This window comes from Arthrobacter sp. B0316-1-20 (assembly GCF_059091865.1).
This window is the reverse complement of record NZ_JBNHHC010000017.1, coordinates 110084-166401: the sequence shown is the minus strand read 5'-3', so window position 1 is coordinate 166401 and position 56318 is coordinate 110084. Positions and strand designations below refer to the sequence as shown.

General features: G+C 64.6%; 57 protein-coding genes and 1 pseudogene (1 of these 58 cut by a window edge). 30 read left to right on the top strand and 28 right to left on the bottom strand.

Annotated elements, in window-relative coordinates:
* Positions 1-124: 124 nt before the first annotated feature.
* The gene (locus tag AC5RW2_RS25370) at positions 125-1321 is read right to left on the bottom strand and encodes a M14 family zinc carboxypeptidase (RefSeq protein ID WP_493963943.1); all 1197 of its coding nucleotides are present in this window, start codon (positions 1319-1321) and stop codon (positions 125-127) included.
* 258 nt (positions 1322-1579) lie between these two features.
* On the opposite strand from AC5RW2_RS25370, the gene curA reads away from it, so the two are divergent.
* Positions 1580-2602 carry an NADPH-dependent curcumin/dihydrocurcumin reductase gene (curA, locus tag AC5RW2_RS25365; protein ID WP_493963942.1) on the top strand — a complete coding sequence of 341 codons (1023 nt, stop codon included), beginning with the start codon at positions 1580-1582 and terminating at the stop codon, positions 2600-2602.
* A 67-nt stretch (positions 2603-2669) separates the two neighbouring features.
* Here curA and AC5RW2_RS25360 read toward each other — a convergent pair whose 3' ends face one another.
* Positions 2670-3398 (bottom strand): TMEM175 family protein, encoded by a 729-nt coding sequence (locus AC5RW2_RS25360; protein WP_493963941.1) that lies wholly within the window; start codon positions 3396-3398, stop codon positions 2670-2672.
* Between the two features lie 104 nt (positions 3399-3502).
* On the opposite strand from AC5RW2_RS25360, the gene AC5RW2_RS25355 reads away from it, so the two are divergent.
* Together AC5RW2_RS25355 and AC5RW2_RS25350 are read left to right on the top strand one after the other, a co-directional pair.
* Entirely contained in the window at positions 3503-3943 is a 441-nt protein-coding gene (locus AC5RW2_RS25355; RefSeq protein ID WP_493963940.1) for a helix-turn-helix transcriptional regulator, read from the top strand.
* 9 nt (positions 3944-3952) lie between these two features.
* Entirely contained in the window at positions 3953-4357 is a 405-nt protein-coding gene (locus AC5RW2_RS25350; protein WP_493963939.1) for a VOC family protein, read from the top strand.
* A 76-nt stretch (positions 4358-4433) separates the two neighbouring features.
* On the opposite strand, the gene AC5RW2_RS25345 is transcribed toward AC5RW2_RS25350, so the two are convergent.
* The 4 genes from AC5RW2_RS25345 to AC5RW2_RS25330 all read right to left on the bottom strand — a co-directional run bounded on the left by AC5RW2_RS25345 (position 4434) and on the right by AC5RW2_RS25330 (position 8716).
* The gene (locus AC5RW2_RS25345; RefSeq protein WP_493963938.1) at positions 4434-5420 is read right to left on the bottom strand and encodes an ABC transporter substrate-binding protein; all 987 of its coding nucleotides are present in this window, start codon (positions 5418-5420) and stop codon (positions 4434-4436) included.
* An 84-nt stretch (positions 5421-5504) separates the two neighbouring features.
* On the bottom strand, positions 5505-6410 hold the full coding sequence (locus AC5RW2_RS25340) for a dioxygenase family protein (protein WP_493963937.1): 906 nt from the start codon (positions 6408-6410) through the stop codon (positions 5505-5507).
* 15 nt (positions 6411-6425) lie between these two features.
* A complete protein-coding gene (locus AC5RW2_RS25335; RefSeq protein ID WP_493963936.1) occupies positions 6426-7505 on the bottom strand; it encodes a maleylacetate reductase in 1080 nt (359 codons plus the stop codon).
* Positions 7505-8716: an FAD-dependent monooxygenase gene (locus AC5RW2_RS25330; protein ID WP_493963935.1), complete on the bottom strand. Its 1212-nt coding sequence runs from the start codon at positions 8714-8716 to the stop codon at positions 7505-7507. Before AC5RW2_RS25330 ends, AC5RW2_RS25335 begins: the two co-directional genes overlap by 1 nt.
* 176 nt (positions 8717-8892) lie before the next feature.
* Between AC5RW2_RS25330 and AC5RW2_RS25325 the strand changes: the two genes are divergently transcribed.
* A complete protein-coding gene (locus AC5RW2_RS25325) occupies positions 8893-9633 on the top strand; it encodes an IclR family transcriptional regulator (protein ID WP_493963934.1) in 741 nt (246 codons plus the stop codon).
* On the opposite strand, the gene AC5RW2_RS25320 is transcribed toward AC5RW2_RS25325, so the two are convergent.
* On the bottom strand, positions 9630-10298 hold the full coding sequence (locus AC5RW2_RS25320) for a TetR/AcrR family transcriptional regulator (protein ID WP_493963933.1): 669 nt from the start codon (positions 10296-10298) through the stop codon (positions 9630-9632). The genes AC5RW2_RS25325 and AC5RW2_RS25320 overlap by 4 nt on opposite strands.
* A 103-nt stretch (positions 10299-10401) precedes the next feature.
* Between AC5RW2_RS25320 and AC5RW2_RS25315 the strand changes: the two genes are divergently transcribed.
* Both AC5RW2_RS25315 and AC5RW2_RS25310 read left to right on the top strand, forming a co-directional pair.
* Complete coding sequence (locus AC5RW2_RS25315; RefSeq protein WP_493963932.1) at positions 10402-11445, top strand: agmatine deiminase family protein; 1044 nt, start codon at positions 10402-10404, stop codon at positions 11443-11445.
* Positions 11445-13163, top strand: a complete 1719-nt coding sequence (locus AC5RW2_RS25310) for an amidase (protein WP_493963951.1) — start codon at positions 11445-11447, stop codon at positions 13161-13163. Before AC5RW2_RS25315 ends, AC5RW2_RS25310 begins: the two co-directional genes overlap by 1 nt.
* Positions 13164-13216: 53 nt before the next feature.
* Here AC5RW2_RS25310 and AC5RW2_RS25305 read toward each other — a convergent pair whose 3' ends face one another.
* A complete protein-coding gene (locus AC5RW2_RS25305) occupies positions 13217-14134 on the bottom strand; it encodes a LysR substrate-binding domain-containing protein (RefSeq protein WP_493963931.1) in 918 nt (305 codons plus the stop codon).
* 107 nt (positions 14135-14241) lie between these two features.
* Between AC5RW2_RS25305 and AC5RW2_RS25300 the strand changes: the two genes are divergently transcribed.
* On the top strand, positions 14242-15582 hold the full coding sequence (locus tag AC5RW2_RS25300; protein WP_493963930.1) for an MFS transporter: 1341 nt from the start codon (positions 14242-14244) through the stop codon (positions 15580-15582).
* An 84-nt stretch (positions 15583-15666) separates the two neighbouring features.
* The gene (locus tag AC5RW2_RS25295) at positions 15667-18003 is read left to right on the top strand and encodes an arylsulfatase (protein ID WP_493963929.1); all 2337 of its coding nucleotides are present in this window, start codon (positions 15667-15669) and stop codon (positions 18001-18003) included.
* Between the two features lie 62 nt (positions 18004-18065).
* On the opposite strand, the gene AC5RW2_RS25290 is transcribed toward AC5RW2_RS25295, so the two are convergent.
* Positions 18066-19049, bottom strand: a complete 984-nt coding sequence (locus tag AC5RW2_RS25290; RefSeq protein WP_493963928.1) for a formylglycine-generating enzyme family protein — start codon at positions 19047-19049, stop codon at positions 18066-18068.
* Between the two features lie 85 nt (positions 19050-19134).
* Here AC5RW2_RS25290 and AC5RW2_RS25285 point away from each other — a divergent pair, with 85 nt between their 5' ends.
* Entirely contained in the window at positions 19135-19998 is an 864-nt protein-coding gene (locus tag AC5RW2_RS25285) for a helix-turn-helix domain-containing protein (protein ID WP_493963927.1), read from the top strand.
* A 14-nt stretch (positions 19999-20012) separates the two neighbouring features.
* Here the strand turns inward: AC5RW2_RS25285 and AC5RW2_RS25280 are convergent, their stop codons facing one another.
* From AC5RW2_RS25280 to AC5RW2_RS25270, 3 genes are all read right to left on the bottom strand, one after another.
* Positions 20013-20540 carry a VOC family protein gene (locus AC5RW2_RS25280; protein ID WP_493963926.1) on the bottom strand — a complete coding sequence of 176 codons (528 nt, stop codon included), beginning with the start codon at positions 20538-20540 and terminating at the stop codon, positions 20013-20015.
* A 142-nt stretch (positions 20541-20682) separates the two neighbouring features.
* Positions 20683-21459 carry a VOC family protein gene (locus tag AC5RW2_RS25275; RefSeq protein ID WP_493963925.1) on the bottom strand — a complete coding sequence of 259 codons (777 nt, stop codon included), beginning with the start codon at positions 21457-21459 and terminating at the stop codon, positions 20683-20685.
* A gap of 85 nt (positions 21460-21544) precedes the next feature.
* Positions 21545-22249: a TMEM175 family protein gene (locus AC5RW2_RS25270; RefSeq protein WP_493963924.1), complete on the bottom strand. Its 705-nt coding sequence runs from the start codon at positions 22247-22249 to the stop codon at positions 21545-21547.
* Positions 22250-22709: 460 nt separating this feature from the next.
* Here AC5RW2_RS25270 and AC5RW2_RS25265 point away from each other — a divergent pair, with 460 nt between their 5' ends.
* The 6 genes from AC5RW2_RS25265 (at position 22710) to ligM (ending at position 28500) form a co-directional block, all read left to right on the top strand.
* The gene (locus AC5RW2_RS25265; protein ID WP_493963923.1) at positions 22710-23444 is read left to right on the top strand and encodes a PIG-L deacetylase family protein; all 735 of its coding nucleotides are present in this window, start codon (positions 22710-22712) and stop codon (positions 23442-23444) included.
* A complete protein-coding gene (locus tag AC5RW2_RS25260; RefSeq protein ID WP_493952071.1) occupies positions 23441-24136 on the top strand; it encodes a 4-carboxy-4-hydroxy-2-oxoadipate aldolase/oxaloacetate decarboxylase in 696 nt (231 codons plus the stop codon). The genes AC5RW2_RS25265 and AC5RW2_RS25260 overlap by 4 nt, the downstream gene beginning before the upstream one ends.
* The gene (locus tag AC5RW2_RS25255; protein WP_493963922.1) at positions 24126-25289 is read left to right on the top strand and encodes a 4-oxalomesaconate tautomerase; all 1164 of its coding nucleotides are present in this window, start codon (positions 24126-24128) and stop codon (positions 25287-25289) included. The genes AC5RW2_RS25260 and AC5RW2_RS25255 overlap by 11 nt, the downstream gene beginning before the upstream one ends.
* A 2-nt stretch (positions 25290-25291) precedes the next feature.
* Complete coding sequence (locus AC5RW2_RS25250) at positions 25292-26254, top strand: VOC family protein (RefSeq protein ID WP_493952069.1); 963 nt, start codon at positions 25292-25294, stop codon at positions 26252-26254.
* Positions 26255-26321: 67 nt separating this feature from the next.
* Positions 26322-26993 carry a GntR family transcriptional regulator gene (locus AC5RW2_RS25245; protein WP_493963921.1) on the top strand — a complete coding sequence of 224 codons (672 nt, stop codon included), beginning with the start codon at positions 26322-26324 and terminating at the stop codon, positions 26991-26993.
* Between the two features lie 100 nt (positions 26994-27093).
* Positions 27094-28500 (top strand): vanillate/3-O-methylgallate O-demethylase, encoded by a 1407-nt coding sequence (gene ligM / locus AC5RW2_RS25240; protein WP_493952067.1) that lies wholly within the window; start codon positions 27094-27096, stop codon positions 28498-28500.
* 168 nt (positions 28501-28668) lie between these two features.
* Here ligM and AC5RW2_RS25235 read toward each other — a convergent pair whose 3' ends face one another.
* Both AC5RW2_RS25235 and AC5RW2_RS25230 read right to left on the bottom strand, forming a co-directional pair.
* Complete coding sequence (locus AC5RW2_RS25235; protein ID WP_493963920.1) at positions 28669-30174, bottom strand: aldehyde dehydrogenase family protein; 1506 nt, start codon at positions 30172-30174, stop codon at positions 28669-28671.
* A 180-nt stretch (positions 30175-30354) separates the two neighbouring features.
* Positions 30355-30537, bottom strand: a complete 183-nt coding sequence (locus AC5RW2_RS25230; protein ID WP_493952065.1) for a hypothetical protein — start codon at positions 30535-30537, stop codon at positions 30355-30357.
* 72 nt (positions 30538-30609) lie between these two features.
* On the opposite strand from AC5RW2_RS25230, the gene AC5RW2_RS25225 reads away from it, so the two are divergent.
* Complete coding sequence (locus AC5RW2_RS25225; protein ID WP_493963919.1) at positions 30610-32073, top strand: protein adenylyltransferase SelO; 1464 nt, start codon at positions 30610-30612, stop codon at positions 32071-32073.
* Positions 32074-32274: 201 nt separating this feature from the next.
* The gene (locus AC5RW2_RS25220; RefSeq protein WP_493952100.1) at positions 32275-32976 is read left to right on the top strand and encodes an endonuclease/exonuclease/phosphatase family protein; all 702 of its coding nucleotides are present in this window, start codon (positions 32275-32277) and stop codon (positions 32974-32976) included.
* A 38-nt stretch (positions 32977-33014) separates the two neighbouring features.
* Here AC5RW2_RS25220 and AC5RW2_RS25215 read toward each other — a convergent pair whose 3' ends face one another.
* From AC5RW2_RS25215 to AC5RW2_RS25200, 4 genes and pseudogenes are all read right to left on the bottom strand, one after another.
* Positions 33015-33752 carry a polysaccharide deacetylase family protein gene (locus AC5RW2_RS25215; protein ID WP_494074731.1) on the bottom strand — a complete coding sequence of 246 codons (738 nt, stop codon included), beginning with the start codon at positions 33750-33752 and terminating at the stop codon, positions 33015-33017.
* A 132-nt stretch (positions 33753-33884) separates the two neighbouring features.
* The gene (locus AC5RW2_RS25210) at positions 33885-34424 is read right to left on the bottom strand and encodes an EamA family transporter (RefSeq protein WP_493963950.1); all 540 of its coding nucleotides are present in this window, start codon (positions 34422-34424) and stop codon (positions 33885-33887) included.
* Positions 34422-34604 (bottom strand): annotated as a pseudogene (locus tag AC5RW2_RS25205) (EamA family transporter); the annotation flags it as partial. The pseudogene AC5RW2_RS25205 and the gene AC5RW2_RS25210, both read right to left, overlap by 3 nt.
* An 18-nt stretch (positions 34605-34622) precedes the next feature.
* Positions 34623-34814, bottom strand: coding sequence for a hypothetical protein (locus AC5RW2_RS25200; RefSeq protein ID WP_493963917.1), 192 nt, complete (start codon positions 34812-34814; stop codon positions 34623-34625).
* A gap of 46 nt (positions 34815-34860) precedes the next feature.
* On the opposite strand from AC5RW2_RS25200, the gene AC5RW2_RS25195 reads away from it, so the two are divergent.
* Together AC5RW2_RS25195 and treS are read left to right on the top strand one after the other, a co-directional pair.
* The gene (locus tag AC5RW2_RS25195; protein ID WP_493963916.1) at positions 34861-35358 is read left to right on the top strand and encodes a MarR family winged helix-turn-helix transcriptional regulator; all 498 of its coding nucleotides are present in this window, start codon (positions 34861-34863) and stop codon (positions 35356-35358) included.
* Between the two features lie 136 nt (positions 35359-35494).
* Complete coding sequence (gene treS / locus AC5RW2_RS25190; protein WP_493963915.1) at positions 35495-37903, top strand: maltose alpha-D-glucosyltransferase; 2409 nt, start codon at positions 35495-35497, stop codon at positions 37901-37903.
* A 146-nt stretch (positions 37904-38049) separates the two neighbouring features.
* Here the strand turns inward: treS and AC5RW2_RS25185 are convergent, their stop codons facing one another.
* Positions 38050-38646 (bottom strand): NADPH-dependent FMN reductase, encoded by a 597-nt coding sequence (locus tag AC5RW2_RS25185; RefSeq protein ID WP_493952059.1) that lies wholly within the window; start codon positions 38644-38646, stop codon positions 38050-38052.
* A 156-nt stretch (positions 38647-38802) separates the two neighbouring features.
* Complete coding sequence (locus AC5RW2_RS25180; protein WP_493963949.1) at positions 38803-39621, bottom strand: hypothetical protein; 819 nt, start codon at positions 39619-39621, stop codon at positions 38803-38805.
* Between the two features lie 259 nt (positions 39622-39880).
* Between AC5RW2_RS25180 and AC5RW2_RS25175 the strand changes: the two genes are divergently transcribed.
* The 11 genes from AC5RW2_RS25175 (at position 39881) to AC5RW2_RS25125 (ending at position 49637) form a co-directional block, all read left to right on the top strand.
* A complete protein-coding gene (locus AC5RW2_RS25175; protein WP_493952058.1) occupies positions 39881-40042 on the top strand; it encodes a hypothetical protein in 162 nt (53 codons plus the stop codon).
* Positions 40043-40414: 372 nt separating this feature from the next.
* A complete protein-coding gene (locus AC5RW2_RS25170; protein WP_493952057.1) occupies positions 40415-40966 on the top strand; it encodes a TasA family protein in 552 nt (183 codons plus the stop codon).
* Positions 40967-41034: 68 nt separating this feature from the next.
* Positions 41035-41604, top strand: a complete 570-nt coding sequence (locus tag AC5RW2_RS25165; protein WP_493952056.1) for a signal peptidase I — start codon at positions 41035-41037, stop codon at positions 41602-41604.
* Between the two features lie 175 nt (positions 41605-41779).
* Positions 41780-43582, top strand: coding sequence for an Ig-like domain-containing protein (locus AC5RW2_RS25160; protein ID WP_493963914.1), 1803 nt, complete (start codon positions 41780-41782; stop codon positions 43580-43582).
* A 13-nt stretch (positions 43583-43595) separates the two neighbouring features.
* Positions 43596-43961: a hypothetical protein gene (locus AC5RW2_RS25155; RefSeq protein WP_493952054.1), complete on the top strand. Its 366-nt coding sequence runs from the start codon at positions 43596-43598 to the stop codon at positions 43959-43961.
* Positions 43958-44656 carry a response regulator transcription factor gene (locus AC5RW2_RS25150; RefSeq protein WP_493963913.1) on the top strand — a complete coding sequence of 233 codons (699 nt, stop codon included), beginning with the start codon at positions 43958-43960 and terminating at the stop codon, positions 44654-44656. The genes AC5RW2_RS25155 and AC5RW2_RS25150 overlap by 4 nt, the downstream gene beginning before the upstream one ends.
* On the top strand, positions 44649-45923 hold the full coding sequence (locus AC5RW2_RS25145) for a sensor histidine kinase (RefSeq protein WP_493952052.1): 1275 nt from the start codon (positions 44649-44651) through the stop codon (positions 45921-45923). The genes AC5RW2_RS25150 and AC5RW2_RS25145 overlap by 8 nt, the downstream gene beginning before the upstream one ends.
* A 293-nt stretch (positions 45924-46216) precedes the next feature.
* Positions 46217-47314 (top strand): peptidoglycan-binding domain-containing protein, encoded by a 1098-nt coding sequence (locus AC5RW2_RS25140; RefSeq protein ID WP_493952051.1) that lies wholly within the window; start codon positions 46217-46219, stop codon positions 47312-47314.
* 3 nt (positions 47315-47317) lie between these two features.
* Positions 47318-47947 (top strand): ABC transporter ATP-binding protein, encoded by a 630-nt coding sequence (locus AC5RW2_RS25135; RefSeq protein ID WP_493952050.1) that lies wholly within the window; start codon positions 47318-47320, stop codon positions 47945-47947.
* Positions 47948-48165: 218 nt separating this feature from the next.
* Entirely contained in the window at positions 48166-49050 is an 885-nt protein-coding gene (locus AC5RW2_RS25130) for an ABC transporter permease (RefSeq protein ID WP_494074730.1), read from the top strand.
* A 32-nt stretch (positions 49051-49082) separates the two neighbouring features.
* Positions 49083-49637, top strand: a complete 555-nt coding sequence (locus AC5RW2_RS25125; protein WP_493963911.1) for a hypothetical protein — start codon at positions 49083-49085, stop codon at positions 49635-49637.
* A gap of 917 nt (positions 49638-50554) precedes the next feature.
* Here the strand turns inward: AC5RW2_RS25125 and AC5RW2_RS25120 are convergent.
* The 8 genes from AC5RW2_RS25120 to AC5RW2_RS25085 form a co-directional block, all read right to left on the bottom strand.
* Positions 50555-50920, bottom strand: a complete 366-nt coding sequence (locus AC5RW2_RS25120) for a DUF4913 domain-containing protein (protein ID WP_493963948.1) — start codon at positions 50918-50920, stop codon at positions 50555-50557.
* 430 nt (positions 50921-51350) lie between these two features.
* Complete coding sequence (locus tag AC5RW2_RS25115; RefSeq protein ID WP_493963910.1) at positions 51351-51530, bottom strand: hypothetical protein; 180 nt, start codon at positions 51528-51530, stop codon at positions 51351-51353.
* 1115 nt (positions 51531-52645) lie between these two features.
* A complete protein-coding gene (locus AC5RW2_RS25110; RefSeq protein ID WP_493963909.1) occupies positions 52646-53419 on the bottom strand; it encodes an RHS repeat-associated core domain-containing protein in 774 nt (257 codons plus the stop codon).
* Positions 53404-53670, bottom strand: a complete 267-nt coding sequence (locus AC5RW2_RS25105) for a hypothetical protein (RefSeq protein ID WP_493963947.1) — start codon at positions 53668-53670, stop codon at positions 53404-53406. The genes AC5RW2_RS25110 and AC5RW2_RS25105 overlap by 16 nt, the downstream gene beginning before the upstream one ends.
* A gap of 34 nt (positions 53671-53704) precedes the next feature.
* A complete protein-coding gene (locus AC5RW2_RS25100) occupies positions 53705-54070 on the bottom strand; it encodes an RHS repeat domain-containing protein (protein ID WP_493963908.1) in 366 nt (121 codons plus the stop codon).
* Between the two features lie 452 nt (positions 54071-54522).
* A complete protein-coding gene (locus AC5RW2_RS25095; RefSeq protein WP_493952045.1) occupies positions 54523-55173 on the bottom strand; it encodes a hypothetical protein in 651 nt (216 codons plus the stop codon).
* Between the two features lie 145 nt (positions 55174-55318).
* Positions 55319-55666 (bottom strand): GNAT family N-acetyltransferase, encoded by a 348-nt coding sequence (locus AC5RW2_RS25090; protein WP_493963907.1) that lies wholly within the window; start codon positions 55664-55666, stop codon positions 55319-55321.
* A gap of 41 nt (positions 55667-55707) precedes the next feature.
* A protein-coding gene (locus AC5RW2_RS25085) for a pirin family protein (RefSeq protein ID WP_493963906.1) crosses the window boundary here: on the bottom strand, positions 55708-56318 show its 3' portion. 403 nt of this gene lie beyond the right edge of the window; only the last 611 of its 1014 coding nucleotides appear in the window; its start codon lies beyond the right edge, outside the window; it ends in the stop codon at positions 55708-55710.

The following is a 56318-nucleotide window of genomic DNA, read 5'->3' as shown; positions in this document are numbered from 1 at the left end:
AACAAAGCTCAAGGGCCTGAGCCCGGTGCAATACCGTGCTCAGGCCCTCGCAGCCTAGGCTCTTACTTAGCCAGTCCAACTTTCGGGGACCAGTTCAGCCAGGCAGGGGCGCTGCTGCTTGTTGCTACGGAACCGGGATGGTTCCCGCGTAGTCGGTGTTGTAGCCGGTGACCGGCTGGTGCGGAATCTCTTCCCAGCGGTCGGCGTCTTCCTGCTGGACTTCGCCGGTGGCCAGGCCCAGCAGCAGTTCCTTCATGGCGAGCAGGTTCTGCTTGATGCTCTTGCCACGGGCCTTCTGGCCCAGGCTGCCGTCTGAGGTGTTGCCGGAGGTTTCGAAGAAGACCACCGGGTTGGAGTGCCCCTCCGGGTTCATCCCCTGGTAGTCCAGCCCCAGCATCATCGCCGATACCACGCCGCCCTTGATATCGATCTCCAGGCCGTTGCCCACCTGGTAGCGGTCCATGTTAATGGATCCGTACTTGGAGAGTTCGTCATAGACGTGCACGTGCATCTGGCGGGTCAGCTCGTCGTACGCGCCGTCCTTGATCCCGGGCAGGGTCGGCCCGCCCGGAGCCAGCGAGATGCCCAGCGACAGCGTGACATCGTCGCCGGTGCCCCATTCCTTCTTCAGGCCCTGGTGGTGGATGTCGATTCCGTAGGCTGGCTTTACATCGGTCCAGTATTCGTAGAAGGCCAGCGATTCATTCGCCACGAAGCCGTTGGGCGTCCAGTCCCGGTTCAGATCGATCCGCTGCTCACGCCCGTTGGAACCGAACTCCGGCAGGTTGTTGGCCTGGTCCCAGAGGATGGTGTGGCGGATGTTCGCTTCCGAGCCATCCGGGTTGTACATCGGGATGAAGTGGAAGGTGAACTTCTCGCGCAGCAGTTGGTATTCCGCCGACCCGTTGCTACCCAGATCCTTCAGCAACGTGAGGATTGAATCGGTGCCGTAGGGCTCGTTGCCGTGGATGCGGCCCTGGATCCACACATGTTCGGCGCCGTTGCCGACCGTGGCCACCCAGAGATCGCGGCCCTGTTCCGACTTGTTGACCTGCGTGCCCGCTTCTTCCAGCGTGAAGGCATCCACGCCGTAGCGGCTGGTCTTCTCCAGCTTCCGCAATTCCTTCACCACGTCGTCGTAGGTCAGGATGCTGGAGATATTGGTGTTGCCCTCGGTGGAGGGGAAGTTGGCATCGGCCAGCACCGGCGTGGCGGCGCTGAAGGGAATGACGACGGCGAGGGCCGCCGCCGCTGCCAGGCTGCGATAGCGCTTGGGTTTGGCCGGTGGCTGGTTGGTGCTGCTCTTGGGCTGGTGCTTCACTGCATGTCCTCCAGAGGTTGAGCGATTCATCCCCGACTGCGGCCGGCTGGGACGGCGGCGGGCAATGGGACCGGCAGCTCGCGCGAACTGCCGGTAAGCAGAGGCTAGCCGGGCGTCCGCACATTGCCCAGAGCCCGCGGCCCAATCTTGACGTGTGGCCCAGTAATTTCCGAAGCCGGACCAACTCTCCTCCCGCCACCAGTCGGGCAGCCGGAAAAGAGAACGCCTGGACAAGGGACATCCGATAGCGTGGCGGATATGACTTCCCGGATCCAAAGCACTCGGATCGTGCTGGCCCAACGGCCGCACGGTGCGCCCGATTCGTCCACTTTCCGCTTCGAGACAGTGGATCTGCCGGCCCCTGTAGCGGGAGAACTGCTCATTCGCCACAAGTACGTGTCTTTGGACCCTTATATGCGTGGCCGGATGAGTTCCGCCAAGAGCTACGCCGCACCGACGCCGGTGGGGGATGTGCTTCCAGCGGAAACCATTGGCGAAGTAGTGGAGAGCCGTCATCCCGGTTTCCAGCCGGGCCAGCTGGTTACCGCCTACGGCGGCTGGCAGAGCGCCGCCGTCGTCCGCTGGGATCACGCCCGGCTGATTCCGGACAACGGGCTCTCCGACTCCACTGCACTCGGTGTCTTGGGCATGCCCGGCTTCACGGCATATTCGGGTTTGCGCGAGATTGGCCGGATTCAGGGCGGCGAAACTCTGGTGGTCGCCGCCGCTGCAGGACCGGTTGGATCTACCGTTGGCCAGCTCGCCCGGGCTGCCGGTGCCCGTGCCGTCGGGATCGCCGGCGGGCCCCAAAAGTGCGCGTACTTGCTCAGCGAACTGGGCTTCGACTCGGCCGTCGACCACCGCTCGCCCGACTTCGTTGACGAACTCGCAGCAGCATGCCCGGACGGCGTCGACGTCTATTGGGAGAATGTGGGCGGGGCTGTCCTTGAAGCCGTGGTGCCGCTGCTGAACCTCTATGCGCGGCTGCCGATCTGCGGCATGGTGGCCAGCTACAACGACACGGAACCGCCGGCCGGTCCCGACCAACTGCCCGGATTCATGCGCACCGTGCTCAGCCAGAGCCTCACCGTCCGCGGCTTCATCCAGACCGAGTTCCGGGAAAAGCACTGGGACGCTTTTCAGCGGGAGATGCCGGGGCTGGTCAAGGACGGTTCAGTGAAGTTCCGCGAGGATATCGTTGACGGCCTCGAGAATGCCCCGGAGGCCTTCAGCGGGTTGCTCAACGGGAAGAATTTTGGAAAGCTCTTGATCCGCCTTTGACCAGTTTTTCTGCACTAAGCGGCGCATGATGCCAGCGCTGATCGTCTCCGGTGGCAGCCGCGCCGGATCATCGGCCTGTTGTTGATTGCTGGACGCGGGTCGCGAGGATGCCCGAGACCGGTCCCAGCACGATGAGCGCAGCCCACGTGATCTTCCCCGCCGTGCCGCCGGCTGCCAAAGCGACGGGAATCGACACAGTGAAAACCAAGGGCGGAACGAGGAAATCGAGCACGAAGGCTGCGTGGTGCCGAGGCGTCATCGGGTCGATCTCGAGACCGTGCCGACGGGCAATCTCGAACATCAAGAGTTGGGCCAAGGACGCCAAGATGATGTTCGCGGCGTACAGCACGGTCGTCAGCTCCAGCAGAGATGTCTCCGGGTCGCTCACCCCCTGTGTGGTGAACGGAATCAGGATGACGAACGCGGCGGCCAGGAGGTTAGCCGTCGTCGTCGCCGAGTCGAGCGCCGAGAGCCGTTTGATCAATCGGAGGTTGATCCGCCAGAACACGGCGATCACGGCGAAGCTCAGGGCGAAGCCGGCGAGCTGGTGCACGACTCCTGATTCGAGCAGCGCCCGCGGGTCTTGCCAGGCCTCCGCGGAGGGAGCATCGATGTTCGTGACCAGCAGCGTGATGGCGAATCCGTAAATGACGTCGTAGAAGCTAAGCCCACGGTCGAACTCGCTGGATTCGCGCGCCAGCACCACGGCGTTGCGTGCCGTAATCCCGGCCTTCGGATGGGAAGCTTCAGGGCCAGCCGCGCGGGCAGCCTGCGGGCGATCAGGTCGCTGTTCCACGTGATTAGCGTCGCGCAAGCGAAGTGGCAGTGCAATGGTTTATGGAATTCAGGGCAGCCTCGGCAGAACTTCCGACAGCTTCCGTAGAGCGGTAACCTCAAGCTGTGAATCCTGAGGAGCTGGCCAACCTGGCCCACCTGCGGCGGGCACGCGACCTGATAGACCGCGATTTTGCCCAGCCGCTCGATGTGCCGACGATGGCGGCCAAGGCGCTGATGTCGCCGGCCCATTTCTCCCGCCGGTTCAAGGCAACGTATGGCGAAACGCCCTACAACTATCTGATGACCCGGCGGATCGAGCGGGCCATGGCACTGTTGCGCGCCGGCTGGAGCGTGACGGATGCGTGCATGGAAGTGGGGAGCACCTCGCTGGGATCCTTCAGCACCCGGTTCACCCAACTGACCGGCGAGAGCCCCAGTTCCTACCGCAGCCGCAGGCATGAGGCGGCCGAAGCGATGCCGCCCTGCATTGCGAAGCTGCTGACCCGGCCCATCGATCCGCGATCGAGCAGGAATCGAGAAGCGGCGGCCCCTGCCTCTGCGTAGGTTGGGCGCATGACTATTTCACTCCAGTACTGCAACATCACCGTCAACGACCCCGCCGAATCCATCCCGTTCTACCGGGACGGCCTCGGCTTGGAAGTCCGCAACGACGTCGCCAACGGAGGCTTCCACTGGATCACCATGGGCAGCCCCGACCAGCCGGAGCTGGAGTTGGTGCTGTCCGCTCCGCACGCCGGCCGCTCCCAGGCCGACGGCGACCAACTCCAGGAGTTGCTGGTCAAGGGCGTGCTGCCCATGCTCGTCTTCAGCACCGACGACCTGGACGCCCTCTTCGAGCGGCTCGTCTCCTTCGGCGCGGAAGTCCTGCAGGAACCGATGGACCAGCCGTGGGGCCCGCGCGACTGCGCCGTGCGCGACCCATCAGGCAACATGATCCGGATCAACCAGAACAAGTAACCGCACCAGTACGACGTCGGCCGCTCACCTCCGAAGGTGAGCGGCCGGCGTCGTACTCTTCAGTAAGTTCGGAAGGTTACGGCAAGATCTTTTGCAGATCCGGAGCTTGGGATAGCGTTCCGTATTTGGCAGAGGCATCGCCCAGAAGTTGCACGGCCTCGCGATTGAACTCAGACCGATACGCGGGGAGGACCATCTCCTGCCGCAGCTCCTCACTGATCTCCGTGTAGGTTCCGACGATAGCCCGGATCTCCTGCGGATTCTCTTGGGCGTACTCCAGCGACTTCGTCATGGCCTTCCGGAACCGCTCAACCACTTCAGGTTTGCTGTCGATCATCTCGCCGGTAGTGAAGTAGCCGGCGATGTCCAGTTCGGGACTCGTTTCAACGTAGTTGTAGCTGACCACGCGGTTACCGTTTTTCAACGCCGATGTCAGGAAAGGCTCCAAGATCCAGGCCGCGTCCACCTGGCCATTGGCCAAAGCGGCTTCGGCATTCGGGAACGCTACCTCGACGAAATTGATCTTGTTGGGGTCGCCGCCGTCCTGTTCCACCACATGGCTAATGGTGGTGTCACCGATGTTGGCAAGCGTGTTGACGGACACCCGCTTCCCTTCCAAGTCAGCGGGAGACTTGATCGGTGAGTCTTGGGCAACGATGACCGCGCTGAAGTCTTTTCCTTCCTGACCGGCGCTGGAGGCTCCATTCGTCACGAAGCGGATGTCAAGGCCCTTGTCCACGGCCACCATTTGCGACACCACGTTGTTGAAGGCGAAGTCGAAATCACCGCTGACTACGCCGGGAACGAGGGCAGCTCCTCCGGCTGCTGTCTGAAGGTCGAGCTGGAGTCCTTCTTCTTCGAAGAAGCCCTTCTCCCGGCCCAGCCAAATCGGAGCGGTATCTACGATGGGAATGACGCCCACGGTGATCGGGGTCAACGTGCCATCCGCAGCGGCTTCTGAACCCTGTGGTGCTTCCGTTCCACCGCTGGGCGACCCGCTGCCGCAGGCAGACAGGGCCAATACTGCAGCCGTCGACAGGACGGCCACATAAGTGCGTTTCATATCTTTTCCTTTTCGTGAGTTAGCGGGTACGTACGCCTGTACACGCAGACGCTCTGTTTGCCGCTGGATGACTGGCCTGCTGTTTTAGGTGTCTACCGGGGCAAGCACGATGTTGAAGCGGGTCCGGGCCCAGGTGCGGTCGCCGAGGTCGCGGCCGTCGGGGGTGGAGGTGCCTGCGGGCTGTTGCTCAAATTTCTTGATCAGGGATTCCTTGACACCGAAGACAGAGTCGCCGATCTCGATTTGCGGGTCGCCTTCGACGAAGATATGCGTGACCAAGGTGCGCAAGCCGGGAGCTGTCACCATGAAGTGCAGGTGGGAGGCCCGAACGGGGGAGCGACCGACCGCTTCGAGCAATTGCCCGACCGGCCCGTCATGCGGGATGGGGTAGGGAGTGGGGGTCAGGCCCCAGAAGCGGAACCCACCGTCGTCGTCGGTAAAAAGATGTGCCCGCCCCGCGACCCGGGAATCGGTGTATTGGACGTCGTAAAAGCCGTCTTCATCGGCTTCCCAGACCTCCACCCGGGCGTTCGGGACAGGTTGGCCGTTGGTGTCTTTGACGGTTCCTTCAACCCAGCAGGGCTGGCCGGGGGCGCCGCCGGCGATGTCCCCGCCCAGAGAGATCTCCGGGGAGTCCTCGACGAAGAACGGCCCGAAGACGGTTGCCTCGGTAGCGTCGCCGACTGCCTCGTTGTTCACCGCGATGGTCTGCATGGACGCACCGAGGACGTCGGAGAGCAAGATGAACTCCTGCCGCTTGTCGTCCGTTATGTGTCCGGCCGCGGTGAGGAATTTTATGGCCTGGTTCCATTCGTCCTCGGTCAGGCGGACTTCCCTGATGAACGCGTGCAGGTGCCGGGTCAGGGCCTGCATGACCAGTTTGAGCCGCGGGTCGTCGGCGTTCTCAAAGGAGGCGACGACGGCATCGACCAGTTGCTGTTCGATTGCCGCCTGTTCGGCGGAGACGGCGGATCCTGCTGCGGTGGTCATGGTGAGGGTCCTTCCTTAAGCGGCGACGGCGGCCAGCGCGGCCGGGTCGCTGCCGGTCAGCGCCGCGTCGAGCAACGCGGCCAGGTTTTTGGGTGTGGTTGGGCGCGGATTGGATGGCGGAACCGAAGCCAAGATGATGCCGACCGCCTCCGGAATGTAGTCCGCGTTGAAGCCGTAGTCGGCCAAAGCTCGCGGCGCATTGACCGCCCTGCGCAGGTTCTGCAGTCCCTCTAATGCCGTGGGCGTTCCAAACGCGGCGGCCGCGCGGGCGTCGGCATCCGGTGCCGCGGGAGCATTGAAGGCCAGCACGTATGGCAGGACGGTGGCATGGGTCTGCGCGTGGGGCAAGTTGTAGGTTCCGCCCAAGACATGGCAGATCTTGTGATGCAGCCCGGAACCGGCCGAGGCGAAGGCGACAGCCGAGAGGTAGGCGCCGTAGAGCGCCTGCTCGCGGCCCGGCAGGTCTTCTGGATTCGCCGTGATCAGGGGGAGTCCTTGGCTCAGGGCGCGGATGCCCTCGGCGGCCAGCGCGGCATTGATTGGATCCGCCCGGGGCGCCCAGAGCGAGTCAATGCAGTGCGCCATGCCGTTCAAACCCGATGCGACGGACAATTCCACCGGCAGCGACAAGGTCAGCTCGGCGTCGTAAATCACGGTCTCGGGCAGCACGCGGTCATCCACCCCGGTGGTCTTGCGGGCCGCCTCAGTCAGACCCCACACATTCGTGGCTTCAGATCCAGCGTACGTAGTGGGAACGGCAACGATCCTGATGCCGGTGGTTAGGGCCACTGCTTTGGCCAAGCCGGTAGTCGAACCACCGCCCACGCACACCAGCAGGTCGATGCCGGCATCGGCGGCGGCGGCGCGGGCCTTTCCAGCGGTTTCGATGGGTACGTGCATCACCACGTCCGAGTGCCAGAGGGCAACATCAATCTCCGCTGCGACGGACCGGGCCAGGGTCTGCTCATGCTCCGAAGCAATGACCATCACCCGCGAAGCGCCCAGCCTGACTACCTCAGCTGCAAGGTTCGCCGAAGCCTTCCCCGACCCGAACAACACCCGCTGCCGCAGCGTCACATGTTCAAAACTGGCCATTATCCGGCCACCTCCTCGAGCGCCTGAATGGGGTCGTAGGTATAAAGCCAAGCTGACTTGGCCAGCGCATCGCCGTCGGCAAGCCGCGCATCACGTTCACGCTGTTCCGGTCCGTCGGGCAAATGATTTATGTCCTTCCGCTCATGGCTAAGGGACTGGATCTTTGTAGTCCGCTCGATTCTGGCTGCTTCATAGGTGGCTAGGGCTTGGGCCGGATTGTCGGCATGCCGGGCGAGGCAATGGGCCAAGACAGCTGCGTCTTCGATTGCTTGGGCAGCCCCTTGGGCAAAGAACGGGTACATCGGATGGGCCGCATCTCCCAGCAGGGCGATACGGCCATGTGTCCATTGCCGCAGCGGCTCCCGGTCCAACAGGGCCCAGCGGCCCGGTCTGTCCGCGGCCTTTATCAGATCTTCTAGTCGCCGGTCCCAACCTGCGAACTCCGCGAGGAACTCCTCCAAATCCGCGGTGGCAGACCAAGACTCCCGGGTGTAATCGCCGGCCGGGGCGAAAGCCACGAGGTTGATGAACCGTCCGGCAGAGACCGGATAATGAACCAGATGTCGGCCCGGCCCAATCCACAAGGTCTGTACTGCACGGCGGGAAAATTCCGGGGCCTTCTCTGCAGGGACCAGGGCCCGGAAAGCGCACATCCCCGAATATGTGGCTGGGGCGGGAGAGGCAATCGTCCCGCGGACCATCGAATGCACTCCATCGGCGCCGATGACCACATCCGCTGTGTGGACTCTGCCGTCAGCCAAGGTCAGGCTGACGCCGTCAGGGTCCTGCTCAACCGACGTGACACGGGTACCGAGCCGGATGATGTTGTTCGGCACGGCAGAGCGGATCGCGGCGAGGAGATCCGCCCGGTGCATGACGTACGTGTCTTCGCCGTAGAGCTGTTTGCACCGCTGGTCCAGATCTTCGACTGACAGGATGGTGCCGTCAGACCAGCGGCGAAATTCCCAACCAGCCTTCAATCGGACGCCGTTTTCAACCACTTTGTCTGCCACGCCCATGCGGCGCAGCAAGCGCATCGCGTTGGGGGCCATGACCAAGCCAGCGCCCACTTCGCCCAAGGCCGGTGCTTGTTCAAAGAGAACGACCTGGTGACCCGCCTGACAGAGAAAAGCCGCAGTAGCAAGACCGCCGATTCCGCCGCCGACGACGGCGACGCGGAGCCTCGATGCTGATGGGGATTTGGTGCTCATGGTGCCTTCGCTTGTGTGATCCGATAGCGCCCCCGGCGGCAGGCTGTATGCCTGAGCACTGAGACGCAAGTTGAAACCATCTTGGATCGACGGGCAAGAGATTCAGCCGCTAATGTTCACTCAGTGGACAACTTTTCGCCCTGCATTAGGGGATAGGCCGGATGAGGCATCATGCAATGGATCAGCGCAGCGTGGTCGGTAAAGCGGCCGATATCTTGTCTGCGTTCTCGGCGGATCATGCTGAACTAACGCTCGCCGACATCACGCGCCGCGCAAAGCTGCCACACGCCACCGCACGCCGTCTTGTGAACGAGTTGGTCTCAACGGCCCTTTTAGAACGGACCGACCACAAAACCTACGTCGTCGGAATCAAGATGTGGGAAACGGGGGCGCTTGCCCCGCGGACCTTGCCTTTGCGGGCGGTGGCGATGCCATTCATGAGCGTGCTCCACGAAGCACTTCGCCAGCATGTGCAATTAGCGGTCCTCGAAGGCGACGAAGCTGTGGTCATTGAACGGCTTTCTGCGTCGCGCGCTGTAGGGGTTTTGTCCCAGGTGGGCGGTCGGCTTCCGCTGCATGCATCGGGGGTCGGCAAAGTCTTGCTGGCGCATGCGCCCCGCGAGATCAGCAGCCAAGTGATGGGTAAGCCGCTTGAGGCCATGACGCAATTCAGCATCACTGACCCCCGTCTCCTTGCGCGGGAAATCGCCTCCGTCCGCGCGCTGGGTTACGCGGTAGTCCGTGAAGAAATGAGCCTTGGTGCGGGGTCTGTCGCCGCCAAAGTCACAGCGCCGGATGGCGCCGTGATTGCTGCGCTCTCTGTGGTTGTGGATACCCGGATGACCAACATTCAGAGCCTCGTCCCCGCCGTTGTCTCGGCTGCCCAAGGGATCTCGGGGGCCCTCAAGAAGGCCTAGGAGTTGTGCTCCCCGCCAGGCGGACAGTTCGACAGTTCGACCCGAGCTTCCCGTATGAGGGACGACGGGGCTGCGCCCACCATCACCTCGACGGCGCGGGCAAGGTGGGTGTGCCGGTCTGCGACGCCGTTCCAGCGCACCAGGGCCTGCGCGTTCAGCCCGTCGATCATGCCCAGAATCTGCCACGCTACGGACTCCGCATCCGGTGTAGTGAAATCACCGGATGCGATGCCGGCTGACACCAGGTCCCGGATCACCGCCTGCCAGGCATCCATCTGGTCCCGCACGCTGCGGGCCAGTGCCTCGTTGCGGCGGCCGAGGGACCAAGCTTCCACCCAGACGGCCGTCACATCCAGGCGCTGTTCGGCGAGGAGGGTGTCGAGCAGCAGGCTCAGGCCTTGCTGCGGGGTGCCTGATCTGGCGATCAAGGCGGCGACCTCTGCGGTTTCCGCGGCAACAATGCTGGAGAATGTCGCGGCCACCAGCACGTCAACGGAGGGGTGGTAGTGCGCCACGAGGCCCGGGGCAACGCCGGCACGCTGGGCGACGTTGCGCAGTGTGATGGCGGAAAGTCCCTGGTCCAAGGCGATGTTCCGGGCAGCTTGGGCGAGCTCCGCGGCGCGTTCGTCCGGAGCTTTGCGAAGGGCTTGTCGGGTGTTTGACATCACAAACCAGTCTAAAGTACTTTGCTCGTTATTGATCAGTTGATCAATAGCGGGACCGGCCAGAAAGCAAGGCCTTCCGAGCGCAGCGACAACAGGAGGTTCCATGGCGTGGCGTATGCCGGCGGAAACTGCACTGCACGAGCGGACCTGGATGGCGTTTCCCCGGGCAGGGCGGACACTTGGCGAGGACGCTGCCTCAGCCGAGGAGGCGTACGAAGCCTGGACCGCCGTGGCCCACGCCGCGGCCGAGTTTGAGCCGGTGGCCATGGTGGTTGATCCGACCGAGCGGAAGCGTGCCGGCCGTATGCTGGGCAACGGCATCGAACAGCTCGAAGCGCCGCTGGATGAGTTCTGGATGCGCGACATCGGGCCGACCTTCGTCGTCGACGACGAAAGGCCCGACGTGCTCGGCGCGGTGGATTGGACCTTCAACGGCTGGGGCGCTCCGGCCTGGGCGGAGTGGGAGAAAAGCCGGGACATCGGCCGCTTCGTCGCCGAGCAGGCCCAGGCCGAACTCGTCGGTTCCATGCTGGTCAACGAAGGCGGCGCCATCCACGTTGATGGCGCGGGCACGGTGCTGGTGACCGAAACCGTGCAGCTCGATCCCGACCGGAACCCGTACACGGACAAACAGCGTGTGGAAGCGGAACTGGCCCGCACCCTGGGCGCCGGCCATACCGTGTGGGTGCCGCGGGGGCTGACCCGCGACTACGAAGACCTGGGCACACGGGGCCATATCGACATGGTGGCCACGTTTGCTTCGCAGGGCCGGATCCTGCTCCATATGCAAAACAACCCGGCACATCCGGACTTTGAGGTGAGCCGGCAGCTGCGGGACTTCTTCGTAACCCAGACGGATGCTGCTGGCAAGCCGTTCGACATCGTTGAGCTGCCCGCCCCCGAGACCCTGAAGGACGACTGCGGGTTCGTCGACTGGAGCTACGTCAACCACCTGGTCGTCAATGGGGGCGTGATTGCCTGCGGCTACGGCGAGGAACGAGCGGATGCGCTGGCAGCCGAAATCCTCGCCGAAGCCTATCCCGGCCGCCGCGTGGTCACGGTGGATGCCCGGCCCATCCTGGCCCGCGGCGGCGGCATCCATTGCATCACCCAGCAGCAGCCCAATCTCGGCCTAGCGGCGGCATGATGGGCATGATTGACGTGGTGGAGGCCTCGATCGCACAGCTGCGCGAGGCGCTGGAGACTGGAGAGGCAACCAGCGAGGAAATCACCCAGGCCTATCTGGAACGCATTGCCGCCTATGACCACACGGGCATCCGGCTGAACTCCGTCGTCGTCATGAATCCTGCGGCGCTCGCCGAGGCCTGCGCTTCGGACCAACGGCGCTCCCGCGGCGAAACGCTCGGCCCGCTGGACGGAATTCCCTATACGGCCAAGGACAGTTATCTGGCCACAGGTCTCACCGCCGCAGCCGGCTCGCCCGCCTTCGAGCACTTGGTAGCCCAGCGCGACGCGTTCGCCATCGAACGCCTGCGCGCGGCCGGAGCCGTGCTCATCGGACTGACCAATATGCCGCCGATGGCCAACGGCGGGATGCAGCGCGGCCTCTACGGACGTGCCGAAAGCCCCTACAACGCAAACTTCCTCACCGCAGCCTTTGGTTCCGGTTCGTCCAATGGATCCGGTACGGCGACGGCGGCCAGTTTCGCTGCCTTCGGACTCGCCGAGGAAACCTGGTCCAGCGGACGGGCGCCGGCGTCGAACAATGCGCTCTGTGCCTACACCCCCTCGCGCGGTGTTATCTCCGTCCGCGGCAATTGGCCGTTGGTTCCCACCATGGACGTGGTGGTACCTCACGCCCGCTGCATGGCCGACCTGCTTGAAGTGCTGGACGTCATCGTGGCGGACGACCCGGAAACGCGCGGCGACTTCTGGCGCGCGCAGCCCTGGGTGCCCATCCCGGACGCTTCGTCGGTCCGGCCCGACTCCTATCCCGTCCTGGCGCCCTGCGGACTGCAGCAGGCACGCCAGGCGCTGCAGGGAAAACGCTTCGGCGTCCCGCGCATGTACATCAACGCCGACCCCGAGGCCGGCACCGGCGAACAGCCCGGCATTGGCGGAGCCACCGGGCAGCGGATCGAGACCCGGGCCTCGATCATCGAGCTGTGGGAGGCCGCACGGCGGGACCTCGAGGCAGCGGGCGCGGAGGTGGTCCCGGTGGACTTTCCGGTCGTCTCCAACTATGAGGGCGATCGGCCTGGCGCCGCCACGATCGGCACCCGCGGGCTGGTCAGTCCGGAGTACCTGCGGCGCGAAATCCTGGATCTCTCCGCGTGGGCATGGGAGGACTTCCTAGCGGCCAACGGCGACCCGGCGCTCCATTCCCTGGCCGGCGTGGACGGTGCGCAGATTTTCCCGCACCCCGACGGCGCCCTGCCGGACCGCTACGACAATTTCGATGACATTGCGGCGTATCCTGCGCATGTACGGGAACACGGCGTCTCGTCCTTCACCGACATTCCGCATCTGGCCGACGGACTCCGGGGATTGGAAGAAACCCGCCGGCTTGACCTGGAACTATGGCTGGACCGCCACAGCCTGGACGCGGCTATTTTCCCTGCGGTAGCCGACGTTGGCCCCGCGAACATGGATACCAACGAGGCCGCGGCCGATCGTGGTTGGCGCAACGGCGTTTGGGTGGCCAACGGCAACCTGGTCCCGCGGCACCTCGGCATCCCTACCGTCACCGTGCCCATGGGCACGATGACGGACATCGGCATGCCGGTAGGCCTCACCTTTGCCGGACGAGCCTATGACGACAACACCCTGCTGGCCCTGGCAGCCGCCTTCGAAGCCACCGGCTCCCGCCGCACCGAGCCACCGCGGACCCCGCGGCTGGGCTGAGCTGTCGCCGCTTGTCGAATCCGCAAGGCGGTCCTAAGTGTGCGCCGTAGAGCTCAGGGAGCCGGCTCGGGGCGGGCCGCTTCGGCCTGGCGCAGCACCTCGATGGCGGCGGCAACCCGGCGCGGGGGAGTGTGACCGGCCGGCAGCAAGGCAACGATCGCGTTGCGGGCGTGCTTGTCGGCGATCGGCCGGTGCACCACCTGCAGCCCGTCAAACGTTGTGCCGTCCACCGGAGGGCTGTTGGCGAAGGAGTAGCCGAGTCCGCGGGCGACCATGCTGCGGATGGTCTCCATGTTGGCGCTGGTCCATCGCACGTTGAGTTCCAATCCGGCCTGGCGGGCCACGGTGGTCAGCCGTTCGATGGTCGGCGGAACGTCCAGCAGGATCGCCGGTTCCGCGGCGCTGTCCTTCAGCCGCACGGTGGGCTGTTGCGCGAGCCGGTGGTCTTGCGGCAGCACCACCTGGAGCTGGATGTCCTTGATGCGCTCCCGGTGAAGATCGTCGTCGGCCTGCAGCGCGTAGACCAGTGCGACGTCGAGCCGGCCTTCGCGCAGGCCTTCCTGAACGGCTCCCGCAGAGCTTTCGGTGAAGCGCAGATCCACCTCCGGATGGTGTTTGGTGAAGTGCTCGGCCAGCGGCGGCACCAGCCGCGGCGAGAGCGTCTGGCTGCAGCCAACCCGCAGCGGGCCGCGGATCTGTCCCAGGTTGTCGGAGATGGATGCGGCCGCTTCGGTCACCCGTTCGAGCACTGCCCGGGCGTGTGTGGCGAACTCGATTCCGGCCGGAGTCAGCGCAATCTGGCGTGACCGGCTGCGCACCAGCAAGTCAGCTCCCAAGGACTTCTCGAGTTGCGCGATGGCCATCGAGGCAGCTGCCTGCGAGGCGTGGCAGGCCGCCGCCGCTGCGGTAACAGACCCGTAATCCACCACGGCGACGAAGTATTCCATTTGCCTCAACGTCAGATCTGACATAAGTCCCCTTGATGCATCGCATTGGAACAATTGATTTTCTATATTATGTGTTCTGCAGCACACTTGAAGCAAGCAGGCCCCGACCCCAATCCTTCGAGGAGTTCCACGTGCAGCAAAACAGCAACACCCGCACGGCGGTCAAGGCTCCGGCAACGCTGCCGGAAGCAAATGATTCGCTGAACACGCGGGAGATGCGGCGCATCCTCTCGTCAAGCTTCGTTGGCAGCGCCATCGAGTACTACGACTTCATCCTGTACGCCACGGCGGCGTCGCTTGTCTTCGGGCACGTGTTCTTCGCCAACCTCGGCGATGGGTTCGCGCTCTTCGCCTCCTTCGCGACGCTGGCGGCCGGCTACGTGGCCCGTCCGCTGGGAGGTGTGGTCTTCGGCCACTTCGGCGACCGGATCGGCCGCAAGAAGATGCTGGTGCTTTCCATGCTGATCATGGGCGTGGCCACCATGATCATCGGCATGCTGCCGCCGACGGCACAGGTGGGGATCGCGGCCCCGATCGCCCTGGTCATCCTTCGTCTGGTCCAAGGCGTCGCGGTGGGCGGCGAATGGGGCGGTGCCGCATTGATGGCCCTCGAACACGCGCCGAAGACCAAGCGCGGCTTCGCCACTTCCTTCGCGAACGCCGGCGGACCTGCCGGCGCCATTCTGGCCACGCTGGTGGTCTCCGCGGTCTCGGCCGCCACCGGCGACCAGTTCCTGGAGTGGGGCTGGCGCATTCCGTTCCTGCTCAGCGCCGTCCTGATCGTCGTCGGCATGGTGATCCGGCTGAAGGTGGCCGAATCGCCGATGTTCGCCAAACTGGAGGACGCGAGCGAGAAGCGCAAAATGCCGCTGCTGGATGTGCTGCGGAACCACCCGAAGGCCGTGGTCCTGGCGCTCGTGGCCACGATGAGTTTCTACTGCTGCCAGGGTTTGCTCACCGTCTGGGGCGTTTCGGTGGCGGTGGAGAACGGTGTGGACCGCTCCGGCGTGCTGAACTGGAAGGCCGCCGGCGCGGTCATGACCCTGATCGTGACATTCTGGGCCGCCCGGATGAGCGACCGCGTGGGCCGGAAGAAGATGCTGGTGATCGGCGGCGTTACCGGCATCGTCCTCGCCTACCCGCTGATCACGCTGCTGGACAACGGCACCATGTGGGGCTTCGCGGTCGCCATCGTCGTGGGCAACGGCCTGGTCCAGGGGCTGTTGTACGGGCCGATCGGTGCCTTCGTTGCGGAGCAGTTCCCCACCCACGTGCGCTACACCGGCGCGTCGCTCGCTTACCAGGGAGCGTCCGTTCTCGGCGCCGGCTTCACGCCGATGATTGCCACCGGCCTGGTCCTCGCCGCCGGCGGCGGAATCACTCTCGTGGCAGCCTTCTGGGCCTTGGTCATCGCCGCGGGCACGGCGGCGGTCCTGATGACCCGCGAAAGCCACCGCGCCGAAATCGGCTGACCCGAACGCCGTTGCACTAACCCCAGCCGTCCACCCTGCTGCTTTGCGGCGGGGTGGACGGCGGCACCACCGAAGGAAAAAACCATGAACGATCATCTCCAGAGCGGGCCGCATCCGGTGCGCGACTACGCCGGGTTCGAAGGCACCGTCGCGCAGAAAGCCAGCGACTCGGTCGCGGCGTGGAAGCCGGCCACGCGCGCCCGCGAAGGTGCGCCGAACGTCGTCGTGATGTTGATGGATGACATGGGGTACAGCGACATCGCACCGTTTGGCGGCGAGATCGAAACCCCGGCGCTGGCCGAAATCGCCGAGGACGGATACCGTCTGGGCAATTACCAGACGCCGCCGATGTGTGCTCCGGCGCGGGCCGCGCTGATGACCGGCATGAATCCGCACCGGGCAGGTTTTGCCTACGTGCCGCACATGGATCCGGGCTTCCCGAACTCGGCCATGGAACTCCCCGCAGACGCTCCGACGCTGGCCGAGAACTTCCGGGCGGCCGGGTACGCCACGTTTATGGTGGGCAAATGGCACCTGACGGTGGAGTCCAAGATGCACGACGCCGCGGAGAAGTCCTCGTGGCCGGTGCAGCGCGGCTTCGACCGCTACTACGGCTGCATGGACGGCTTCACCTCGCTGTTCCACCCGCACCGGCTGGTACGGGACAACAGCCAGGTGGTGGTGGACGAATACCCGGAGGACTACTACCTCACCGATGACCTGACCGACCAGGCGCTGGGGATGATTTCCGAATTGCGCGGCAGCGACGCGGACAAGCCGTTCTTCCTCTACTTTGCGCACACCGCCGTGCACGGACCGGTCCAGGCCAAGGCGGCGGACATGGAGAAATACCGCGGCCGGTACGAGTCTGGCTGGGACCACATCCGGTCGCAGCGGTTCGCCCGGCAAATCGAGCTGAGGCTGTTTCCGGAAGGCACCCGCTGCGCCCCGCGCAACACCGAACCGGGCTCGGACGTGGTGCCGTGGGACTCGCTCAGTGCCGAACAGCAGGCGCTGTTCGCGCGCTACATGGAGGCCTACGCCGCCGCGGTGGACAACGTGGACCAGAACCTGCGCCGGCTGACGGACCACCTGAAGGCGCTGGGCGAGTATGAGAACACCATCATCGTGTTTACCTCGGACAACGGCGGCACGTCCGAGGGCGGCGACACCGGCACCCGCAGCTACTTCAGCCGTTTCTCCGCGCCGCGCTCCGGGCTGCCCCAGGACTGGCAGCCGGACGTGCCGCGGGATCCGGAGCTGATCGGCGGCCCGCAGACCTATGTGCACTACCCGCGCGGCTGGGCCTACGCGTCCAACACTCCGTTCCGGATGTACAAGACCTTCCCGCATGCCGGCGGTGTCCGGGTGCCCATGCTGCTGTCCTGGCCGGCCGGCCTACCCCGCCCCGCGGACGACGACGGCGTCCGCCACCAGTTCGCGCATGCCGTGGACATTGGACCCACCCTGCTGCAACTGGCCGGCGTGGAGCCGCTGGCCGAGCGCAACGGGCTGGCGGCACGGGAAACCGACGGCGTGCCGTTCGGCAACTGGCTGCGGAACCCGGCGGAAGCGTCGGGGCACTCCGTGCAGTACACCGAGCTCAACGGCCGCCGCGGCTACATCGCCGGGACCTGGAAGGCGATTGCCCCGGAGCCCAACGGCCCCGGCTGGAAGCAGGACGGCTGGGAACTGTACGACCTGGCAACCGACCCGACCGAACTGGTCGACGTGGCCGCCGAACATCCGGAGAAGGTGCGCGAACTGGCCGCGAAGTGGGAGGCGGACGCCTGGTGGAACCAGGTCTACCCGCTCAACGACGACGGCTCGTTCAACCGCAACCGGCCGGCCAGCGAACTGCTCCTGGAACAGCCGGTGACGTTGTACCCCGGCGCGCCGACGCTGGAACGCTACCGCTCCGCCAAACTGGTCCGGCTGCGCTCCTTCACCATCGACGCGCAGGTGGAAATAGCGGACGGTGACGGCGGCGTGCTGGTGGCGCACGGCGACCAAGGCGGCGGCTACGTACTGTTCGTCGAAGACGGTGAACTGGTCCTGACTTACAACGAATACGGCGAGGTCAAACGCCTCGGCGCCCCGATCGAAGCCGGGCTCCGTAACATTCGGGTGGACTTTGCCGCGCTGCCCGACTTCAAGTGGGCGATAAGCCTGCAGGTCGACGGGGACCAGGTGGCGGTCCTGCCCGAGGTCTTCCAGCTGACCGGGATGGCCCCGTTCGCCGGAATCAGCGTGGGGCTGGACCGCGGCGGCCCGGTGGACTGGGAACTGTCCCGGCGCCACGGCTGCTACCGCTACAGCGGACGGCTGCACCATGTCCGCTACACCCCCGGACCCAAGGCGGATTACAACCCGGAACAGATCGTGGAACTGGACCGCGCGATGGTCGCCGCCTTCGAATAACGACGGCGGTGCTTGGCTGGCGGGGGCGCGTCACCTAGGGGCGGCTGCTGCTGCGGACTTGCTCAGGCTGCGATGGTGCGGAAGCCGATGTTGCTGGCCGCCGAGTCCGGGGTGTTCTTGGACCGGGCCGCAACCCGGTAGCGGTTGCAGTACGAATCGTGGCAGAGGAACGAACCGCCGCGCATCACCCGGCCCTGCCCGATGGTGGGGCCGGGCGGGTTCTCCGCCGGGGACTTGCGGTAGTACTTGGGCAGGAACCAGTCGGCGCACCATTCCCACACGTTGCCGCTGGTCTCATAGAGACCAAAGCCGTTCGGCGGGAAGGTGCGCACTGGGGCCGGGCCGAGGAAGCCGTCGTCGAGCGTGTTGTTCGTGGGGAAGGTTCCTTGCCAGATGTTGCAGCGGTGCGCCCCGTCCCGAGCCACCAAATCGTTGCCCCATGGGTAGCGTGCCTGCTCCAGCCCGCCGCGGGCGGCGTACTCCCACATCGCTTCGGTGGGCAGCGCCCGGCCGGCCCACTGGCAGTAGGCCACCGCGTCGTTCCACGACACCTGGACCACGGGGTGATCAGGAAGGTCCTGCCAGGAGGATTTCGGCCCGTGCGGATGGGCCCAGTCGGCACCCCTGACGGTGACCCACCACTGTAGGCCCTCGGCCCGGCCCAGGATGTCAGAGTCATCGGCGGCGACCAGGAGATGGAACACCGCCGAGTAGCCGTAGACCTCGGACTCGGTGCGGTAGCCGGTGGCGGCGACAAAACGGTGGAACTCGGCATTGGTCACGGCTGTGGCGTCCACCGTAAAGGGCGACAGAGCTACCTCGTGGACCGGGCCTTCGCCGTCCTCCGGGTAGCCCTCGTCGAACGCGTCGCCCATGAGGAACTGGCCTCCCGGCAGCGACACCTGCTCGATGCTCCGCGCCTGGGTGACCGGAGTGACCGTCGGCGTGGCAATGGTTTCCGGGGCAGTTCCGGCGCCGGCAACAGCGGCAGGCGTGGTGGCCGAGGTGCCGGCGTCTTCGCGCTCCGGCCCATGGCAGCAAGACATACGACTCCTTCGCGGGCACTGTCCCTTCAGGATAGTGCCGGGCCGGGCCGGGCCGGGCAAGCACACACGCGGATACGATCGCAGCATGGGTTTCAGGCCGACGACGAAGGGGCACCTGACGCCGGGCACCGGGTCCGTGGTGACCAGGTTTCCGGCGCGGGCAGAGGTGGCTGCCTTCGTGCGCCAGGTGTGGATTCCGGAGTGGGACTTGCCGGCGGGGGAGCAGGCGGAGCAGTTGGTGCTTGGCTATCCGGCCAGCAATGTGGTGGTGGCAGTAGAGGGCGTCGCGATCTATGGGCCCACCAGCCGGGCGTCCACTAAGGTGCTGACGGGCCGCGGGTGGGCGGTGGGCGCGTTAATGAAGCCCGCCGGCGTGCGGTTGTTCACGGAGCGGCCGGCGGAATTGTTGGACGCGGAAGCCACTGTGGAGGCGGCTGCCCTGCACCGGTCGATCTGCGACGTGATGGCAACGCCGGAGGCCGCGGACCTGCCCGGGGCCGCAGATTCCGGGCCGGCAGATCCTGGTGCTGGAGATTCCCGTGTTGCGCATCGGGCGCGCTGTGCCGATCTGCTTCAGGACTTCGTACGGGCGCTCGCGGCCCACCGGTCTGACGGCGGGTTGTCCGACGACGCCGCCCTCGCCAACCAGATGGTGGACCTGATCGACGAGGGTGACATCCGGTCGGCGCCGCAACTGGCCAAGGCATTGCACCTGTCCGAACGCAGCGTGCAGCGGCTGGCATCCCGCTACGTCGGGATGTCGGCGGTGCTCATGCTGCGCCGCCGTCGTTTGCAGGATGCTGCCGAACGCGTCCGAGCCGAGCCCGCGATGGACCTCGGTGAACTCGCTGCGGAGCTTGGTTTTTCCGACCAAGCGCACTTGACCCGGGAGTTCCGCCAGGTGTTGGGCTTCACGCCGCGCCAGTATCCGGGTTCGCCGGGGGCTTAGCGCGTGACGCAGAGTCAGGACTGGCCGGCCGCCATCGACTCCGCCCATTCGGCCACGCGGCGGTTGCTCTCTTCCGGCGACAGGTCCTCCACCCGGGTCATGATGGACCACCGGACGCCGAAGGGATCGCGGATGCTGCCGTACCGGTCGCCGGATACGAAGGTATTTACGTCCTCGCGCACGCTGGCGCCGGCAGCCACGGCACGCTCCACTGCGGCATCCACGTCCGGGACGTAGAGGCCCAGCGAGTAGCAGTCGTCGTCGCCCTTGGGCGCATTGACCAGATGGTAGGCCGGGTTGACTTCGCCGAGCTGCAGGCAGCCGTTGCCGAAATCAAGGGTGGCATGGACGACGACGGGGCTGCCGTCCGGTCCCGGCATGTCGGTCTGGTCCAGCAGCTTGGCCCCGAGGACGCGGGTGTAGAAGTCGATGGCGCCCGCGGCGTCCGTGAGCGCGATGAACGGCGTCAGGGACGTCATGCCGTGCGGGACGCCGTGGTCGGTATATTCGCCGTGGGCGGGCTGGGTGGTGTCAGTCATCATGCCTCCAAACTAGGCGCGCGCCCAGCCTCCGGTCTTGAAGATTTCCGCCAAGGGGCGCGCCAATCGGTAGCCGGGCACCGCCGTCGTTATTAAAGGCAGTGGCACCAAAGGGCTGCGGCGCCCGGCGAGGGTGCTGGCCGTTTTATTGCCGGGGCAGTTCCTGCACAACCAGGAAGGGTACGCCGGTGGGGTCGGTCAGGGTGGCCATGCGGCCGAAGGGTGTGTCTTCGGCGGGTTGAAGGACGCTGCCGCCCAAGGCAGTGGCCTTCTCGATGGCGGCGTCGGTGTCCTCCACGGCGAAGTAGATGCGCCAGTGGGAGGGGACGCCTTCGGGTAGCCAGGCGCTGGCATCCATGATGCCGGCTGTGGCGTTTTGGCCGGAGCCGAGGGTCGTGTAGCGGAATTCGTCGGTGTCGCTCATGACCTCGGTGTCCCAGCCGAAAACGTCCTGGTAGAACTTCACGGTGGTCCGGTAGTCACGGGTGGAGAGTTCGTGCCAGGCGGGGGAGCCGGGCTCGGCGGCCAACTGGTAGCCGGTGTGGCCCGCGAACTCCCAGAGGCCCACCGTGGCTCCCCCCGCGTCGCTGATCATGGCCATCTTGCCCTGCTCCGGAACGTCCATCGGCTGCATGTGGACCTGGCCGCCGTGTGCCTCGGCTGCCCGGGTGGCGGCGTCAATATCCTCCACCCGCAGGTAGGTGCTCCAGACGTCCGGGAAGCCGGAGTCCTGGTTCGGCATCATGCCGGCGACGGCCTGGCCATCCTTGAAGGCCATGGTGTAGCCGCCGTATTTCTCTTGGTCCCCGACCTCATAGGTCCAGCCGAAAAGTTCGGTGTAGAACTGCTTGGCCTTCTCCGGATCGGAGGTCATCAGGTCAACCCAGCAAGGTGCGCCGGGGCTGAAGGTTGGCTTGGGCATGGATAGCTCCTGTTAAGAGGGACGGTGGTGGAGACAAGCGCGAGCCTACTCCCGGTCGACCACGGCGGCAATGAAATCCAGTGCCTCAGTCCCTATGCTCCTGCCGGGCCAGGAACCGCTCCACCCTCCGGTCCGGTATCAGCCACAGGGCTGCCACGACTGTGTAGGCCGCGATGCTGACCAGGGGCTGCAACAACGCCACCGCGATGCCGACAACGTAGATGGGAGGGGAAATCTTTGCCTTCCAGTCCCGGCCCAACGCCTGCGCCAGCGCGCCGTCCTTCCCCTGTTGGCGGATGAGGCAGGTTTCCAGAAGGTAGTAGGCGATTGCGGCCAGGAGCAGATTCGTCCCGTAGACCAGGACCGGCACGGTAACGAAGCCGGTTTCATCCATCCACCGGGTGGTAAACGGGAACAGGGACAGCCAGAAGAGCAGGTGCAGATTTGCCCAGAGGACGGTGCCGTTGATTTTTCCGGCCAGGTGGAGCATGTGGTGGTGGTTGTTCCAGTAGATGCCTACGTAGACAAAGCTCAGCAGATAACTGAAGAACCCGGGAGCCTGCTGGAACAGGGCGTGCCAGGTGGGTTCTTCGGGCACATGGAGTTCCAGCACCATGATGGTGATGATGATGGCCAGCACGCCGTCGCTGAAGGCTTCCAGCCGGCTCTTGTTCATGACGGAACGTCCATGCAGGAAATCATCGTCGCCCCGCCTGTCGATGGGAAGTGCCGGTGTCAGGGAGACTTCGCCGGGCTTCACCATCCCGGCTTCGGGTTCGACGCCTGGCACTTAGGGCGTGGAACGATCGCCGGCAGGGCTTGCGCCCGGCGGCGGGCGGGTGTCCGGGCGGCTACGTGTACAGGATGCGCCACATTGCCGCCGAACGGAAAGGTATGCTGCCGCTCGAACGGCGGAGCGCCCTGACTTTGCAGCTCCTTCACTGTGTCGACCACCAGCGACCCTTAGTCTCCTCGGTCCGATGTGGCGCATAGTGTACGCCGGCCCTCTCAGCCGGGAGCAGCGAACCTGTTTCCCGAAGGCTGGTTCACTCCGCCTTTTCAGGCGCACCTCACCCTCCCGGACGCCAGTCCGCCGCGCTCCCAGGCGCACCTCACCGTCTCGGACGCCGGTCCGACGCGCTCCCCGGCGCAGCCCACGCCATCAACGCCATTCTGGAACCAGAATTGTTGACAATCTTGGTGGGTGGTGATTCACTGCACACAGAACAGTCCGAGTGCAAGGAGGATTCGTGAACAACACCGAACCGGCCCTGTTGGTGGTCAGCGCACATGCCGGGGACTTCGTCTGGCGGGCGGGCGGAGCGATCGCAGCCGCGGCGCAGCGGGGCGAGCGCGCCGTCGTCGTCTGCCTGTCCTATGGGGAGCGCGGCGAGTCCGCCAAAGCCTGGCGCGAGGGCAAGGGCTTGGAGGAGATCAAGGCAATCCGGCGCGAAGAGGCGGAGAACGCGGCCGCGGCGCTCGGCGCGGAGGTCCGGTTCCTGGATGCCGGCGACTACCCGCTGGTGCCCACCCGCGAACTGGTGGACCAGCTGGTCCAGATTTACCGCGAGGTCAAGCCCACGGTGGTGCTGACCCATCCGCTGGTCGACCCCTACAACGGGGACCACCCGGCCGCCGCGCGGATGGCGCTGGACGCACGCGTGCTGGCGCAGGCGATCGGCTACGACGCGCCGGGCGATCCGCTGGGCGCGCCGCCGGTGTTCTTTTTCGAACCGCACCAGCCCGAACAGTGCGACTTCAAGCCCAACGTGCTGCTGGACATCACCGAGGCCTTCGCCGCCAAGCGCGAGGCGATGGAGTGCCTGGCGGCCCAGCAGCACATGTGGGACTACTACACGGACCTGGCCACCCGGCGCGGCGTGCAGGTCAAGCGCAACGCCGGCCCCAACCTCGGCTTCCCCACCGACACCAAGGGCGAGGCCTACATGCGCTACTACCCGCAAGTGACCACCGAACTGGCATGAAAAACGTCATTGTCACCAATCCGCCCCGGGCCGAGCTGGCCGATGTCGATGCGCTCGCCGGCTTCGGCGTGGCCACGGTGCACGAGGCGATGGGCCGCACCGGCCTGGCCGGCCCGCAGTTCCGGCCCATCCAGTCCGGTGCCCGGGTGGCCGGCACCGCCGTCACGGTGCTCTGCTGGCCCGGCGACAACCTGATGATCCACGCGGCCATCGAACAGTGCAAGCCCGGCGACATCCTGGTGGTCACCACCACCTCCGAATGCACGGACGGGCTGTTCGGCGAGCTGTTCGCCACCGCCCTGCAATGCCGTGCCGTGCGCGGCGTGGTCACCAGCACCGGCATCCGCGACGTCGCCGAACTGCGGGCGATGGGCTTCCCGGCCTGGTCCGCGGCCGTGCACGCGCAGGGCACGGTGAAGGCCAGCGCCGGCGCGGTCAACGTGCCCATCACGCTGGGTCGGGTCACGGTGCGGCCCGGCGACGTGGTGCTGGCCGACGATGACGGCGTGGTCTGCGTGCCGCGGTTGGACGTCCCGGCCGCGATCGAGGCATCGAAGGCGCGCGAGGCCAAGGAGGAGAAAACCCGGTCGGTGTTCCAGGAGGGCACGCTAGGCCTGGACTACTACGGTCTGCGGCCGCTGCTGGAGAAGCTCGGCGTGCAATATGTGGCGGCTGAGGACTATGACGGCTGATCACGACGGCGGCGCCCGGCTTCCGCGCGCGGGGTCGGCTTCCAGCGGGCCCCGCAACTACGACGACGGCGTGCGCTGCCTGCTGATGCGCGGCGGCACCTCCAAGGGCGCCTACTTCCTGGCCGACGACCTGCCAACCGACCCGGCCGAGCGGGACGACCTGCTGCTGCGGATCATGGGCAGCCCGGACGCCCGGCAGATCGACGGCATCGGCGGGGCGCACCCGCTGACCAGCAAGGTGGCGGTCGTTTCCCCGTCAGCCGATGGGGCAACCGACGTGGACTACCTGTTCCTGCAGGTGGCCGTCGACGACGCCGTGGTCTCGGACAGTCAGAACTGCGGCAACATCCTGGCCGGCATCGGCCCCTTTGCCGTCGAACGCGGTCTGGTCCCGGCGCAGGAAAGCACGACGTCGGTGCGCATCCGGATGGTGAATTCGGACAGCATTGCCACGGCTACTTTCGCGACACCCGGCGGCCGGGTGGACTACCGCGGAGACGCGGCCATCGACGGCGTGCCCGGCACGGCGGCGCCCATCAGCTTGGACTTCGCGGACACCGCCGGCTCCTCGACCGGAGCCCTGCTGCCCACCGGCCGCGCCAAGGATGTAGTGGACGGCGTCGAGGTTACCTGCGTGGACAACGGCATGCCGTCGGTCCTGATGCGGGCCTCCGATCTGGGCGTCAGGGGCTACGAGAGCCCGGCCGAACTGGAGGCCAATGCCGAATTGGCCGACCGGCTGGCCAGGATCCGGCTTGAGGCCGCCAAGCTGATGGGCATGGGCGACTTCTCCGGCAAGACGGTGCCCAAGCTGGTGCTGCTCGCGCCAGCGCGCAACGGCGGAGCAGTCGCCACCCGCAGTTTCCTGCCGGTGCGCTGCCACACCTCCATCGGCGTGCTCGGCGGCACCACCGTGGCGGCCGGCATCCAGCTGCCGGACGCCGTCGGACATGAACTGGCACAGCTACCCGCGGACGGCGGACCGCTGCGGCTGGAGCATCCCACCGGCTACCTGGACGTTGGCGCCGACCTGGAAGAGGGGCCAGCCGGCATCACCACCAAGTCCTCCACGGTGCTGCGGACAGCGCGGAAGCTCTTCGATGGCACCGTTTTTCCCCGCGAACACACCCACCAGCAACCACGTGAAGGATGAGCATGAAACCCCACCACCGCGATATCGCCCATCTCGGCAACATCGAGCTCTTCACGGATAAATTCGACGAGAGTTACTGGTTCTTCAACGACCTGCTGGCCATGCGCGAAGTCGGCCGCGCCGGCGATTCGGTCTTCCTCCGCACCTGGGACGACTACGAGAACTGGAGCATCAAGCTCACCCCGCGCGCGGCCTCCGGCGTCGGACTGGTCGCGCACCGGGCGGCGTCCCCCGAGGGGCTGGAAAGGCTGGTCGCTTCGATCCAGGACGCCGGACTCGGCGGGGACTGGCAGGACGGGGAATTCGGTGTCGGCCCGTCCTTCCACTTCACCGATCCGGACGGGCACCCGATGTCCGTCTACTACGAGACCGAGTGGTACCAGGCCTCGGACGACAAGCCGGCGCTGAAGAACCAGGCCTCCCGCTTCCCCGGCCACGGGGTCAACGCCCGCCGGCTGGACCACATTAACTACTTGGCCGCCAACGTGGAGGAGAACGCCAAGTTCTCCGCCGAGGTCCTCGGTCTGAAGGACAGCGAACTGATCCGGTTGGACAACGGGCGCACCGCGGCACACTGGTTCCGGTTCGGCCAGAAGTCCTACGACCTGGTCTACTCCGCGGACAACCTGGGTGCCTCCGGCCGGCTGCACCACATCGCCTTTGCGCCGGACACCCGCGAAGACATCCTCAAGGCCGCCGACATCTTTTTGGAGAACGGCATCCACATCGAGTCCGGCCCGCACAAGCACACCATCAACCAGACGTTCTTCCTCTACGTCTACGAGCCGGGCGGCAACCGCATCGAATTCGCGAACGCCGGGGCGCGGCTGCTGCTGGCACCGGACTGGGAGCCGGTGGTCTGGAGCGAAACCGAACGCAAGAAGGGCCAGGCCTGGGGGATGCAGACCATCTCCACCTTCCATACCCATGGCACCCCGCCGATCGATGTGCCGGACGAGCAGTGAACAACCGATGGGCTAGGTTATTGGCAACAACTTTGTCAGCACTCTATGCAGCATGGAGCAGCCCCGCGTGAGCACCACCCCAGCCGCCGTCCCGAAGTCCACCGACCCAGCCGCCGTCGTCGCCGGGCTGAAGAGGGCGATTGACCGAGGCGAACTGGTCCCCAACCAGCGGTTGGTGGAGGCGGACATCTGCGCCGAGTTCAACGCCAGCCGGGCCACCGTCCGGGCCGCACTGGCGGAACTGACGCTGGAGGGGCTGGTGGAGCGGATCCAGAACCGGGGCGCCCGGGTGCGGGCAGTCTCGGTGGAGGAAGCAGTGGAAATCACCGAAGTCCGGGCCGCGCTGGAGGCCATCTGCGCTGCGAAGGCGGCAGAGCATGTCACCGACGAGGACGTGCAGGAGCTGCAGGCCCTCGGCCGGACCATGAGCCAGGCCGTGGAAACCGGCGACCTGCTGAAGTATTCGGACTGCAACAAGACGCTGCACCGCCGGGTGATCGAACTGGGCGGGCACAACACGGCGGCGGCCCTGATCGCGCGGTTGCGCGGCCAGAGCGTGCGGTTCCAGTTCCGGCTGGCCATGCAGCCGGGGCGGCCCTCCGTCTCCCTGCCCGAGCACTTGGAGATTGTGGACGCCGTCTGCGCCAAGGATCCGGAGCGGGCCGCAGCAGCCATGGAGAAGCACCTGAAGAGCGTTGCCACTGCCATCATGCGGGCAGCCGAGGAGCCCGGCAGCTGACACACGCCGGTTCCCCTGCCACCCGCAATCGAACAACATGCCTGACTCAACGGGCATGGGACAAGATACGCCGGCCGCGGCCGGCGGGGAGAGGGGAATCATGAGTGCACAGAACCTGCAGCAGGTCCTGGATCAGGCCGGCAATACCGTCGAGCTGCTGCGGAATTCGCAGATCGGCGCCTACATCTATCCGGTGGTGGCGCCGGAGTTCACCAACTGGCGCAGCGAGGTCCGGGCCTGGCGGGATACCGCGGTGCTGTACGACCAGACGCACCACATGGACAACCTGTTCATCAAAGGCCCGGACGCACTGAAGCTGATCTCCGACACCGCGATTAACTCGGTGTCCAGTTTCCCGGTGAACAAGGCAAAGCAGTATGTGCCGACGACGCCGTCCGGGCACGTGATCGGCGACGGCATCCTGTTCCACGAAGCCGGGGACCAGTTCGTCTACGTGGGACGCTCACCGGCCGCCAACTGGCTGCTCTTCCACGGGCAGACCGGCGGGTACAACGTGGAGTTGGAGGTGGACCGCCGGTCTCCGTCGCGGCCGATGGGCAAGCCGGTGCAGCGCAAGTACTGGCGCTTCCAGATCCAGGGCCCGAACGCCTGGCAGATCATCGAAAAGATTAACGGCGGCACGGTGGAGCAGCTGAAGTTTTTCAGCATGGACCACATGCAGGTGGCCGGGGCGCAAGTGCGCACGCTGCGGCACGGCATGGCGGGGGCTCCGGGACTGGAACTGTGGGGACCGTACGAATCCTACGAGCGGGTCCGCGAGGCCATTCTGGACGCCGGGCAGGAGTTCGGCATGCTGGCCGTCGGTGCCCGGGCATATTCGTCCAACACGCTGGAATCCGGTTGGATCCCGTCGCCGTTGCCGGCCATCTACTCCGGTGAGGAACTGCGCCCCTACCGGGAATGGCTCGGCGCCGACAGCTACGAGGCAGTCAACGCGGTGGCCGGCAGCTTCGTTTCCGACAAGATCGAGGACTACTACCTGAACCCGTGGGAGCTGGGTTATGGCTCCTTCGTCAAGTTCGACCACGACTTCATCGGCCGCGAGGCGCTGGAGAAGATCGACCCGGCAGCGCAGCGGAAGAAGGTGACGCTGGCTTGGAACGCGGAGGACATGACCAAGATCTTCGCCTCGCTGTTCGACGTCGAAGGCACGCCGTACAAATACTTCGACCTGCCCAACGCCAACTACGGGTCCTCGAACTACGACGCGATCCTGGACGCCGGCGGCACGAATGTGGGCCTGTCCCTGTTCACCGGCTACAGCGCCAACGAGAAGCGGGCGCTGTCCCTGGCCACCGTCAACCCGGACGTGGAAATCGGCACCGAGGTGAAGGTGGTGTGGGGAGAGCCCGACGGCGGCACGCGCAAGACCACCGTGGAGCCGCACCAGCAGCTCGAGGTCCGCGCGGTAGTCAGCCCGGCACCGTACTCGGTCACCGCCCGCAACGAATACCGCGGCGGCTGGCGGACGGCCCAGGCCGTCTGACCGGACGCTCCCACAGCCGGCGCCACATTCCTTCACCGAGGGTTAGCGGTCCGACGAGGCGCTGGACTAGCGAGCGGACGGGCCGGTTCCCCTGCTGGGGGAGCCGGCCCGTCCAGTGATCGGACGGGCGGCCGGCGTCGCGGCGCCAGCCGTCCGCCGTCGTTGTTTTTAGTGGCCTGCGGCCGCGGCCGCTTCATCCAAATGTGCCACGGAGCGGGTGTCCTGGAACGCTCTGACGCCTTCGATGCCCTGCTCGCGGCCAAAGCCGGAATGCTTCATGCCGCCGAACGGTGCGCGCAGGTCCAACCGCGTGGCCCCGTGGTCGTTGACCCAGACGTAGCCGCAGACCAGCTTGGCTGCCACCGCGTTGGCCTTGTCCTTATCCGCGGTCCAGACCGAACCGCAAAGGCCGGCCCACGTGTCGTTCGCGGCCGCGATCGCTTCCTCTTCGGTGTCGAAGGGGATGATCGGGATGACCGGGCCGAACTGTTCCTGGGTGACCACGCGGAGGTCGGGCGCCGGGTCCACCACCAGCGCCGGCTTCAGGAAGTTGCCGCCCTGCAGCGCGGGGTCGGAGGGGAGTTCGCCGAACTCGCGCACATCTGCGCCGGCTGCCTTGGCCTCGGCGATGAGCTCTTCAACGAACGTCTTCTGCGCGGGCTGGTGCAGCGGCCCCATGGTGGTGCCGTCGTCCAGGCCGTAACCGATGACGGCCTTCTCCAGCCTTGCGGACAGTCCGGTCACCAGTTCCTCCATCCGCGAGCGGTGCACGTAGACCCGCTTGGCGTTCATGCAGATCTGCCCGGTGGTATCGAAGACCGCCGCATACAGCCGGTCCAGGTGCGTGTCGTCCAGAATGGCGTCGTCGAGGAAGACCGCCGGGTCGTTGCCGCCGAGCTCAAGCGTGACGCGGGTCAGGGACTTGGAGGCCATCTCCATCATCTTCTTGCCGCCGCCAACGCTGCCGGTGAAGCAGACCTTTGCCACGTCGTCGTTCTGAATCAGGCCGCCCATCTCGCTGTCATGGCCGGTGACGATGTTCAGCACGCCCGGCGGCAGCTTCTCCGCCACCCGCTGCACTACCCGGGTGATCGCCAGCGGCGTGGTGGGCGGTGGCTTCACGATGGCGGTGTTGCCTGCCAGCAGCGCGTGCGGCAGCGAGGCGCCGAGGATGGCGATGGGCCAGTTAAAGGGGACTATGATGGTCACCACGCCCAGCGGCTGGTAGGCCACCGAGGTAGTCACCGGAATGCCGGGCGCCGGTTCGAGGACCTTGCCCTGGTCCACTTGGTCGGCGAGGGAAAGGGCCAGCTGGAAGCGGATGTCGAAGACCAGGGCGTCCACCCAGGCCTCCATCCGGATCTTTCCGTTTTCCTGCGACAGGATGGCCGCGTCCTCGTCCCGCAGATCGGCGAGGCCTTCGATCGCTGCGGCGAGCTGGGCCGCGCGTTCTTTCGCGCCGAGGGCAGCCCAAGCCGGGAAGGCGGACTTCGCCGCGGCGACGGCGTCGGCCACATCCTGCTTGGATGCGGCAGCCGCGTATCCCACTACGGCGTCGGGCTTGCCCGGGTCCGCCACGGCGTAGGTCTCACCGTTATTGCGGACTTCACCCCCAATGTAGAGCCCCGTAGTGACCTGGGTGGTTTGGCCCGGTGTGCTTGCCAAATCAGTCATCTCACAACACCTCTCTGTGTTTGTCATCCGGTCCCATGCCGGAAGGAGGAGGGCGCCAGGCCGTGGCCAGTCCCGGCCGCCGAAGGAGAGCAGCTTGGCATCGGGTGGACAGGCCTTGATTCCCCTCCTTTCAGCTTTGCCTATCTGCGAAGGGAGTGCTAGGGGTAGCGCACCTTATTTTCAGTAGCCCCGGTACGGATTGTGGTCGGCATCCCCGCGGCGGCCATGGTCATAGCCTTCCTGCCAGGCTTGTTGCACGGAGGCCACCAGCCCGGCCAGCAGTTCGTAGGTGGGGTGGTCCGGCCCAACCCAAACCATTTCTTCTCCGGCCCGGTTGAGGATGTCGAGGATCTGGTTGCTCATGGTGGCCTTCCTGTGGGCTCTGGCCCCCGTTCGGGGTGACGCCGTCTCCGCTGTGGTAGCTATTCTTGGAGGATGAGTGCTCCAGCACAATCAACCGTGGAATTTGACGGTCGCTTCGCCCGCGAGCTTGCGGAGTTGGCCGTTCCATGGCGGGCGCAGCAGGTCCCTGACCCGCGGCTGCTGATTCTCAACGAACCGCTCGCCCACGAGCTGGGATTGGATCCGGCCGTCCTGCGCAGCCCTGACGGCCTGCTCCTGCTGACGGGCAACCTCATTCCGGCCGGCGCCACTCCGGTGGCACAGGCTTACGCCGGCCACCAATTCGGCTGGTATTCTCCCCGGCTGGGGGACGGGCGAGCCCTCCTGCTGGGTGAGATGACGGATGAGCGCGGCCGTCTGCGCGATCTGCACCTAAAGGGTTCCGGACCCACGCCCTTCGCCCGGAGCGGTGACGGCCAGGCCGCGATGGGCCCGATGCTCCGCGAGTATGTGATCAGCGAGGCGATGCATGCCTTGGGCATCCCCAGCACGCGCTCCCTCGCCGTCGTGACCACCGGGCTGCCGGTCTACCGCGAGACCCAGTTGCAGGGTGCAGTTCTTGCCCGGGTGGCCAGTAGCCATCTGCGGGTGGGCAGTTTCCAGTACGCGCGGGCCACGGGCGACAACGGTCTCCTGCGCCGACTCGCCGACCATGCCATTGCTCGCCACTACCCGGCCGCTGCCGACGCCGAGCACCCCTATCTGGCGCTGTTTCAGGCGGTGACGGCCGCCCAGGCCTCGCTGGTGGCGCAGTGGATGCTGGTGGGGTTCGTCCATGGGGTGATGAACACGGACAACATGACCATCTCCGGTGAATCCATCGACTACGGGCCCTGCGCCTTCATGGATGGCTTCGATTCCGCGTCGGTTTACAGCTCGATCGACGAGGGCGGCCGTTACGGGTACGCCAACCAGCCCCTCGCCGCCGAGTGGAACCTCGCCCGTTTTGCCGAGTCCCTCCTGCCACTTTTGCACGACGACCAGACGGAGGCTGCCGCATTGGCGTCAGAAGCACTCCGCGCCTTCAGGAGCGAGTACAGCGCAGTGTGGTCGAAGGGCGCGCGGGCCAAGATCGGCCTGCAGGGCGACGTCGATCCGACGGCGTCCTCAAGGCTCGTCAATGACGTGTTTGAACTGCTCCAAGAGGGCCATGTGGACCACACCTCGTTCTTCCGCAGCCTTGGCGCGGCTGCACGGGGCCACGCCGAAGCGGCGCGGCGCCTGTTTCCAAACTCGGACGGGTTCGATGAGTGGATGGCGCGTTGGCGACCCTTCGGGCCGGATGCCGAGCTGATGGACCGGGTCAATCCCGTCTACATTGCGCGCAACCACTTGGTCGAAGAGGTGCTCGTCTCCGCCGAGGAGGGCGACGTGACCCCGCTGAGCAGGCTCCTGAACGCGGTGACCAGCCCTTACGACGAGCGCCCCGGGCTGGAGCGCTATGCCGCCGCGCCGCCGGAAGACTTCGGCGCTTACCGGACTTTCTGCGGGACCTAAGGGCTTGCCCGCTGTCTCTTGCCGCGTGTGAAGAAACGCGCCGATCTCGCTTGCGCACAGTTTCCGGCCTCGGTGCGGGAGCGACTGGAATCCGCTGCTTTCATTCCTCCGGCAGTCGGAGGCTGTGTGGCTCACCCAGACTGGCTCGGTAGGATGGGCCGCAAGCAACAACTACCTCCGCCTTGGAAGGGTGATCCCTTGTTGAAAGCTATTAGCTACAACCTCCGGAAGCACAGTGCGAGCGCGGAACTCGAAGCTCTAACCGATCGCTACGAAGTAGACGTCATGTGCCTGCAAGAAGCGGACACAGAGAAGCTTCCGGACAAGCTGGGCCATCTGCAATTGGCCGATTCGACTAAGGGGAACAGGCTCGGCCTGGCTATCTATTACGACGAGAAAAGATTCTCCGCAGTAGAAACTAACACCTTCGAACTAAAAAAATCGTTGCACGACTACGTGCTGGCACCGGCCCACGAGCGGCTGCTCGGGGTCAAGATGGTAGACAACGAAAGCAAGCATGAAATCGTCGTTGGCGACTTCCATGCCGCCCCGCTCACGGCCACCAACTCCCTGCGCAGGCACCAGATCAAGGCAGGACACGAGGCCCTGCTGGGGATGGGCGGTCCGGGTCTGCAAATGACGTTGATGGTGGGAGATTTCAACTACCCCTTCTTCACTAAGAACCTGGTTGAGCACCTGAAGGAATCTGGCTACGACCTCACCCTGAGCAACCGCAGAACCTACACGCGCTACAAGCTCTTCCGCGGCCACTTCGATTTCGCCACGTCGTTGGGGCTGGATATCCAGAATGTGGAGACCTTGCCGCGCGGCCAGTCGGACCATCTGCCGATCCTGGTGACTGCCGAATACGTCGACGAGATCCGGACCGCGCGCGCCAGCTGACGGTGCACATTGGCGGAGCATCCTGCCGGCAGACCTGTCTAGCAGGGCAGCTTTGACGGCAGCTTCACAGGACTGGTGATGACTGAGCCTTTGTTGTCCTTGCCGCGATAGGCCCGGCATACCTTGAGGCCGCGGTCGGACAGTTTGGCTTTCATCTTGCCGATGGCATCCGGATTGAAGCCGTTCCATTGCATATGCATCAGAATGGTGCCGCTCTTGGTGGCTATCTTCACCACGCTGGAAACCACCTGCGCTTTTGTTTTGCCCGTGGTGTCATAGCTGCCCCTGGTCCAGAGCCACGGCTTCATGCCGACCTTCCGGTAGCCGCAGCGGACCGAATCGTCGATCCGGCCATAGGGCGGGCGGCCGTAATTGGTCACGACGCCGGGGGCACGCAGTTCGCGGGCCACAGCGGCGCAGCTAAGCGTCTTCATGTCCTTGCGGTGGTTGATGCTGTGGTTGATGACGTATTGGCCGTGCGAGCGGGCCAGCTTCGCCAGGTCGACGCCGTACTTCTTCTTGTACTTCTGCAGGCATCCGCCGGTGGGGGCGATGACTAGTCCAATGTTTTTCTTTTTGGCGTATTGAACCACCTTCTTGAAAGAGGTCAGGGTCTTCGGGCAGTCGTCATAGCTCAGCACCACACGGCTGGTGTGGTTGGGTCCCCGTGCCTCGCTTTGCGTCCAATGAATGGCGGCCTGGGCGCTGGGCACGAACCCGGCGGTGAGCAGACCCAAGACAGTGGCCAGGATGATCAGAATTCGGCTGGTACGCATGGCGCACCGTCCTTCCCCCAAACACCGTACGGCCGGAACTGAGGTTTGCCAGTTCGTGGGGCTCGCGCGGCTACGCGCCATTTTGGGGCAGATGCCCTGGAAAGGGCAAGAGGCCTGACCCAGGCCCGTCAGCTACTCCCGGCCCGGCGCCCGACCCACCGCAGCCATTTCGTCACCACAGGCAGCGGCAGACGGGTCTGCCGCGATTGTCCTTCGCCGCAGATTGGCGCCCACCAGGGTGCCAAGGATCAGCAGGGCGCCGGTGGTCTGGCCCGGGGAGAGCTGTTGGTGCAGGACCAACCAGCCGGCGGATGTCGCGACCACTGGGCTCAATAGCCCCAGCAGCGAGGCGCTGAACGCGGGCAGCAGCTGCAGCCCGCGGAACCATAATGCGTAGGCCAGGGCCGTGCCCACCAGGGACAGGTACAGGTATCCGGCCACGTTCGGCCCGGTCAGCTGTGCAGGCAGCGGGCCCTCGGCGAACAGGGCCAAGGGGACCAGTAGTAGACCGCCGGCCGTCAATTGCCACGAGGTGACGGCCAGGGACGTAGCCGGCTGGCCCCACTTTTTGGTTAATACCAGCCCTGCGGCCATCGAGGCCGTTCCGCCCAAGGCCGCCGTCACGCCCACGGCGTCGAGCCTGGCTTGGGACTGGAGTACCAGCAGTGCCACGCCGGCCAAGCCTGAGGCTGCAGCAACAATCTTGGCCGCCGTCAGCCGTTCGCCGATCCAGCGCGAGGCCAGGACCGCCACCAGCAGAGGCTGGACGGCGCCGATGGTCGCGGCCACACCACCGGGAAGCCGGTGGGCCGCGATGAAGAGCAGTGCGAAAAACACGCCGATGTTCAGCGCGCCGAGGAGGGCTGCTTTTCACCACCAGTCGCCGCGGGGCAGCCGGCGGACCGCCAAGAGCAGGATGAGTCCGGCAGGCAGAGCCCGCACGGCAGCCGCCAGGAATGGCTTGTCCGGCGGCAGGAGCTCGGTGGTCACCGCATACGTGGTGCCCCACGTCAGCGGAGCGATGGCTGTCATTGTCAGAAGCACCCATTTATTGCTAAGCACTTAGCAAATATAGCTAAGTGCTTAGCAATAATCTAGGCTGGGCTGCATGGAAGATCAGGTAGTAAGGATCCTTGAGCAGTGGGCTGCGGAACGCCCCGATCTGGATGTCTCGCCGATGGCGGTGGTCGGCCGGATTTCCCGGGCAGCACGGAAGATCGACGGTGTCCTCGCCGCAACCTTCGCCCGCCATGATCTGGACCCGGCAAGTTTCGACGTGCTGGCCACACTGCGCCGGTCCGGCAAGCCGTACACGCTGAGTCCCCGCCAGCTGACCGAGAGCGCCATGGTCACTTCCGCGGCTATCGCGCAGCGTTTGAACAGGCTGGAAGAGAGGCAGTTGGTTGCCCGGGCTCAAAACCTCAACGACGGCAGGGGAAAACTGGTCACCCTTACGCCCGCTGGATTGGACCTGATCAACAAGGCGCTGCCGGACCATGTGGACACCGAACACGCACTGCTGGCCGGTTTGACCCAGAAGGAACGCGACCAACTGGCGGGATTGCTGGCCAAGCTGGAGCAAACAGCCACCGAGGCTTCTCGATAGCGTCATGGTCGATCTTCGGGTGGCTTTGGCGGTCCTTGCCGTGGCGCAGGGGTAGTGATGGCACCGCCCGTCTGGCAGTGTTGGAAGCAAGCCGGTCTGGATTATTCCAGCAGTCGAGCACGAAGGAGATGACGCCATGAACGATTCCGTTCCTGGGCACGATGTTCTTGACAGCACTAACCTCGACGACGGCGGTGCTCCCGCCGCCGCAGAGGGCGGCAGCACCGCCGTCGAGCCGGAGGCCGACCCGGAGCTGGATCCAGAGGTTGAACCGGAGGTCGAGCCCGAGGCCGAACCGCAGGTTCCGGAAATCACGTTCGACGAGCAGTTCTACCCGGCCCGCCCGCGCTCGCTTCGACCGACGGCCCGGCGCCGCCACTTCATGCCCGGCCGCCCGCCGTTCGACCCGGATGCACGCAACAGCGTCTACGTGGAGTGGTTGCGCAACCAGTCCATGTTGGGCGACGCCAAAGTGCTGGCCCGGCAGCTGTCAGGGCAGGCCAGCATGTGGCAGAACCCTTACGCCTATCCGGATCCGCGGGCCGCGGTGGAGAAGGCCTCGGTCTGGTTCACTGCCTACCCGCTGTCCCTGATCACCCGGCCCGGCCAGACGTTCCTGGCGGCACTGGGCGATTTGGACTTGTGGGAGGCGTTCCAACAGATCGGGATCAAGGCCATCCATATTGGCCCGGTGAAGCTGGCCGGCGGCCTCACCGGCTGGGACCACACTCCCAGCGTGGACGGTCATTTCGACCGGATCAGCATGGCGATCGACCCGCTGTTCGGCACCGAGGACGAGTTCCGGCGCATGTGCGAAGTCGCCACCGAGCACGGCGGCACCATCGTGGACGACATCGTGCCGGGCCACACCGGCAAGGGCGCGGACTTCCGGTTGGCGGAGATGAACTTCCGCGACTACCCGGGCATTTATCACATGATCGACATTCCCGAGTCGGACTGGGACCTGCTGCCCGAGGTGCCGGAAGGGGAGGACTCGGTCAATATCGACGTCACCACCGAGCGTGCCCTCCAGCGGGCCGGCTACATCATTGGCGAGCTGCAGCGCGTCATCTTCTATGAGCCGGGCGTGAAGGAAACCAACTGGAGCGCCACGCCGCCGGTCCTGGACACGCACGGGAAGCCGCACCGCTGGGTGTACCTGCACTATTTCAAGGCCGGCCAGCCCTCCATTAACTGGCTGGATCCCACGTTTTCCGGCATGCGGTTGGTGATGGGCGACGCGCTGCATTCCTTGGTGGATTTGGGCACCGGGGCGCTGCGATTGGACGCCAACGGGTTCCTGGGCGTGGAGAAAAGCGCCGAGGAAACGCCGGGCTGGTCGGAAGGGCATCCGCTCTCCGCTGCCGCCAACCAGATCATCGGCAGCATGGTCCGCAAGGTCGGCGCTTTCACGTTCCAGGAATTGAACCTCAGCATTGACGACATCAAGGCCACGTCGGAAACCGGTCCGGATTTGTCCTACGACTTCGTCACCCGTCCGGCCTACCACCATGCCTTGGTCACCGCGGACACGGAGTTCCTCCGGCTGACCCTGCGGCTGGCCATGGAGATCGGCATCGACCAGGCGTCGCTGGTGCACGCGCTGCAGAACCACGACGAGCTGACCTACGAACTGGTGCACTTCACCACCAAGCACAAGGACGACCTCTACGAGCTCGACGGCGAGGAGCTCACCGGCGCGGAGCTCGCGCACAAGGTGCAGCAGACGCTGCGGGACGGGATCACCGGCGAGGCCGCGCCCTACAACATGGTCTTCACCGCCAACGGCATCGCCTGCACTACCGCCAGCGTGATCACCGCGGTGCTTGGCATTACCGAGCTGGACTCCATCACGGAGGAACAGGCGGCTGAGGTCCGGAAGGTCCACCTGCTGCTGGCCATGTACAACGCCCTGCAGCCCGGTGTGTTTGCGCTCTCCGGCTGGGACCTTTGCGGGATCCTTCCGCTGGACCGCAGCAAGGTGGCCCGGCTGATGTCCCGCGGGGACACCCGCTGGATCAACCGCGGCGCGCACGACCTGATGGGCTTCGATCCGACGGCGCAGACGTCAACGGCCGGCATGCCGATGGCGCGGGCACTGTATGGCACGCTGCCCGAGCAGCTGGAAGATGAGTCGTCCTTTGCGCGGCAGTTGACGCGGATCCTGGCCGTCCGCGACGAGTACGGCATTGCCAAGAGCGCGCTCATCGATGTCCCCGACGTCTCCCACCGCGGCATGCTGGTGATGGTGCACCAGTTGGTCGACGGCGGACAGGAGGTCACGGTGCTGAACTTCTCCGGCCAGGAGGTGGCCGGCACCGTCCGCTCCGAAGCGCTGCAACTGGGGTCGGAAGTGACCGACGCGTTCAGCGGCGACGCCATCGGCACAGTGGACGACCTGCACAGTTTCTACCTGCAGCTGGGGCCCTACGAGGGGACGGCACTGCTCGTCAGCCCGCCGCCGGCTGCGGAGGACATCGACGACGGCGGTGCCTCCGAAGCGTTCGACGTCTCCGACGAGCAGGGGCCGGAAATTTATGACTGAGCGGCTCTGACGAAGGCTGATGCCACTACCAACGATTGACTGTACCGATAACGCCCGCAGGCAGGCGGGTCAGGGGCGTTATCGGTACAACCGATCAGAGGGGCTCATTCATCCAGTCGACGGGTGGGGCCAGTCGAGGGGTAGGGCTATTTATCGGTGTCCGGGTCGCCGATGTGACCGGGCGCGTTGACGGCCAGGACCCGTTCGACGAACGCACCATACTCCGCCATGTAGTGGCTCAGGAAGCCCTTTGTCGATTCGTCCTTGACCTCGCCGTCCTCCCCGTAGACCTCCGGCTTGAACGCGATATATACCTCCGGCGCGTTCAGTTGCGGAGCATCCAGGAAGCTTAGGACACCGCGCATGGAGGATTGCATCACCGCGGTGCCGATGCCGCCGGGAGAGGCGCCGACGATGCCGGTGGGCTTGCGGGCGAAGGAGTTGGTGCCCCACGGCCGGGAGCCCCAGTCGATGGCGTTCTTGAGGGCTCCCGGAATGGAGCGGTTGTACTCGGGGCTGACGAACAAGATGCCGTCGGAGGCTTCGATGGCATCCTTCAGCGCCCTGCCCTCGGGCGGATAGTTGTTGTCATAGTCCTGGCTGTACAGGGGCAAATCCCCGATAGGGATTTCGTTGAACTCCAGGCTGTCCGGAGCCAGCTTGATCAGAGCCTTCGCCAGTGTCCGGTTAATGGACGTGCTGGACAAGCTGCCGACAAAATAGCCGATCTGGTAAGTGGGCATGGGATTCTTCCTTCCCGGCGGCCGGCACAGGCCGGCCCGTTGCGGTGGATCCATTGGCCGCGGACGCCCCAGGAGGCGGGCCGACACCCGCAACGCTACTGCGATCGGGGAAGCCCGGTAACCCTGCCTGCCTGCAACACCGGGACGACGGCGGAGTTAGATTTCCCAGTCGCCCAAGCCACCGTCGCCGTCGCCAAAGAGGCCACCGGCGCCGTCGCCGAAGAAGCCACCGAAGCCTGCGTTGTCCGCAAAGCCCTCCCCGGCGGACGCAACGCTATCGCCGATCCCGTCCGCCGCGCCGGCGATTCCCTCCCCGATTCCGGAGAACCCGTCCAGCAGGGGACCTGCGATGGCCGAACCGACGAAGCCGGCGGCCACACCGGCGAGCAGCCCGGCGCCCAAACCGCCGGCGGCACCAGCGGCTCCAGCTGCCAGGCGGCCGCCGCCGCGTCCCGATCCGCTCCGGCCGAGGATCCGTTCCATGAAGCCCGGTTGGGCTACCTCGGCGCGGGTGGCGGTCCTGGCCAAAGTTTCCGGCCGGTCGGAGGCGGCCCGCTCCGAGGCAGGAAGCTGGCTGTTGAGATCGTCCCGGAGCATGGCGCGCTGCTGCGGGGTCAGGCGAGCGAAGGCTTCGGCATGGGCCCGCTCCATATCCTGCGGCGGCGCGGTCTGAAGCATGTATTTGTACTTGGCGATGGCTGCCTGGTCGGCGTCGTGTCCGGCGCTTGGGCGAGGCCTGCCGACATTCGGCTGCGGCGCCGATGGATACCGCTGACCTTCGTAACCGCCACGCCGGTCATCGCCGCCATAGTTGTATCCGCGGTCCTGTCGATATCCGTTTCCGGGCTGCTGGCCGTAGCCAATTCCGGAGTCCTGCGGCCGGTTCTGGCGCTGCTGACCGGTCCGTTGGGCGAGCTGCTCTTTGGCATACTGGACCGCCATGGTTTTGCCCTTTTGGACCAGCTTGTCGAACATTCCCACGTCGTGCTCCTCGCCTGCCCGGGGTCAAAGCCGGGACTCGTTGACTGACCATCTCTCGCCTTAACAACTGGCGGGCACCGGCGTCAGTTCCAGCGGGTCCGGATGCTGGAACGAACGGCACTCATTTAAGGGTGGAACATCCGGCCGCTTCAAAGGTAGACATCCAGCCGCGGTATCGGTCAAGAACACGACCGCCTACGACAAGGCCGACCGCATCACGAGCAGTACCGCGACCAACAACAGCTCCAACACCGTGCTCTCCAAGCGGGCCTACACCTACATCGTGGGGGCTACCGGAATAGACGGGGCACCCCGCAAGGCCATGACCAGCGAAACCGGGACCCCCACCACCTACACCTACGACAAAATGGCCGGCTCAACCAGGCAAGTCACCGGGGCCAGCACCGAATCGTGAACTTACGACGCCAACTCCAACCGGCTCACCTCAGCCAGGACGGGCACCGCCACTGTGCACTACGCCTACAACACCGCCGATCAGCTCTGCTGGACCGCCCCCACTGCAGGAAACTACGCACAGACCATCATCTCAACGGGTCCGACTTTCACCTTTGACTCCTGTTAGCTCCGGGCAGCAGTCCTATAGATCATCCGCGCGTCAAGCCGGACCGACCTCACCCGCTCCGGATCATCTGTTGACGGTGGTGCAAAACCTGTTGCCTTGTGTGGAGGAGCGTTGGCATATCCGGGTTGTTTCTGAGGGATTCCTGTGGGGTTGGCCCAAATAACGTTTTACCTAACGCCACCCGCTCCTCTGAAAGGGAAAACCATGACTACTGCAATCGCCTCTCCCTCCCGCCGCCGCGGCCGCATCCTGCTGTCCTTGGCCGGGCTCCTGGCCGCCGGTGCCGTGGCCGTCGGCTCGGGCGCTGACTTCGCCGCGAGTTCGGTCAACACGGACAACGCTTTCACTTCCGGCTCGTTGTCGCTTAGCAACAGCAAGGCCAACAGCGCCGTGTTCAACATGAGCAACCTGAAGCCCGGCGACAGCGTCACCGGCTCGGTGGCGATCACCAACTCCGGTACGCTGCCGGCTTCCTTCACGCTGAAGGAAACAGCCACCAGCACCTTCCCCAACGCCGACCTGTTGACCCTGAAGATTACCGACGCGAAGAACCCGAAGACCATCGTCTGGGCCGGCAACCTGGGCGCATTGGGCGAGACCGGCCTCGGCTCCTGGGCGGCAGGGGAAAAGCGCGAGTTCGTCTTCACCGTCACATTGTCGAAGAACGCCACCAACGCCGAGCAGGGCAAGACCGCCACAGCGCTCTACGCCTGGGGTGCAGTCCAGTCCGAAGGCCAGAACTACACGCAGCCGTAGCAACCACCCCTACCGGCGTGGCCCACGGTCAGGGCCGCGCCGGCAGCTCAGCATGAAAGGACCTGGCAATGGCACGCACGCAGCGCACTCTGCGCCAACGAGTGGTTGGCGGCTTCATCAACATGGCGGCGGTGTTGGGCATCGCTGCCGCAGCGGCCATCCTGGTGCCCGGGCTGCTGGGCATGGAACGCTATGTCATCACCGGCACGTCGATGTCAGGCACCTTTGAACGTGGTTCCCTGGCCTTTGAAGAGCCGGTCCCGGTAGACCAGCTGCGGGTCGGAGATGTCATCACCTACATGCCCCCGCCCGATTCGGGTCTGACCCGGCTGGTAACCCACCGGATCATCAGCATCGACGAGGGCGCCCACGGGCCGGTGTTCCGAACCAAGGGCGATGCGAACAGTTCGCAGGATCCGTGGGAGTTTCGGCTGGAGGAGCCCCTGCAGCCGCGGGTCGTGGCCACCGTGCCGTACGTCGGGCACGCCTTCATCGCCCTGGCCGATAAGAGCCAGCGGATGCTGATCATCGGCGTCCCGGCCGGCGCCCTGGCCACCTTCTTCCTGGTGGACCTTGTTCGCGGCCTCCGGCCCAAGGCCCCGGCCAAGCCCGTCGTGCAGGTTGGGCACCCGGCCTGAGCCGACCCGATTGAAGTAACAGTGCCGGATGGCGCCGCCCGGGCGGTGCCATCCGGCACTGTTACTTTCGCGTGGATCCTGCGTGGGAGAGCTGTGTACTTCGCCGTTCTAACGTTGAAACCATAGGTCGTCCCGTCGGGATGAACGCGCCAAGACTCAGGAGAAGGTCCAGGAAATGAAAGCCCGCACAGCATTGCTCGCCTTGCTGACAGCCTCTGTTGCTGTCGTCTGGGCCGGCATGCCGGGATTCTCCACCGCGGCCTTCACCGCGACCACCTCAAGCACCGCCCAAGTGACAGCAGCCGCAGACTGGACCCCGCCCGTTGTCGTGCTCGATGCTCCGGCTTCCGCACTAAGGGACGCGGTGACGCTGACCGCCGCCGCCACGGACGCCGAAACCGGGGTTAAGACTGTGCGGTTCGAGTTCCTGGCCCCGGGCGCCTCGTCCTGGGCCGAGGTCTGCACCGCCGCGCAGGCGCCCTATTCCTGTGCCTGGAACACCAAACCGCTGGCCGACGGCAGCTATGGACTGAGGGCGACGGCGACCGACAACGCCGGCTACTCCGCCACTTCCGAGGCTCTCCGAGCGACGCTGGCCAACAACCTGTTGGTCACCCTGGGCGAGACCATGGACGCGGTACGCGGGACACCCACACTCTCCGCCGCCGTCCACAACGCCGGCACCCTCGGCTATACACTGCGGATCGAGTACTCGGCAGCCGATGCGAACAGGTGGACCGGGATTTGCACCAATCTGAAGGCCCCGTTCAGCTGTAGCTGGAACACCGCCGCTCTGGACAACGACTTCTACGACCTGCGGGCTGTCGCGGTCGTGGGCGGCAGCACCTTCTACTCGGCCGTTGCCGAGGACGTGCTGGTGGACAACCAGGCACCGGCCGTCTCGATGACGGACCCGGGCTCGCCGCTTGCCGGTGTCCGCACCTTCCAGGCCAAGGCCTCGGACGCCCACTCCGGCATAGCGCAGACAGTGCTGCAGTACGCGGCCACCGGCTCGGGTAGCTACAAGGACCTCTGCACCGTGAGCACGGCCCCTTACTCCTGCCGCTTCGACACCAAGGCCCTGCCCGACGGCGGCTACGACTTCCGCGCCGTCGCCACCGATCTGGCGGGCAACAGCACGGTCTCCAGGTCGATCGACAACCGGATGGTGGACAACAACGCATCGGCCGTCTCGATGGAAAACCCGGGGGCCTACCTGACCGGCATGGTGACGCTTTCCGCCGCGGCCAGCTCCAAAGCCGGAGTCACCTCTGTCACCATTCAGCGGGCACCCAGCGGCACCTCGGCCTGGACCGATATTTGTGTGGACGTCACCTCGCCCTACGGGTGCAGCTGGAACAGCGCGAGCGTGGCCAACGGGCTCTACGACTTCCGCGCCGCCCTGCTCGACGGAACCGGGAAGACAACGATCTCCGAGGCGACAACCGGCCACCAGGTCGACAACACCCCTCTGCGCGGGTTCGACGTCCAGGCCGCCAACGGCGGATCCGTCGGCAAGCTGCAGCCGGGCGACTCCATCACCTTCACCTACAACCAGCAGGTCAACCTGTCCTCCATCACCCCCGGCTGGAGTGGTGCGGCCCAGACCGTCACCGTCGGCCTGCAGGACGGCGCCCTGCTCGGCCTCGGCGCCACCGGCGACACGCTCGACGTGCAGCGCTCCGGTGGCGCCGTCAACCTCGGCTCCGTGAACCTGAAGCAGAACTTCGTCAAGGCCAACAAGACCGCACAGTTCAACGCCACCATGAAGGCGGGAACGACGACGGTCAACGGCGTGCAGGCGACCACCGTCATCATCACCCTCGACAACACGGCCAGCGGCAGCAACAACCTGCGCACCATGTCTGCCGCGGCGAACATGGTCTGGACGCCGTCCGCGGCCGCCCTCGACCTCACGGGGAATCCGGCGTCGACGGCGCCGGTCACTGAAGGGGGCCCCCTTGACGTCGACTTCTAGGCCCAGGAACGCCGTGACCGGCGCCGCCGCCGCGGCGGGAGCGGTCCTGGCCCTGGTGCAGGGCGGCCAGGCGTTCGCCCACTTCGGCCGCACTGACCATATCGGGCTGGTACTGGTCTTTTGTGCCGTGGCCGGTTTGGCTGTAGCGGCACGGCTGTGGTGGACGGGCTGCTTCGAATCAAAGCTTTTCAGTGCCTTGCTGGCCCTGTTCGCCTTGGTTGGCCAGTTCATGCACGCCGCCATCGGCTGGCCGGGCGAGCCGGCGGCAGGCTGGACGGCCTATGGCATTCTCGTAGTCGTGCTGGCGCCTGGCGTGCTGGTCCTTCTGACTCTTGCCTTGATCCGCCCCGATAGGACCGCGGCTATAGTTGTTAAATGATTCACCAGATATTGGTGGTGGAGGACGACGACGGCATTGCGCTTCCGCTCCTTCGAACCCTTGAGCGCGAGGGCTATCACGTGGACCGCGTGTCCCACGGGCAGCCCGCCCTCGACCATGTCCGGGCCGGCGGCACCGATCTGGTTATCCTGGACCTTGGACTGCCGGACATCGACGGGTTGGAAGTGTGCCGCAGGCTGCGGGAAGACGGCTTCAGCGGCGGTGTCCTGATCCTGACCGCCCGCGGCGGAGAGCTGGACCGCGTCGTCGGCCTCGACGTCGGCGCGGACGACTACATGGCCAAACCGTTCGGACTCGCGGAGCTGCTGGCCAGGACGCGGGCGCTGCTGCGCCGCCACCGGAACGATGCACGCTCGTTGCCGGCGGAACCGACACGGGCCGGAATGGACGTCGACACCCAATCCCGGCGGGCCCAGGTGGCCGGCAGGGAACTGCCCCTGACCGCGAAGGAGTTCGACGTGCTGGCACTGCTGCACACTGCGCCCGGCACCGTCTTCACGCGGGAGACGCTGATGGATACGGTGTGGGACGAAAACTGGTTCGGCTCCACCAAGACCCTTGACGTCACCATCGGCCGCCTGCGCCAGAAGCTCGAAGAACACGGCGCATCGGCGAGGGTGACCACCGTGCGCGGTGTTGGCTTCCGGTTGGAACCGATTCAAACGGATGCGTGAACGCCTCGTAGCAGCATTCGTCTGCCTGGCCGTCGCGCTGGTCGCGCTCTACGCTATCCCTCGGTCCTACATCATCGCGGACGACGTCCGCGCCACGGAAATCCGAAAAATCGAACGTTCCGTTGACCTGCTTGAAGTGCTGCTGCCCGAACGCGCCCGCAACGAGGCGGTTACCGCGGATTTCCTGGCAGGGCTCATCAACCAGGCGGAACGGATTGAATATGTTCGGGCCGATGGAAGCGTCATTGCCGCCGGAGCCGAGCTAGTGCCTGATCCGGCCAATATTGTCTTCACCCGCGACCTCCCCGACGGCAGGACCGTGACCCTCTCGCGGTCCGCCGACTTTGTCGAGGCACGGGTAGCCGAGGAACTGGTCTCGCTCGTTATCTTGGGGCTGGGACTGCTGGTGGCGGCCGTAGCCGCCGGGCTTTTCGTGGCCACCACCATGTCCCGCCCGTTCCTGAAGCTCGCCGACGCGGCGCGCCGGCTGGGGGACGGCGACTTCGCTACCGATATTCCGCGCTTCCGGATCCCCGAGGCGAACGGCATCGGACAGGCGCTGCAAACCAGCTCCATCGCGCTGGAGGGCATGCTGCGGAGGGAACGTGAGTTTGCCACCAATGCCTCACACCAGCTGCGCACCCCCCTCACCGCCCTGCGCCTGGAGATCGAAGACCTCACACTGCGGAAGGACACCCCGCCGGAGCTGACCGCTGATCTGGGACGCGCCCTCCACGAAGTGGACCGCCTGAACGAAGCCGTCAACGATCTGCTGGACCTCGCCAGGAACCAGCGCACAGCCATTGGAACCCACATCGACCTGGTGTCGGTCACCGCCACGGCCATCGCGCGCTGGCGGGCCACCGCCGACGGGTTGGGCCGCCAGCTGAAGGCAGACTTGCCCGACACGCTCCCGGCCACGGTGCCCCAGGGGCCGGTGCAGCAGATCCTCGACGTCCTCATCGACAACGCGCTCAAGCACGGCACGGGCACAGTAACCCTACGGGCAGCCGACGCCGGCACCCATCTTGGCATCACGGTCACCGATGACGGGCAACGGCCCGAAGGTGAGATCTTCCACCGGCACATGACAGGTGGCACCGGCGAAGGAATCGGCCTGACCCTGGCCGGCGAACTGGCCGCATCCATCGCCTGCCACCTGGGACTGGACGCCACGCCGCGGACCAGCTTCACCCTGAAGCTTCCCAAGGCGGCCACCACCGTTGCCGCATGGTCTGGCACGACGACCGAGGTGCCACGCTCCTAAACAAGCCCCGCGGCCGGATCCCTGCTACGGGCTGCCGGCGCCCGGACCGCCGTGCTGCTGGCCCTAATTGTTCTGCTCGTGCGCCTGACGGTGAAACAGTCGGAGAAAAACACGCGTGAACAAAGCCGCCCGATTCACGAAGAGAGGCTGGTCATTGGCACTTGAATGGTCATGGCGCTGAATTGACCACTGAGGTGTGGACGGGACTTTGCTTATGATTCTTAGACATCGGAAAGCCCGTATTTGAGTCACGAATGCTTCGAAAAGGCGCGACATTGTGCCATGCTGGGTCCGTGTTGGATACCACGGAGTCGCCCCATATAGCCGGACGCCGCAAAAGCCGCAAACGGCTCATTGTTGCTTTGATGCTTTGTGTTGCACTTGTAGCCGGGGCCGTAGGTTGGGCACTCGCCACGGTTTTCTCTTCACCGGATAAAGTCTTAGAGGTGCAGCCGTTCACGACAGTTCAGGTCGTAAGTGGCGAGGTGGGTTCCAGCATCAATTTGAATACTGTAGCCGAGTGGACGCCCGTGCCGACAGGGATCAATCAAGCAGTCGGCATCGTCACTTCTGAGGATGTCGCCGCTGGGGACGAAGTTGATGCGGGTGCCGTGCTCTACACAGTGGACTTACGGCCTGTTTTGGTCGGAAAGGGAGAAGTTCCGGCGTTCCGGGCATTGTCGAGCGGAGCCACTGGCACGGATGTCAGCCAGCTGCAAAATCTGCTTCAGAGCCTCGGATTCTATGAAGGTCCCGTTGACGGCTCTTTTGGTCCCGGGGTCTATTGGGCTGTACATAAATGGCAGAAATCGCTGGGCCTTCTTCAGACAGGTGTTGTCGAATTGGGAGACGTGCTGTTCCTACCGGATTTGCCAATACGGGTGACACTGGATCCTGAGACGCTTAGTACAGGAGCGCAACTCGCTGGCGGTGAGCAGGTGGTTTCGACGCTACCTTCGTCCCCAAAATTTATGTTGCCGGTGACAGAGACGCAGGCCACGCTCATTCCTACTGCTGCGCGTGTGCTCATCACCAGCCCCAAAGGCACCGAATGGATCGGCTTCGCAGGAGAACGGACCACGGATGAGAACGGCGCGATTAAGGTGGTCTTGCAGGGACAGGACCGAACGACGATCTGTGCAGAAGCCTGCAGCGAGCTGCCGGTGACGGGACCATCGCTACTTCGCTCTGAGATCATCACAGTCGAGACTGTTCAAGGCCTCACAGTCCCGACCGCAGCGCTGCGTTCAAGGGCGAACGGTTCAACTGCCGTCGTAGACGAGGCCGGGGTAGAGCACCCGGTGGAGATACTTGCGAGTGCCCGAGGGATGTCTGTCATCGAGGGTGTAAAAGCTGGGCTCCAGGTGCGTGTGCCGGCGAATGAGGGCTGAGCCGTGCTCAAGGCCACGAACCTCAGCTTCGGCTACGGCAGTAGCGCGCTCTTTGAAGACTGGTCGGCCGAATTTGAGGCGGGAGAAATTGTAGCGATTACCGGCCGTTCGGGTTGTGGCAAGTCAACTTTGCTCTACCTACTCGGCCTAATGCTCCAACCGGCAGGGGGCAGTGTCAGTATAAAGGGGGAGGCGGTTCATGCTCTGAGCGACAGCCGGAGAGCGGAACTGCGCGCATGGTATTTCGGCTTCGTGTTCCAAGACTCAGCGCTTGACTCCACGCGTACTGTCCTTGACAACGTATTGGAAACAGCGCTCTACCGTTGGGACGAGCACAGAAAAGCGCGGTCAAGGGCAGAAGAGCTCCTAGAGCGCTTTGAGGTTCAGCTGCGTGCTACCGCTAAGCCAGGTCAGGTTTCGGGAGGGCAAGCGCAACGAATTGCACTTTGCCGGGCGCTGTTACACTCTCCGCCCGTCTTACTTGCCGATGAGCCGACAGGCAACTTGGATTCCATCTCAAGTTCTGTCGTCATGCAGGCCTTTAGGGATCATGCCGCCACGGGAGCGGCAGTCGTGATCGTGACCCATGACCCGTCCCTTGTGCGAAAATGTGACAGGCGGATTGAGCTATGAACTGGGTACGACGAATCGCCGTGATATTGCGTGAGGCAGCGGTAACCGCGTGGACTCAACCGATTTCCTCAATCGTCTCGATCGTAATCGTCGCAGGCATGTGCGCAAGCGTGCTACTCACAACCGGCCGCACAGTCGGGGCGGAGGATGCAGTGCTTTCCTCGATTGACTCGGCGGGGACACGATCAATTATCGTTCGGGCGGAACCAGGGGCGGGCTTGGATTCCCGGGTGCTGGACCGGCTAACGAATTTCGACGGCATCGAGTCGGCCATTGCTTTTGGGACAGCCGCAGATACACGAAATGCAGAATTTGCGGGCGGGACTTCGGTGCCACTTCGTCCTGTCTGGAGTACCGACGATTCAAGCCTGGGTATTCCAGCTGACGGCATTGTTAACGGTGCAACCGCTTGGGCATCATCATGGGCACTCGATCAACTGGGCATGTTGAGTGCGGCAGGCGGTGTGGTTACCAATGAAGGCCGTGATTATGCAGTCGTAGGGCAATTGACGGTACCGGAATACCTTAAGTTCCTTGAGCCCATGTTGCTGGTGCCGCAGACAGCGGAGGTCGTGGCACCCGTGAGCGTTCTCGTAGTGACGACAGAACAGCCTGCTCTGGTTTCGTCTGTGTCCACGGCGGTGCAGTCGCTGCTTGCAGTGGACGATCCAAGCAAAGTTACGATCGCCACAAGTGAAGCATTCGTGACGCTCAGGGCTCTTATAGAGGGACAGCTAGGATCTTTCGGCCGCGATTTGGTGTTGGTGATCCTCGGTATCAGCGCTGTTTTCGTTGCCTCAATTCTTTATGGATTTACGATGCTACGCAGGAAGGACTATGGTCGCCGACGCGCGCTTGGCGCCTCCCGCACGCTAATTATTTTGCTCGTCCTCTCGCAAATGCTGATATTAGCCATCATCGGCGCCACGCTCGGCAGTGCGGGTGCCGTTGTCGCACTAGCCTCGACGGCAGACCCTATGCCGCCCTTGGATTTCATAGGTGCGGTCGCGGTACTCGCATGCGCGGTCGCAGTGCTCGCGGCGTCCTTGCCAGCATTAGTTGCAGCTCGGCGGGATCCAATTCGCGAATTACGTGTCCCCTAGCACGCCGAGACCTTCCATGTTATTTTCAGGGCATGAGAGTAGGGGTTTATTCTAGGAAACGGCCCGGTGTTGATCTGGACTCATTTGGTGGGCGCTCCTTCATAGCCAACGTATGTCTGGCGGCCATGCTTGTCCCGTTCTTAGCCGGATGTTCATCTACTGATGATGCTCCTCCAGTTACTCACGCTACTTCTGCCCTGGATGCAGCGGAACGCCGAATAGCTTGTCTCCAAGATCGTGGATGGAAGGCAACCCTTAGCGACGACAACGGGGTCGAGGCTTCTGTCCCTAACGACCAACTGGACGTTTATCAAAAAGACGTCGAAGAATGTGGTGAAGGTCTACTGCCAGATAAGGCAGCCTTTACTGAAGACCAATGGTCGGAAGCATACAAACTTGCGAATGAGACGGCAGACTGTCTAGCCAAACTCGGATATGAAGGGGCAAGCCGGCCGTCTCTGCAGACGTTCATTGAAAGCAATGCTGATTGGAGCATTTACGCCGATCTGCTGGACCAAGGAATTATCCTCCATTCGGACGTCGCGACGCTCACAAACTCTTGCCCCCAAGCAGAATATTGGGGATAATCCTTTAACTAATCCGAGTAGCGGATCCGATTGGGGGGTTAGAAATGGCAAAGAAACCATTGGTTGTCGGTGCTATGTCAATTGTGGGAGGTCTCCTCTTGGCTGTCAGTATGCCGACAGCAGCACAAGCGGCGACTATGCAACTCGGGAGTATAACGTGCGGCCAGGCCTGGGGGCCATACGCTCACATTCTTTCTGACGCCGCAGGATCCACAATCTCTCATGTTCATCGACTGTCATCGACCACAACAAACACTTTTAACGTATAGCAATCCGGGTCGGCAAGTGCGGATCAGCTCGAGCAATTACAAATCTGAAAGCGGTTCCTATATCTACCTCTCCGCTGACGCAAACCTTCGTGGATCCTCGCTCTACTGCGACACTTAAGCCATCCTATAGTTCGCACTGTGTCGGCTCTATCTACCAGTAGCACCTGCAACGACCGAAAAATAGATGGAACGTGACCGGATGATTGATGGGGTTATCGGTCGTTGCAATACCCAAGACTCTTGGATATTGCAACGACCGTGTCGCATTTAGTGGAGACTGCAGCCGGGCGAAAGAGAAAACTTCGACGAGTTTAATCACACCCTGCAACCACGTTCTTGCCTTCTTCCAGGAAGACCCTGGTTGCGCGACGAGTTCCGGTCCGCGGCAGGCTGGTGGTCGAAGTTGAACTCCTCCAGCAGCTTGTGTCCGGAAAACTTCGCTGCCCCGATCCGCAAGGTGGGCCCGTGAGGCGACTAGCCTGCCTCCCGTGTCCATCGCCGAGGGATCGGTAGCCGTCGGCGATCCGCCGGGCGTTCCGGTGGGGGATGAGCGAGAGGTAAAGGGCGGTCCGTCTCCACACGTATTTCCGTACATTTTTGGTTGGTTGGCCGAAAATAGCGTTCGACTGCCGTAGCTCACGCAGGTTGCTACTGCACAGGGTGCCCCGTAGGGGGTCTCGGTGAGACGGTCATACCATCGTAGGTGTAGGTGGCGGTCTGGCTCTTTCCGTCCTTGGTCGTGGCGACCCGGCCGGCCGCGTCGAAGGTGTTGGTGACTTGCGTCGGCGTGCAGCTGTGAAACGTTCCGTCCGGATTGAGCAGCACTGCCATGTAGTGGTACGCGTGATCGCGCCACCGCAGGCTCATCCCCCGTCGCAGCATCAAGTTGAGGTGTTCCCACGCCCGCCACAGCGTGACGCGGCTGACTGCTTCACCGTGGAGAGATTTGGGCCACCATGAACCGCTTTTGCCGTCGTTACGCCGGTTGTAGGCGGGCAACAGGCGCCGGCGCAGGAACTCCTAAGCCGAGCCGTGGACTAGCTCCACCGGCTCGTCCTGGGGCTGCGGTGCTGCCGGTCAGGCGGGAGGTCCGAGAATCATTACTCAGCGGCGGTTCCTGGAGTAGATCGCGGAACCCACACCGAGCGCGCCACAGGCAGCTATCACTATCCCCGCGACCAAGAGTTCGGTTGTCTCGGCCGCCACACTCAGCATGACGCCGGCAACTACAAGCAGGGAAATGATTACGATGAAGGTGCGTCCCACTGAACTTCTCCACCCCTAACAACTCAGAAGAATGCCAACTCCGCCGGTCGCCGCTCCCGTCACTGCCGAGAGAATACCGGTTGCCGCCGGCAAGCACTCGCCACGAGGCAATGCGCTCCTGCTCCTTCGCAAGGAACAGGGGTGCTCTGTCGTTGAGGGGGCCTGAGTCACAGCCTCACTATGCTCCGAGCATCGCCGATACACCGCAGGCAACTATCAGGGCGGAGCCAAGAAGACCCGTCCCAAGAAACATAGCCCTGGTCGTTATCCACCCCTCGCCTTTGGTCCTTGGATTTCGCAGGAAGTAGACCGCCCCGATCATCAACATGACAACACCAGTAGCCAACAGCGAGATCATGTTCGCTCCTTCAACGGGGCCACCCCTACGCATTTTCTGTTCAGAAAGGCCGCGTCAGGGACAACGTCTCTTCCATACTTTTACGATGATCACCAGGCAGACGATTAGTAAAGCAGAGTAGATGAGCCTTACGGGCAGGCCTTCTCCGAAGATGATCATCAGGAGGCTGATCACGGCTAGGAGACTGAATCCACCTATCCATATTTTCATTCTTGCTGTTCGTCCCTTGGTTGGCTTCGGTTCCTGGCGAGGCGCCCCTGCTCCTTCTTGAGGAACAGGGGTGTCTGGCCGTCGAGACCGCTGCGGCCTGGCGGTTGTGTCGCCCCTTCCTGGCGGCCAGCAGTCCAGCGATGATAGCCACCACTGCGGCTCCAAACGGCCAAACAGTATCGTGCCGCCCTTCCGCAAACACCACGAGCACGTGCCATCGGACCTAGTAAGGCAACCAACCTACGAATGCCGATACGAATCGGAGGTGCCGTCTTCGTCGCCGCTGTTTATATTTCGCTGCCGTCGATGTCTACGGAGAAGAATCGGAAACATCACCGCCAACATGACTACGAGAATCCCAGCCATTATGAGCGAAGCGACTCCAAACCCTAATGCTCTGGAGAGCGCATTCATCAACATTGCTCCACCAACGGGTACCGCAAAGGCCCCAAGTATGGCTAAGCCGCTGGGACGTCCGGATCCGCCGCCATTGGGCTCGGGGGAAAATCCAGGAGGGATGTGATCGGCGGGCAAGTTGACCTCCTCCGTATTCTCAACGCTCTACGGGAGTTGCGTTTGCAATACGTGGTGTAGGTGCCTAAATGCCTAAAACGCCTCGCATAGCTCCCGCGACTCCTTCCAAGGCGCCAGGAGAGGCGCTCTTCAGCCCGAGGCATCTATGGCTCCCCACGATGACGGCGTTCATGATCTATGAGGAAACCAGCTGTAGCAGCTAAGCCAACTACCGAAAGGGCGAGGATGAACCAGTCTCCTTCGGTGGCCGCGAGGAAGGTTCCCCCAACGATTCCAGCTAGCAGTGGAAGCGCTAACCAGAGGCTGAACAGTCGACCTCGTTGACGATGGGTCCAAATTTGTCCCTTTTTCGGAAACATTCTTATCCATCCCTAGAGTGCCCGACCTATTCTCTTGAGGTCGTTGAGGAATTGTACGTAATTTAAGCCATCCCTGAACTGCTGCTCCTGTGCCGCCGAGTTTGCCAAAGCTTCGGCGAGCCCTGCCACCGCGACGCTGCCGACGCAAGCGCTAACTAGCGTGAACACCAGACCAGCTCCTCCGCTCACGAGGCCTAGTCCAAGACCGATTGCTCCGCTATCGGCAGCGCCAGTTGTACATTCCACGAAAATCTCGCCGCCAGTCAGCAAACCCGTTGGATCGGTGTTGTTGGTTGGGTTGCATTGCGCGTAGGCGTAGCGATTTTGTTCTTGCCAGGAGGGATCTGGTTGGGTGAAGCGGCCGGTGGTGTGGTCGTAGTAGCGGGCGCCGAGTTTGGTGAGGTTGGTTGCGGTGTCCTTGTAGCCGCCCGTGTATTGGAAGGGGTTGTTGCCGGCCTGGGTGCCGGTGGCGGTGGTGGTGCCCCAGGAATCGTAGGTGTAGTTGGCGGCTTTCGCCTGGTTGCTGTCGGTCAGGGTGATGGTGGAGCCCAGTGCGTCGGTCGTGTAGTAGAAGGTGCCGGCGCTGTTGGTCAGGCTGAGCAGGTTGCCTTCGTTGTCGCGGACGAACGATGTGCTGTTGCTGCCGGCGGTGGTGCGGGTGATGCCGAGCAGTCCGTTGAGGATGCTGGTGGTCCCGGCTGCGGTGCGTTCGGTGTTGGACGACCCGGCGTACGTGAAGGGTGTCGCGGTACCGGATCGGGTGTGCGAGGTCATCTGATCGAACACGTTGTATACGCTGGTGGGGGTGCCTGCTTTGGTGGTGTTCCCGTTGGCGTCGTAGGTGTAGGTCGCAGCCCCGGCTGGGGGTGTCGCGCAGGTCCCGGCGGTTGGAGCGGTCCAGCAGAGCTGATCGGCGGCGTTGTATCGTAATGAACTGTGGCGGTTCCGGTCTTGGCTGCGGTGAGTCGATTTCCATTGGCGTCATACGTCCAGGCTTCGGTGCTGGTCCCGGTCACGGCCTGGGTGAGGCGCGCCATCTTGTCGTAAGCGTAGGTGGTGAGGGCGCCGGTCTCAGTGGTCATGGTCTTGCGCACGCAGTGCCCCGTCCTTGCCGGTGGCCCCCACGGTGTACGTGTAGGCCCGCTTGGAGAGCACGGTGTTGGAGCTGTTGGTCGCGGTAATGCTCGTGATGCGGTCGGCTTTGTCGTAGACGGTGGTGTTCTTCACCCCGTTCGGGTGCTTTACCACGGTGCGGCGGTCGTTGTTGTCATAGCTGAAGCCGGTGCATTTGGTGCTGTTCGGGAACACCGGGGTGGCCGGGCACGAGCCGCCGGGCGCGGCCAGGGCGACGAGCCGGTCATCGTCGTCGTAACGGTAGGCCACGGTCCCGGCCGGGTCGGTGTAGGAGGTGATGTTGGAGGCGTGGTCCCAGCCCAAGGTCGTGGTGGTCCCGCCGGTGGTCTTGGTCTTGGGCCGGTTCTGGCTGTCGTACGTGTAGGTCGTGGCGCCGGCAGCATCGGTACGGGAGGTGAGGTTCCCGTTCCCGGTTGGGAAATGGCCGTGTCATTGGCCCACATTGGGGATGGAATGATGACCCAAATCGAGCCTGACTTGCCGATTGACCATGCGGCCGCCCTCACATCCCTCAAGGGACTTGGTGCGGCAGGCACAGTCGATGATCATCACTCGTTCGGATCGCTCCTTGCCGGATGGAAGAACAGAGGCGGGCCCCATCCTCCAGGCCAATGCATAAGTTCTCGCGTTTCATCGACGCGTTAGAGGACCGGTTTATGCGACTGGCGGGCGGGCAACTCCCGACCTTGAGAAGGGAAGGTCTTGTTGCCCCCGGAACGAACGCCACTAACCCCCTTTAGCCACCCGGTCCCGCCTCAGCGGCGGACGGGGAGGATCGTCGTCGTGACGGCCACGGCCTGCGGCGTGCGGGGGACGGAACCGAAGCCGAAGCGCACGGGCGGATCCACCGGCGCGAGGGGCCCGAGGCCGGCCCCGTTCCAGCTCGCCGCGGCGCGCTCAATGCTACGGATGGAGCGCACGCCATAGTACTCCCGACGTCCGCCTCCGGCGGAGCCGGCGGTGGCCACCCCCGGGAGCAGGATCCCCGCGGCGCCGTTCACGGCTGTCAGCCACGCCGGGTGGACGGCGATCCGGGCGGGGACCAGTTGCAGCATCCAGCCCAGCGCTGTCACCGGGCCCAGGTCGGCGCGCAGCTCCAGCGGGCCGCCGGAAACGCGGAGGACCAGTGCGGCGGTCCCGGGTTCGTTCCCCGGTTCCGCGCTCCGTTCCCCGGCGGGGCTCAGGCTGGCGTCCAGCGGCGCCACCACCACGTCGCCGAAGCGGTAGGTCGCGGACACATAGTCGGCGACCGCCCGGTTGGGGGCCAGCAGCGTCCGCAGCCCGTCGCGGTCCTCGGTCATGACGTCCGTGAAGGCGCCGAGCGGCGAGTCCATCCAGTGCCCGACCACCAGTCGGCGACCCGCGCTGGTGCCCAGACCCGCGATGAACCCTGTAAAGCGTTCCATCCGGCTACCGTACGGCTCCGCCAGGCCCCGCCGCACGCCGTTGCGTAGAATCGACCCGTCCACCTCCACGGACGTCTGCGGCCGCAGCCACCCCGGGACGCCCGTGCACAGGCCCTGAAGCTGCCGCCCTGGTCGGGCACTCCGGCTAGCTGCTGAGCTCGGCGACCGCTTCAAGGTGTTCCGGGCGGACGGGAACGGTGTTCGGCTGGTATTCCGGATGCTTTTCCACATAGGCCTTGAAATAGGGGCAGACGGTGACAGCGGCCACGGCTGCGGCAGACGTGTCTTCGAGCGCGTAGCTGGCCAAGCGTCCGGCGAGCCCCTGGCCGGAGTATTCCTCCTTGACGGTGGTGTGGAAAAAGATCCGTTCCGGACCCGTGCTGCCCTCGAACGGCAGCCAGTGGGCCTTGCCGATGACCTTGTCTCCCTCGAGCAGTTCGTAACGGTGGCGTTCGGCGTTAGGGCGGACGGTGATTGTCGCTTCGGATTCCATGCTGTCTCCTGTAGTTGTCGGCCGGGGGAGCGTCATGCGGGTCAGCCTCGGGGGCGCAGTTGGACGGTCGGCAGGGTTGGCGCCGGGAGCGGGGCCGGCATCCCCTCCGGGTACGGGCCGAACCGGGGATAGGGGGTGCCGTCCGGGTACGTGCCACCGGCTGGTTCCGGGGCGGGTTCGACGTCGATCTCTGCTTGCCAGGCGGCGCGGTAGGCGACGATCTCGTCGTGGCTCCTTCCCACGAAGTTCCACCACATGATGATTTGCTCGCCCAGCGGCTCGCCACCGATCAGCAGCACCCGTGCCGGGACGTCCCCCGCCTCCAGCACCACGCGGCCGCGGCCGGGGGAGAGATAGACAAGGTGGTCTACGGGTACCTCCTCCCCGTCCAGCCGAAGGTCCCCGGTATCCAGCAGGATGCCGTGTTCGAAATCGGGGTCCAGGTCGAGTTCCAGCCGCGATCCGGCCCGGAGGACCGCTTCGGCGCCAAGCAACGGCGGGGTGCGCGTATTGATTGGGGAGGTGGAGCCGGCCAAGCTGCCGATGAAGACCCGCACCTCGGTTCCGTTGCCGACAACGGGTTCCGGCGCATAGTGCTCGAAGGTCGGCGGCATGTTCCGGGTGGATTCCGGAAGCGCGAACCACAATTGCG

Excerpts from the sequence above, each read along its gene's own strand:
- curA (WP_493963942.1), top strand. The coding sequence starts at position 1,580 with ATGACTTCCCGGATCCAAAGCACTCGGATCGTGCTGGCCCAACGGCCG.
- AC5RW2_RS25350 (WP_493963939.1), top strand. The coding sequence starts at position 3,953 with ATGACTATTTCACTCCAGTACTGCAACATCACCGTCAACGACCCCGCC.
- AC5RW2_RS25345 (WP_493963938.1), bottom strand. The coding sequence starts at position 5,420 with ATGAAACGCACTTATGTGGCCGTCCTGTCGACGGCTGCAGTATTGGCC.
- AC5RW2_RS25340 (WP_493963937.1), bottom strand. The coding sequence starts at position 6,410 with ATGACCACCGCAGCAGGATCCGCCGTCTCCGCCGAACAGGCGGCAATC.
- AC5RW2_RS25335 (WP_493963936.1), bottom strand. The coding sequence starts at position 7,505 with ATGGCCAGTTTTGAACATGTGACGCTGCGGCAGCGGGTGTTGTTCGGG.
- AC5RW2_RS25330 (WP_493963935.1), bottom strand. The coding sequence starts at position 8,716 with ATGAGCACCAAATCCCCATCAGCATCGAGGCTCCGCGTCGCCGTCGTC.
- AC5RW2_RS25325 (WP_493963934.1), top strand. The coding sequence starts at position 8,893 with ATGGATCAGCGCAGCGTGGTCGGTAAAGCGGCCGATATCTTGTCTGCG.
- AC5RW2_RS25320 (WP_493963933.1), bottom strand. The coding sequence starts at position 10,298 with ATGTCAAACACCCGACAAGCCCTTCGCAAAGCTCCGGACGAACGCGCC.
- AC5RW2_RS25315 (WP_493963932.1), top strand. The coding sequence starts at position 10,402 with ATGGCGTGGCGTATGCCGGCGGAAACTGCACTGCACGAGCGGACCTGG.
- AC5RW2_RS25310 (WP_493963951.1), top strand. The coding sequence starts at position 11,445 with ATGGGCATGATTGACGTGGTGGAGGCCTCGATCGCACAGCTGCGCGAG.
- AC5RW2_RS25305 (WP_493963931.1), bottom strand. The coding sequence starts at position 14,134 with ATGTCAGATCTGACGTTGAGGCAAATGGAATACTTCGTCGCCGTGGTG.
- AC5RW2_RS25295 (WP_493963929.1), top strand. The coding sequence starts at position 15,667 with ATGAACGATCATCTCCAGAGCGGGCCGCATCCGGTGCGCGACTACGCC.
- AC5RW2_RS25290 (WP_493963928.1), bottom strand. The coding sequence starts at position 19,049 with ATGTCTTGCTGCCATGGGCCGGAGCGCGAAGACGCCGGCACCTCGGCC.
- AC5RW2_RS25285 (WP_493963927.1), top strand. The coding sequence starts at position 19,135 with ATGGGTTTCAGGCCGACGACGAAGGGGCACCTGACGCCGGGCACCGGG.
- AC5RW2_RS25280 (WP_493963926.1), bottom strand. The coding sequence starts at position 20,540 with ATGATGACTGACACCACCCAGCCCGCCCACGGCGAATATACCGACCAC.
- AC5RW2_RS25275 (WP_493963925.1), bottom strand. The coding sequence starts at position 21,459 with ATGCCCAAGCCAACCTTCAGCCCCGGCGCACCTTGCTGGGTTGACCTG.
- AC5RW2_RS25260 (WP_493952071.1), top strand. The coding sequence starts at position 23,441 with ATGAAAAACGTCATTGTCACCAATCCGCCCCGGGCCGAGCTGGCCGAT.
- AC5RW2_RS25255 (WP_493963922.1), top strand. The coding sequence starts at position 24,126 with ATGACGGCTGATCACGACGGCGGCGCCCGGCTTCCGCGCGCGGGGTCG.
- AC5RW2_RS25250 (WP_493952069.1), top strand. The coding sequence starts at position 25,292 with ATGAAACCCCACCACCGCGATATCGCCCATCTCGGCAACATCGAGCTC.
- ligM (WP_493952067.1), top strand. The coding sequence starts at position 27,094 with ATGAGTGCACAGAACCTGCAGCAGGTCCTGGATCAGGCCGGCAATACC.
- AC5RW2_RS25235 (WP_493963920.1), bottom strand. The coding sequence starts at position 30,174 with ATGACTGATTTGGCAAGCACACCGGGCCAAACCACCCAGGTCACTACG.
- AC5RW2_RS25230 (WP_493952065.1), bottom strand. The coding sequence starts at position 30,537 with ATGAGCAACCAGATCCTCGACATCCTCAACCGGGCCGGAGAAGAAATG.
- AC5RW2_RS25225 (WP_493963919.1), top strand. The coding sequence starts at position 30,610 with ATGAGTGCTCCAGCACAATCAACCGTGGAATTTGACGGTCGCTTCGCC.
- AC5RW2_RS25215 (WP_494074731.1), bottom strand. The coding sequence starts at position 33,752 with ATGCGTACCAGCCGAATTCTGATCATCCTGGCCACTGTCTTGGGTCTG.
- AC5RW2_RS25195 (WP_493963916.1), top strand. The coding sequence starts at position 34,861 with ATGGAAGATCAGGTAGTAAGGATCCTTGAGCAGTGGGCTGCGGAACGC.
- treS (WP_493963915.1), top strand. The coding sequence starts at position 35,495 with ATGAACGATTCCGTTCCTGGGCACGATGTTCTTGACAGCACTAACCTC.
- AC5RW2_RS25185 (WP_493952059.1), bottom strand. The coding sequence starts at position 38,646 with ATGCCCACTTACCAGATCGGCTATTTTGTCGGCAGCTTGTCCAGCACG.
- AC5RW2_RS25180 (WP_493963949.1), bottom strand. The coding sequence starts at position 39,621 with ATGTTCGACAAGCTGGTCCAAAAGGGCAAAACCATGGCGGTCCAGTAT.
- AC5RW2_RS25170 (WP_493952057.1), top strand. The coding sequence starts at position 40,415 with ATGACTACTGCAATCGCCTCTCCCTCCCGCCGCCGCGGCCGCATCCTG.
- AC5RW2_RS25165 (WP_493952056.1), top strand. The coding sequence starts at position 41,035 with ATGGCACGCACGCAGCGCACTCTGCGCCAACGAGTGGTTGGCGGCTTC.
- AC5RW2_RS25160 (WP_493963914.1), top strand. The coding sequence starts at position 41,780 with ATGAAAGCCCGCACAGCATTGCTCGCCTTGCTGACAGCCTCTGTTGCT.
- AC5RW2_RS25150 (WP_493963913.1), top strand. The coding sequence starts at position 43,958 with ATGATTCACCAGATATTGGTGGTGGAGGACGACGACGGCATTGCGCTT.
- AC5RW2_RS25145 (WP_493952052.1), top strand. The coding sequence starts at position 44,649 with ATGCGTGAACGCCTCGTAGCAGCATTCGTCTGCCTGGCCGTCGCGCTG.
- AC5RW2_RS25125 (WP_493963911.1), top strand. The coding sequence starts at position 49,083 with ATGAGAGTAGGGGTTTATTCTAGGAAACGGCCCGGTGTTGATCTGGAC.
- AC5RW2_RS25115 (WP_493963910.1), bottom strand. The coding sequence starts at position 51,530 with ATGATCTCGCTGTTGGCTACTGGTGTTGTCATGTTGATGATCGGGGCG.
- AC5RW2_RS25105 (WP_493963947.1), bottom strand. The coding sequence starts at position 53,670 with ATGGCGCGCCTCACCCAGGCCGTGACCGGGACCAGCACCGAAGCCTGG.
- AC5RW2_RS25095 (WP_493952045.1), bottom strand. The coding sequence starts at position 55,173 with ATGGAACGCTTTACAGGGTTCATCGCGGGTCTGGGCACCAGCGCGGGT.
- AC5RW2_RS25090 (WP_493963907.1), bottom strand. The coding sequence starts at position 55,666 with ATGGAATCCGAAGCGACAATCACCGTCCGCCCTAACGCCGAACGCCAC.